The sequence below is a fragment of the Arenimonas donghaensis DSM 18148 = HO3-R19 genome, assembly GCF_000743535.1.
Classification (GTDB): domain Bacteria; phylum Pseudomonadota; class Gammaproteobacteria; order Xanthomonadales; family Xanthomonadaceae; genus Arenimonas; species Arenimonas donghaensis.
The window spans coordinates 55,854-109,812 of record NZ_AVCJ01000003.1; the positions used below are offsets into that span (position 1 = coordinate 55,854).

Here is a 53,959-nt window from a genome sequence, read left to right on the forward strand (position 1 = left end):
GGGTTGGTGTAGTCCTCGACGACCTTGCCGTCGGAGACGCGGATGGTGCGCCGGCAGTGCGCGGCGATGTCGGGCTCGTGGGTCACCACCACCACGGTCTGGCCGGACCGGTGCAGTTCATCGAACAGGGCCATGATTTCAGCCGAGGTCTTGGAATCGAGATTGCCGGTGGGCTCGTCGGCCAGCAGGATCGACGGGGTCCCCACCAGCGCCCTTGCCACGGCCACGCGCTGGCGCTGGCCGCCGGAGAGCTGGTTCGGGCGATGGCCCATGCGGCTGCCCAGCCCGACCTGTTCCAGCGCCCGGGTCGCGAGCCGCTTGCGTTCCGCGCGCGGCATGCCCCGGTAGACCAGCGGTTGCATGACGTTTTCGAGCACGGTCAGGCGCGGCAACAGGTGGAAGGACTGGAACACGAAGCCGATTTCCTTGTTGCGCACCTGCGCCAGCTCGTTGTCGTCGAGTTTGGACGTATCGCGGCCGTTGAGCTCGTAGGTGCCTTCCGAGGGCGAGTCCAGGCAACCGATCAGGTTCATCAGCGTGGACTTGCCCGAGCCCGAAGGGCCGATCAGCGCCACGTATTCATTGCGGTCGATGAACAGGTCGACGCCGTTGAGCGCCAGCACTTCTTCCTCGCCCATCATGTAGCGCTTGACGATGCCGGTGAGACGGATCATTCGTCCTCGTCCCCGCCGTCCTCGTCGTCCGCACCGGACCCGGGTTTGTCTTCGTCGTCGCGCAGCGTCGCTTCGACCGCCGCGCCCTCGCGCAGGATGCGCAGCACCTTGGCGGGGCCGACGATGACACGATCGCCGGCATCGAGCCCGGACGTGATGGCCTCCCAGCGATCATCCGACAGGCCGGTCTCCACCACGGCCTTGTGGGCACTGCCGTCGCGGTCCACCCAGACGGATCGCTCCACCTTCCCGTCTTCGGACTCCTCGGTGATGATCGCCTCCACGGGCACGGCCAGGGTCTTGCCGCCGTCGCCCAGGAAGATGTCGGCGCGCGCACTCATCCCCGAACGCAGGCCCAGGTCGTCGGGGACCTCGAGCAGCACGTCGACCTGGTAGGACCGGCCCTGGCTGCCCGGTTCCAGGCTCGGGGCCAGCGCGATCTGCACCACCTTGCCCGTCAGGGGCGTGTCCTGGTGCGCGGCGGCCACCACCTCGGCCAGCTGGCCCAGGCGGATGCGGGCGATGTCGGCCTCGTCCACCTTCAGCTCGGCCTGGATCGCCGACGTATCGGCGATCTTCATCAGGCTGGCGCCGGCCAGGGACATGGTCGACGGGATCGCCGTTTCACCGACCTTGATCGGCAGCGCGACGATGGTGCCGGCGATGGGTGCCCGGATGTCGGTCTTTTCCAGCTGCTCGCGGACCTCGCCGAGGATGGCTTCGGCGCGACGCTGGGCCTCCTGGCTGCTGCGCAGTTCGACCCGGGCCAGGTCGCGGGCATTGCGCAGGTCGTCGAACTCGCTCTGGCCGATCATCTGGCGTTCGAGCAACTCCGTGCCACGACGCAAGCGGGTTTCCGCCAGGGCCAGCGCCAGGCGCTGGCGCTCGATGCTGATCTGGCTCTGGCGCTGGCTGGCCTGTTCGCGTTCGAGGGCGTTGCGGTAGGTTTCCGGGTCCAGCCGCAGCAGCAGCTGGCCCTTCTCCACCTGGTCGCCCTCCTGCACGAGGATCTCGTCGACCTTGGCCACCACTTCGGCGGTGAGGTTCACCTCCTCCAGGTAGGCCAGCAGGCCCGAGGCCAGGATCGAAGGGCGGATGTCCTGCTCGGACGCCGCCACCACCTCGACTTCGGTCCGGGCTTCGCCGCGCAGCGAGCCGACGACCAGCAGCAGGGCCATCGCGGCGACGATGGCCGCCGCGATCACCCATTTTCTATTGAGCTTCATCGGAATCGGGTTTCCCGGTTGCGGATCAGATGATCGCGAACAGCGCCATCACGCCGTAGATGACGATGGACGGCAGCATGGCCACGAACAGGGCCTGGCCCCAGCCCGTGCGGAACCACGTCTTCCAGCCCAGCGCCGCCAGGAACCAGACCCAGAAATTGAGCAGGCTGAAGCTCTTGGCCAGCATCGACCACTCGTGGTCCATCGGCAGCTGCACCAGCAGCGGGTCGATGTTGGTCAGCTGCATGCTCTCCAGCGAACTCTGCGGCGAGCTGGTGAGGATGGCGCCGATCACCACCACGGCGCCCAGCAGCATCGGCATGCTCGCCCAGCTGACCAGGGCCAGGCCATGCCGGAAGCTGACCGGATGGCCGCTGACCTTGCCGGCCAGCAGGTAGTACACGCCGTAGATGAGGAAGATGATCGTCATGAAAATCAGGGCACTGGGCCCGGCGATCCAGCCCATGGTGCGGGCACCGGGCGTGAAGGCCTGCACCTGCGCGATTTCCTCGCTGCTCATTTGCGGGTTCTGCGCCAGGACCTGCGCCATCTGGTGTTCGGCGAACCAGGCCGGGTCCACGGTGAGGAAATAGAGCATGGTCGAAGCCGCCGTCAGGCCCACCAGCAGCAGCAGCGGCGTCCAGAAGGTCGGTTTTTCACGAAGATCGGCGAAAACCTTCGCCGGCTCGAGGAAGATGTTGATCAGGTGGGACATGCAAGGCTCCTGGCTGGTGAAACCGCGACTCCCCTTGAATCGCAGCTTGAATGGTAGGCGATTGGCCGGCGCCCCGCAGGAACGTGGGACGAATCCCTTGCCAGCGCCGATAAGACCCCAGACGGGGCGACGAAGGGAAACGTGACAGCCAGGCGTGGCTCCGGGGACGACACCGCGCCGGGGCGCGTATACTCCGCCCCCGATGAGCCCGCGCCTGCTTTCCCTCTCGCCGCCCTAGGCGCCGACCCTTCGCCGGGCCTGTCCGGTGGCCGCCCACCGCGCCTTCACGCCCTTTCCTTCCTTGCATGACCCGGCCGCGGCCGGGTCGGAAACGCCATCATGTTCAAGAATCTCCGCGTCGACTGGCTCGGCAATGTCAGGGGCGACGTGCTCGCCGGCCTCGTGGTCGCGCTGGCCCTGATCCCCGAAGCCATCGCTTTTTCCATCATCGCCGGCGTCGACCCGAAGGTCGGCCTGTATGCCTCGTTCTGCATCGCGGTGGTGATCGCCTTCACCGGCGGCCGCCCCGGCATGATCTCCGCGGCCACCGGCGCCATGGCCCTGGTGATGGTGGACCTGGTCAAGGACCACGGCCTGCAGTACCTGCTGGCCGCCACGCTGCTCACCGGCGTGCTCCAGATCCTGGCCGGCGCGCTGAAGCTGGGCTCGCTGATGCGCTTCGTCTCGCGCTCGGTGATCACCGGCTTCGTCAACGCGCTTGCCATCCTGATCTTCATGGCCCAGTTGCCCGAGCTGATCGGCGTGCCCTGGCTGGTCTATGCCCTGGTGCTTGCCGGCCTGGGCATCATCTACGGCCTGCCCTACCTCACCAAGGCAGTGCCGTCACCGCTGATCTGCATCGTCGTGCTGACGGCCCTGGCGATCTGGCTGGGCTGGGACGTGCGCACCGTCGGCGACATGGGCGAGCTGCCCGACAGCCTGCCGGTGTTCCTGTTCCCGGAGGTGCCGCTCAACCTCGAGACCCTGTGGATCATCCTGCCGGTCTCGGTGACGCTGGCGGTGGTCGGTTTGCTCGAGTCGCTGCTCACCGCCGCCATCGTCGACGACCTGACCGACACGCCCAGCAACAAGAACCGCGAGGCCGCCGGCCAGGGCGTGGCCAACATCGCCTCGGGCCTGGTCGGTGGCATGGCCGGCTGCGCGATGATCGGCCAGTCGGTGATCAACGTGAAGTCCGGTGGCCGCGGGCGCCTGTCGGCGCTGGTCGCCGGCAGCGTGCTGCTGGTCCTGGTGGTCTTCGCCGGCCCCTGGGTCAAGCAGATCCCGATGGCCGCGCTGGTGGCGGTGATGATCATGGTCTCGATCGGCACCTTCAACTGGGGCTCGATCCGCAACCTGCGCGACCACCCTAAGAGTTCCAGCCTGGTGATGGTCGCCACCGTCGTGGTCACGGTGGCCACGCACGACCTGGCCAAGGGCGTGGGCGCGGGCGTGCTGCTGTCGGCGCTGTTCTTCGCGCGCAAGGTCGGCCGCGTCCTGCACGTGGGCTCGACCCTGTCGGCCGACGGCGACCGTCGTGATTACGTCGTCACCGGCCAGGTGTTCTTCGCCTCGGCCGACGCGTTCATCGCCAGCTTCGACTTCAGGGAGGTGCTCGGCCACGTCAGCATCGACGTCTCGCGCGCCCACTTCTGGGACCTCACCGCCGTCGGCGCGCTGGACAAGGTGGTGCTCAAGTTCCGCCGCGAAGGTACCGTGGTCGAGGTCATCGGCCTGAACGAAGCCAGCGCCACCCTGGTGGACAAGCTGGGCGTGCACGACAAGCCCGATGCCGTCCAACGGCTCATGGGCCACTGAGGAATCCCGGCAATGACTGACAACCGACCGCTTACCCAACCCGAAGGCCAGGTGCTGGCCGCGCTGGATCCGTCCGTGTACGCCGACAGCGTCAGCGACCATGCCGCCTGGGCCGCGTCCCGCCTGCAGGCACCGCTGGAACTGGTGCACGTGATCGAGCGTCGCCACGGCGCCGCCGCCGGCACCAACCTCAGCGGCAGCCTGTCGCTGGGGGCCCAGGAACACCTGCTGCAGGAACTGGCCGACCTGGACGAGCAGCGGGGGCGCGTCGACCAGCAGCGCGGCCGGCTGCTGCTCGACCAGGCCCGCGAGCGCGTGCGGCAGGGCTTCGGCCTGGTCGCCCAGGGCCGGCAACGGCAGGGGTCCCTGGTCGATACCCTGCTCGAGCTCGAATCGGGCGTGCGCCTGTTCGTGCTCGGCAAGCGGGGCGAGCAGGCCGACTTCGCCAGTGGCCACCTGGGCAGCAACCTCGAACGCGTCGTCCGCGCCGTGCACCGGCCGGTGCTGGTCGCTTCGCGCGCCTTCCAGGCGCCGGCCCGTTTCCTGGTCGCCTTCGACGGCAGCGCCACCACCCGGCGCTGCATCGAGATGGTCTGCGCCAGCCCGCTGCTCAGGGGCCTGGGCTGCGACGTACTCACCGTCGGCGAGTCCGGCGGCGAAGCGGGCACGGCCATGGACTGGGCCCTGGCGACGCTGCGCGAGGCCGGATTCGCACCCGAGGCGGTTTTCCAGGCCGGCGCCGCCGACGCGGTGATCGCCGACGTCGCCAGGTCACGCGGCAGCGACCTGATCGTCATGGGCGCCTACGGGCATTCGCGCATCCGCAACCTCATCCTGGGCAGCACCACCACCCAGGTGCTGCGGAGCTGCCAGCTGCCGGTGCTGCTTCTGCGCTGAACAGGCTCCCGCGGGCATAATCGGGCGGCATACCCCGAAGGAGCCGCCCGCTTGCGCACGCCCGCCCTCGCCATTGCCTTTTTCACCCTGGCGCCGCTTGCCGTGGCGTCGCCGCCCGCGCTCGACGGCGTGGTCGAGTCAACGCGCCAGGCCTTCGACGTGCCCGGCATCGCCGTCGCCATCGTCAAGGATGGCGACGTGGTCCTGGCCAAAGGCTTCGGGGTGCGCGACATCCGCAGCGGCGAGCCGGTGGATGCCCGGACCCGTTTCGCCATCGCCTCCCAGACCAAGGCATTCACGTCCGCGTCGCTGTCGATCCTGGCCGACGAGGGCAAGCTTTCGCTCGACGACCGCGTGATAGACCACCTGCCCGCGTTCCGCATGGTCGACCCCTACGTGACGCGCGAGATGCGCATCCGCGACCTGCTGACCCACCGCAGCGGCCTGGCCCTGGGCGCGGGCGACCTGCTGTTCTGGCCCGCCAGCGAGCACTCGACCGAAGAGATCGTCCGACGCCTGGCCCACGTTCCGCTGGCCACCAGCTTCCGCGCCGACTACGCCTACGACAACGTGCTCTACGCCGTGGCCCAGCGCGTGATCGAGACGGTTTCAGGCCAGTCCTACGGCGACTTCGTCCGCGAACGGATCTTCGTGCCGGTCGGCATGCAGGACGCGGTGACCAACAGCGACCACCTGCCCGAGGGCGCGAACGCGGCCACCGGCCACGCCAAGCCCAGTTTCGTCGGCGACCTGGTGGCGGTGCCGCCGATGACCTGGTCGAACAACCAGGCGGCCGGTGGCATCTATGCCAGCGTCGAGGACCTGGCGCGCTGGATGCAGGTCCAGCTCGACGGCGGCGTGCTGGGTACGGACGCGGACGGCGGCGAACGCCGGCTCTTCAGCGCCGAACGGCATCGCGGCATGTGGGAGCTGGTGACCCCGATCCGGATCCCGGCCGAACCGGCGGTGCCGGAACTGGCGGCGGCACTGCCGCAGTTCGCCGGTTATGGCGAAGGCTGGTCGGTCAGCGAGTACCGGGGCCGCAAGTTGGTCTGGCACACGGGTGGCTGGCCCGGGATGGTGTCGCGGGTGACCCTGGTGCCCCAGCTCGACCTGGGCATCGTGGTACTGACCAACCAGGAAGTGGGCGCGGCGTTCCAGGCGGTCACGCTCGAGGCGCTGGACCACTACCTGCAGGCACCCGACACCGACTGGGTGGCCGCCTACTCGGCGGCGATCGACGCGGCGCGTTCGAAAGCCGACGCGTCCTGGGAAAAACACCAGGCGGCCCGCGACCGGCACAGCAAGCCTTCGCTGCCGCTGCAAGGGTACGCGGCGACTTACCGCGACCCCTGGTACGGGGACGTCAGGCTGGCCCTGGAGGACCGCAAGCTGGTGATGCGTTTTGCGCACACCCCGGCCCTGGCCGGCACGCTCGAACATTGGCAGCACGACACCTTCCTGGTCCGCTGGCACGACCGCACCCTCAATGCCGATGCCTTCGCCAGCTTCGCGCTCGATCCCGACGGCAAGGTGCGCGAGCTGCGCATGCAGGCGGCGTCGTCGCTGACCGACTTCAGCTTCGACTTCCATCACCTGCGGCTGGTGCCGCTCGATCCCCCGCGGACAGCCGTGGACTAGGCACCCGGCGACAGGACCGGGCAGGCGCTAGGCCGCGGCGGGATCGGCAACCGTCGCCAGCGTCCGGGGTGAAATGTCCCGCACCACCGGCAGCTCCAGCGACGGGCGCTCGCAGGCGATGCCAGCCCCCTGCGGGCAGGTCTTGAGCATGTAATTGGCGTCGAAGGTCAGCCGCTCGACCAGGAAATCCACGAACGCGCGGACCTTGGGCGACGGCACCCGCCCGCGGGTGAACACCGCGTTGAAGGCCACCTTCGGCCCGGTCCAGCCGGCCAGCACGCGCACCGCGCGGCCCGCCTCGACGAAGGGCTTGATGCTGACGTCGGTCGATATCAACAGGCCTTCGCCGCACAGCATCGCGCCCTGCAGCGGCGCCGGGTCGTTGGCGACCAGGATCGGATTGATCGGGAACTCCTGCGCAGACTGCCCGCCCTCCTCGACCAGCGGCCAGTAATAGCGGCTGCCGTGGCGATGCTTGGAAAACGCCAGCACCCGGTGGTGCTGGAGGTCGTCCGGGTGCAGCGGCTCGCCATGGCGCTCGATGTAGTCCGGGCTGGCGTACACCTGGGTCCGGAAGCTGTGCAGGCGCCGGGCCACCAGCGAGGAATCGGGCAGGCTGCCGATGCGCAGCGCGACGTCGGTCTCGGTGGCGATCAGGTCGAGCCTTTCGTTGCCCAGGTTCAGGTCGATGCGGACCTCGGGGTAGCGCTGGTGGAATTCGCTGAGCAACGGGGCGACCCACATCACGCCGATCGAATACGGCGCGGTCACGCGCAGCCAGCCGCGCGGGCCACCCTGCAATTGGCCGACAGCGCTCTCGGCCTCCTCGAGTTCACGCGCGATGCGCATGCTGTGGTCGTGGTAGACGGCGCCGGCCTCGGTCAGGCCCAGCTTGCGGGTGGTGCGATTGAGCAACTGGGCACCCAGCCGTTCCTCTAGCTCCTGCACCTTGCGGCTCACCGTGGTCTTGGGAAGGCCGAGCGTGCGCGCCGCTGCCGTGAAACTACCCTGCTCCACCACCTTGGCGAAGATCAGCGTGTCATTCAGATCACGGGCCATGGCTGTCTCCTTGGTTCGGGCAATTGGCCCGCTGGCGGGACAATTATTCCCTTCTTCACGGACTTATCAAGTGCCATCGGCGGGCCTAGATTGTGCGCCATGGATCCGGGCCCTGCCGCCCAAACCCTCCCCCCCAGGCAAGGCTCGGGTCCCCCTACCTCCAGGCCATGGCCATGAGCATTGTCCCGATTCGTAACGATAATGGGCTAAACCGTCCCACCCGCGGGACAATCGCCCGACCTGCCCTCGTCCTCGACGCCGCCGGCGAAGCCGGAGCCGCCATTGTTTCGGCGCTGCTGGCCAGCGGCCGCCCGGTCATCGCTGCATCCCATTCGGCCGATGCGCTGGCCGCACTGCCGCCCGCCATCCCCGGCAGCCCTGACCTGATGAAGGTATTGGGACATACGCAGACCGAAACCGCCGGCGCCGCCCTGGCCAACGCCGTGCGTTTGCTCCGCCGTCCGCCCGGCGCGGTGGTCGCCCTGCTCGGTGGCGAACTCAAGCCCGGACGCCTGCTCGACCACGGCTCGCCCTTTCTCCAGCAGGCCCTGGAAGACAGCGTCTTCGCCCACCTTGTGGCCGCGCGGCACCTGTTGCCGCTGTTGTCGGAATCGGCGCTGGCCGCGCACTACCTCGTCATCGGCGGCCCGGCCGCCGAATTGCCCTGGGCGGGCTATGGCCACGCGTCGATCGCATCGGCCGCGCTGCGCATGTTCAGCCGGGCCCTGCGCGAGGAGACCCAGGGGGGCCCGGTCCGCGTACAGCAATTGTCGGTGTGTGCACCGCTGCGCACCCGCCAGCGTGGCCATGCCGCCTGTCCGGATTGGCCAGAACCCAACGAACTGGGACTGCAGGTGGTCGACCTGCTGTCCGCCCCGGGCCTTGAGCCGGTCGTGCGTTTCGAACGTCGTCCAGCGCGCCAACGCACCGGCCCCACCCCCGACCCCCTTTCCGAGACCACGCCATGACCACCGAAACGCTTACCCGCCTCGCCCGCCTGGCCACCTTCACCCTGGCCGTCGCCATCACCGCCGCCTGCAGCAGCCAGGCCCAGGAACACGGGACCATCGCGCCCGCGCAGGTTTCGGTGGCACCGGTCGAAACCCGGTCGATCACCCCCTGGGACGAATTCACCGGCCGCGTTTCCGCCGTCGAAACCGTGCAGCTGCGGCCGCGCGTGTCCGGCTACGTCGAACGCGTGGAATACACGGAAGGCCAGGAAGTGAAAAAGGGCCAGGTACTGTTCGTGCTCGACGACCGCAGCTACCGCGCGGAACTCGACCGCGCCGAGGCCGAACTCAGCCGCGCCCGCAGCCATGCCGCGCTGGCCACCAGCGAACTGGCCCGCGCCCGCGAGCTCGCGAGGGAACGACTGATTTCGGCCGAACTGCTGGAACAGCGACGCGCCGCCACCGCCCAGGCCGCTTCCGAAGTGCGGGCCGCCGAAGCCCTGGCCGCCAAGGCGCGACTGGACCTGGAGTTCACCCGGGTGCGCGCACCGATCGACGGGCTGGCCGGACGGGCGCTGGTGACCACCGGCAACCTCGCCGCGCCCGACAGCACGGTGCTGACGACCCTGGTCTCGCTCGATCCGGTGCACGTCTACTTCGAGAGCGATGAACAGACCTACCTGCGCCACGCGCGCCAGGACGCCAACGTGCGCAGCGGCCGCAACCCGGTGCGCGTTGGCCTGGCCGGCGAAGAAGGCTATCCGCACGAGGGCCAGCTGGACTTCGTGGACAACCAGGTGGACCCGCGCACCGGCACCATCCGGGCCCGCGCGGTGCTGGCCAATCCCGACCGGTCGCTGACTCCCGGCCTGTACGCACGCGTGCAGCTGGTCGCCAACGCCCCGGAGCCGGCGCTGCTGGTCGACGACAAGGCGGTGCTCACCGACCAGGATCGCAAGTACGTGTACGTGGTCGGAGAGGGCAATACCGCTGAACGCCGCGATGTGGTCACCGGCCGCCTGGTGGACGGCCTGCGCGTCGTCGAACAGGGCCTGGCCGCCGGCGACCAGGTGGTGGTGGGTGGCGTGCAGCGCATCTTCTTCCCGGGCATGCCGCTGGCGCCCCAGCCGGCCGGCGAGCCGGCCCACGTCGCCACTGCCGCCGCGGTCGCCAGCGCGAACTGACCGGAGCCCCCCATGGACTTTTCCCGCTTTTTCATCGACCGGCCCATCTTCGCGGCCGTCCTGTCGATCATCATCTTCGCCGCCGGCCTGGTGGCCCTGCCTGGCCTGCCCATCGGCGAATACCCCGAGGTGGTGCCGCCTTCGGTGGTGGTGCGCACGGTGTATCCCGGCGCCAACCCGAAGGTCATCGCCGAAACGGTGGCGACGCCGCTGGAGGAAGCCATCAACGGCGTCGAGGACATGATGTACGTCAAGTCGGTCGCCGGCTCCGATGGCGTGCTGCAGATGACCGTGACCTTCAAGCCGGGCGTGGACGCCGACGACGCCGCCGTGCGGGTGCAGAACCGGGTCAACCAGGCGCTGGCGCGCCTGCCCGAGGACGTCCGCCGGCAGGGCGTGATCACGCAAAAGCAGTCGCCTGTTTTCCTGATGGTGGTGCACCTGGTGTCCACCGACGGCAAGTACGACTCGCTCTACCTGCGCAATTACATGCGCCTGCACGTCAAGGACGAACTGGCCCGCATTCCCGGCGTCGGCGATGCCCAGGCCTTCGGCGGCGGCGACTACGCCATGCGGCTGTGGCTGGACCCGGAAAAGATCGCCGCGCGCGGCCTGACCGCCGGCGACGTGCTGCGTGCCGTGCGTGAGCAGAACGTGCAGGTGTCCGCGGGCCAGCTGGGCGCCGAGCCCATGGCCAATGGCAGCGACTTCCTGCTGCCGATCCACGCCCGTGGCAGGCTGGAAACACCGGAGGAATTCGGCGCCATCGTGCTCGAGGCCGGCGCCGATGGCGAAATCGTGCAGCTGGCGGACGTCGCCCGCATCGAACTCGCGGCCGGGGACTACACCCTGCGCTCGCGCCTGGACGGCATGAACGCGTCGGCCATCGGCATTTTCCAGGCGCCGGGCGCCAATGCCCTGGACATCCGCGACGCGGTCGTGGCGAAGATGGAAGAAATCTCGCCGAGGCTGCCGCCCGGCGTTGAAATCAAGTCCGTCTACGACACCACGGTGTTCGTGCGCGATTCGATCAAGGCGGTGGTGATGACCCTGCTCGAGGCGACCGCACTGGTCGTGCTGGTGGTCATCCTGTTCCTGCAGACCTGGCGCGCCTCGATCATCCCGCTCATCGCGGTGCCGGTGTCGGTGGTCGGCACCTTCGCGGTGCTGCACCTGCTCGGCTTCTCGATCAACACGCTGACCCTGTTCGGGCTGGTGCTGGCGATCGGCATCGTCGTCGACGACGCGATCGTCGTCGTGGAAAACGTCGAACGAAACATCGCCGAGGGCCTGGCGCCGCTCGCGGCCGCGCACCAGGCGATGCGCGAAGTATCCGGCCCGATCATCGCCATCGCCCTGGTGCTATGCGCGGTGTTCGTGCCGATGGCCTTCCTCGATGGCGTCACCGGCCAGTTCTACAAGCAGTTCGCGGTGACCATCGCCATCTCGACGGTGATCTCGGCCATCAATTCGCTGACGCTTTCGCCGGCGCTGGCGGCCCGGCTGCTCAAGCCGCATGGCGCGGCGCCGGATGCGCCGACCCGGCTCATCGATCGGCTGTTCGGCTGGATCTTCCGTCCGTTCAACCGGTTCTTCGGACGCAGCTCCGAGTCCTATGGCCGGGCGGTGTCGCGCATCCTGGGCCGGCGCGGTGCGGTGTTCGCGGTCTACGCCGGGCTGCTGGCCGCCACGGTGGCGGTTTCCTCGGCGGTGCCGGGCGGATTCATCCCGGTGCAGGACAAGTTGTACCTGATCGCCGGCGTGAAGTTGCCCGAAGGCGCATCCATCGAACGCACCGACCAGGCCCTGGCCAAGCTCGGGGACATGGCGATGCAGATCGAAGGTGTCAAACACGAGGTCGCCTTCCCGGGGCTCAATCCCTTGCAGTTCACCAATACGCCCAACAGCGGCGTGGTGTTCTTCTCGCTCTCGCCCGCCGATCAACGCTCGCTCAGCGCCGCCGAGATCACCGCCGAACTCAACCAGCGCATCGCCGGCATCGAAGAAGGCTTCGCCTTCGCACTGATGCCGCCGCCCATCCAGGGCCTGGGCAATGGTTCGGGCTACTCGCTGTTCATCCAGGACCGGGCCGGGCTGGGCTACGGCGCGCTGCAGGACGCGGTGGGGTCCTTCCAGGGCGTCGCCTCGCAGGCGCCGGGCATGGGCTTCCCCATCACCAGCTACCAGGCCAACGTGCCCCAGCTCGAAGCCGAGGTCGACCGCATCAAGGCCAAGGCCCTGGGCGTACCCCTGACCGAAGTATTCGACACCCTGCAGACTTACCTGGGCTCGGCCTACGTCAACGACTTCAACCTGTTCGGTCGCACCTGGCAGGTCATCGCCCAGGCCGACGGTTCCTTCCGCGACGAGGCCGAGGACATCGCCCGCCTGCGCACGCGCAACGACCGGGGCGAGATGGTGCCGATCGGCAGCGTGGTGAACATCCGCCAGACCTTCGGTCCCGATCCGGTGATCCGCTTCAATGGCTATCCGGCCGCCGACATCCTGGGCGAAGCCGATCCGCGGCTGCTCTCTTCGGCGCAGGCCATGGCCGAGGTCGAGCGTATCGCCGGCCAGGCGCTGCCGCCCGGCATGGGCTTCGAATGGAGTGACCTCAGCTACCAGCAAGCCACCCAGGGCGATGCCGTGCTGGTGGTCTTCCCGCTGGCGGTGTTGTTGGCTTTCCTGGTGCTCGCCGCACTCTACGAAAGCTGGACCCTGCCGCTGGCCGTGATCCTGATCGTGCCCATGACCCTGCTGTCCGCCCTCGTCGGCGTCTGGCTGGCCGGCGGCGACAACAATGTTTTCGTGCAGGTGGGGCTGGTGGTGCTGATGGGCCTGGCCTGCAAGAACGCGATCCTTATCGTCGAATTCGCGCGTGAGCTGGAACTGCAGGGCAAAGCCATCGTTGAAGCCGCGCTCGAGGCCTGCCGCCTGCGACTGCGACCCATCGTCATGACGTCGATCGCCTTCATCGCAGGTACGGTGCCGCTGGTGTTCGCCAGTGGTGCCGGCGCCGAGGTGCGCGCGGCCACGGGTGTCACGGTCTTTGCCGGCATGCTGGGCGTCACGCTGTTCGGCTTGCTGCTGACCCCGGTGTTCTACGTGGCCCTGCGCAAGCTGGTGACGCGCCGGACGGCGCGGTCCGCGGCCGCCGGGCAGGCCATCGCCGTCGCCGGCTGAAGCAATTCAGCCGACGCGAACCAGGCGGTGGCTGGACGTACCGGCATAGCTGCGGTCCTGGGCGTAGCCGCTGCTGCGGCCATAACCGGTGCCGTAGTCGCGGCGACGGTAGCGCTCGGGGCGCAGCGCCGGGGCGGGTTCGGCCGACGGCGCCGGGGTGGCCGGGGCCTGCCTGGCCGGGATGGCCCGGGCGGCGGGTGCGGAAGCGACCAGGGCGGTCGGGAACAGGCGGTACAGGGAGTTCAGGGCATTCATGGCCGGGGTCTCGTGCGTTGGTGTGCTGGTAATCTACAACACCTAACCGCAGGCGCAATGGGCCGGAAGTCATATCCCGCAAACTATTGAAATAAAAGGACTCCTGCCGGGGACTAACCGGCTGGCCGGCCGGCCCCGGCAGCCAGCACCTGCTCAATCGCCGCCAGCTGGGTCCGCGCCTCGCCGGCCAGCGGGTGGTCGGGATGGGTACTTACCAACGAACGCAGCCGCTGGCAGGCGGCCTCATCCTGGCCCAGGCGTTCGCTGAGCAAGGTCGCCGCGGTCAGCACCACCCGGGGCAGGTCCGGACTGTCGGGGAAGCGGGTCTCGAAGTCCCGTGCCAGGGCGACCGCGCGCTGGGCCTGTCCCTGGCGCGTTGCCAGCGCGACCAGTCGCGCGATCTGCTCGGGCAGGTCCAGGGTGAATCCGGGCACCCGGTCGGCGGTGTCTGCAAAAACCGCCAGCGCGCGCTTGTCTTTTTCAGTAACCAACAGGCTGGAGATGTATTCCCGGTCATGCGCCGCCAACCGGTCCAGGTCGCCGACCTGCACCAGCAATTGGCGATAGCGATCGTGCACCGGGTCTGATGCGCCGCGGCCGCGAAACAGCCCGGCCAGCCGCTCCGCCGCCGCTTCGGCCTTGCCTTCGGCGGCCAGCGCGTCGGCCTGCGCCATGGTTTCGTCCTCGATCGGATTGCCATAGGTCGCCCGCGTCACCGCCGGCGTGACGTCCAGGCCCAGGACCTCGTGGTGCCGGTGGAGCAGGTCGCCAAGCACGTGGTAGCTCGCCACCAGCGCATACAGCGCGATGAAGCTCCCCACCACCTGGCCGGGCCCACCCAGGGCCGCCACCAGGGCCCACTGCAAACCTTCCGACAGCAGGCCCAGGAGCGCGAATACCAGCACCACGCCGAAATAAGGCGCACCCAGGCGTCCGATGAGTTCGAACCAGGCCAGGGGATTGAGCGCATTGGGGTAATGATGGTTGATCGCCAGCAGCATCACGGCTGCCGGCATGAACAGGAACACCGCCAGCAAGGCGCCCAGCGTCGGCAGCAGTCCCAGCCACACCGCCACGACCGTCACCAGCAGGCCCACCAGCACGCCCAGCACCAGCTGTTCGATGGCGTCGCCATCGGTGGCCAGCAGCTCTTCCCCGCCCAGGGGCTCGTAGCGGCCATGGGCGGTGTTGGTCAGCGCCTCGACCGCCATCTTGAAGCCCATGATCCAGAACGCCAGCTCGAACACCAGTCCCAGGAGGTTGGGCAGGTTGGCAAGCAGCCGGAAAACCGCCAGGCCCGCGAACATCGCCAGCATTGCATTCGAGGCCGGGTAGCCCAGCAGGCCCGGCAGGCGTTCGATCAGGGAGCCAGCGGCGTCGGGACGCAGGGACGTTCGGGTCATGGGTCGGGCTTCGCCGGGAAAAACCCGAGGCTAGGCCGCGGGCCGGCCGGGGGTCAAACCGGCCGGGCTTTGCCTCAGTTCGGCTTGGGCGTCCAGACGATGTTCACCGACGTCAGCGTATCGGTACGCTCGGTGCCGACCGGGACCTCGGTGTTGTGGCGCGCCTGGAAAGCCACCTTCAGCGCCAGCGACTTGTTGATGCTCACGGCGACGCCGATGTCGTTCTGGGCGAAGGTATTGTCGCTGGTGGCCTCGACCAGGGTGGTGTTGAAGAACTTGGTGCTCTCGGTGATCTGGTGCTGGTAGTCGGCGAATCCGCGCAGCAGTGCGCCCGTTTCGACTTCACCGGTGCCGGCCAGCCGGGCACGGCGCACGCCGGGACCGCCTTCGATCTTGAAGGTGTGCCCCTCCTCGCGCACCAGCCAGCCGCCGTAGTTCAGCGCCAGCGTGGCCTGGTAGTCGTAGGGCGAGAATTCGTCGTTCTCGTAGCGGGCGGCCGCGCCGAGGTAACTGCGCTCGGTCAGCATGCGATCGGACTTGGCGCCCACTTCATAGCGGTTCGCGGTCAGTTCGTCGTCGTTTTCCGAACGCAGCACGGCCAGGTAGTAGTCATGGGTCCACAGGTCTTCTTCGGCCTTGAGGCCGAAACGGCCGTTGATGCTGGTCGTTTCGGAGTTGCCGGTGGTGTTGACGATGCCGAGCTCGGCGCTGGGCTGCCAGGTGGCGGCGCTGGCCGCGGCCGGCGCCGCCAGGACGGCCAGCACGGCCAGGACGATGGGGCTTTGCTTCATGGGCGGGTTCGCCTTCTTCGGTGGATTCAACCGCCTATTTAACCGCGCTGCGCATGAACAGCCCGCCAAGGCGGGACCGGGTCGGCTCAGGGCAAGACGCGTTCGAGCAAAAGGTCCCAGCCCGTGTCGCTGCGCAGCGCCCCGAAGGCCAGCCCCGACCGGCCACCCAAGCGCGCCTCGCAGAAGGCTTCGGCGACCTGGGCAGGCGCGCCTCGCAGCAGCACGCTGGCCTGCAGGGCCAGGGCCATGCGCTCGGCCAGCAGGCGTGCGCGGGGCACCAGCGCCGCCACCGGCTCACGCAACCAGGCCGCGAGTGAACCGGCCTCGGCATCGAGCAGCGGATGCGCACCGCGTGCGGCCGCCAGCTCGGCAACAAAGGCCTGCGCGCACCCGGGTTCGCGTTCCAGCGCGCGCAGCACGTCCAGGCACTGGATGTTGCCACTGCCCTCCCATATCGAGTTGAGCGGGGCCTGGCGGTACAGGCGCGGCATGCCCGTTTCTTCGACGTAGCCGATGCCGCCCAGGCATTCCACCGCCTCGCCGAGGAATGCGGGGCTGCGTTTGCAGACCCAGTACTTGCCCAGGGCGGTGGTCAGCCTGGCCAGGGCCGCTTCGGCCGGATCGCGGGCGCTGGCATCGACGGCGCGGGCAACGCGGAAAGCCAGCGCCGTGGCGGCTTCCGACTCCAGCGCCAGGTCCGCCAGTACGTTGCGCATGAGCGCGTGGCCCGACAGTGGCGAACCGAAGGTGCGACGCTGCCTGGCAAAATGCAGCGCCCGCGCCAGGCCCTGGCGCATCAGGCTGGCGGAGCCGAGCAGGCAATCGAGCCGGGTGAGCGCCACCATCTGCAGGATGGTCGCCACGCCGCGGCCTTCCTCGCCGACCCGCCAGGCCAGCGCATCCTGGAACTCGACTTCGGCGCTGGCATTGCTCCAGTCGCCCAGCTTGTCCTTCAGGCGCTGTATCCGCACGGCGTTGAGGCTGCCGTCGGGGGCGTAGCGCGGCAGCAGGAAGCAGCTCAGCCCGCCCGCGGCCTGCGCCAGCACCAGGAACGCGTCGCACATCGGCGCCGAAAAAAACCACTTGTGGCCCACCAGCGAATAGAGCCCGTCGCCACCCGCGACCGGGGTGGCCCGCGTCGTGTTCGCGCGTACGTCCGAGCCGCCCTGCTTCTCGGTCATGCCCATGCCGATGGTGACGCCGTCCTTTTCCCAGCCCGGGCGATGCGACGGGTCGTAGCCGCCCGAACGGATGCGAGGCAGCCATTCGCGCGCCAACGCCGGCGCGTGCGAGAGCGCGGGCACGCTGGCATAGGTCATCGTCAGCGGGCAGCTGCTGCCCTGGTCGGCCTGGTTGTGCAGGAACATCAGTCCGGCGCGTGCCACATGTGCACCCGGCCGGTCGGCATGGCGCCAGGCGAACCCGGGCACGCCGTGCTGCACGGCCTGCTGCATCAACGCGTGGTACGCGGGATGGAAAACCACGCGGTCGATGCGTTCGCCGCGGGCATCGAAGGCCTCCAGGCGTGGCCGGTTCCGGTTCGCCTCGTGCGCCAGTTCCTGCAGTTCCCCGCCGGCCAATACGCCGTATGCGGCCAGGAAGGCCTCGGCCCAACCGCCGCCCTCGCGCTGCACCGCTTCGCGCAGGGCGACATCGCCCGACCACAGGTCGCTGGGCGCCAGCGCATGGGGCTGGTTCTGGATCTCGTGGGTGTGGAATCGTTCCCGGCTGTCCATGCACCACCTCCGTGTCCGGCCCATTGTGCCTGCGCGTATCATCGGCGACACGTCCCCGGGAGCCATCGCGATGAAGCCCCAGCTCAAACGCATCACCGCCGTCCTGCCCGTGCAAGCGATCGAACCCTGCCTGCCCTTCTGGGAAGCCGTCGGCATGGTGCGCACCGTGGAGGTTCCCCACGGCGACCGGCTGGGCTTCGTGATCCTGGCCGGGCACGGGCTGGAAGTGATGCTGCAAAGCCACGACTCGATCGCCGACGACGTGCCGGCGCAGGCCGAGCAGGCGCGTTCGTCCCACGCCTACCTGTTCATCGAGGTCGCCGACATCGATGCCATCGAGGCCGCGCTCGCCGGCTTCACGCTGCTGTTGCCCCGCCGGACCACGTTCTACGGCGCCACCGAGGTCGGCTACCGGGAACCGGGCGGCCATGTCGTCACGTTCGCGCAATTCGGCGGCGGCGACACTGGCGCGGCATGAACCGCAGGAAAGCCGTTTAGAGCAAGCCTGCTAGTCGACGCAGGGACACTGGCCACGTGGAAGCCAAGCGCCGCCGGAAGAAAACCGCCGCCGCGCCCGACCCCGGGCGCCGCGAGTCCGTGCGCCTGCCCGACAGCCGCGAGCTGTGGCTGCGTCCGGTGCATCCGGCCGACGCCGGGCCCATTGCCGGCGCCTTCGACCTGCTCAGCGAAGACGAAATCCGCCGCCGCTACCTGCACCCGCTCAAGGCGCTTGCACCGGTCTACCTGGCCCAGCTGGTGTCGCCGGAGCCGGGACGTTCCTATGTCGTGGTGGCCGCCGAGCCGCTGCCGCCGGGCGAGGCGCTGGTGGGCGCGGTCGCCCGGGTCGACCTGGACCCGGGCACGGAGAGCGCCGAATTCGCCATCCTGGTCTCGCACTTCCTCGCCGGCCAGGGCCTGGGCAAGCGCCTGATGCGACGCGTGGTCGAGTGGGCCCAGGCCCAGGGCCTGCGCCGGCTGTGGGGTGACGTGCTCGAGGACAACACCGCGATGCTGGCCCTGGCCCAGGCCATCGGCTTCCGCCGCGAACACGTACCGGGTTCGGGCGGCCAGGTACGCGTCACCCTGGACCTGGGGCCGGCTGCGCTAAAATCCCGGTCCTGATGACCCAAGACTCCCTACCCAGCGCGCCCCGCCCCCGGGCGGGACAAAAGCGCGCCCTTTGGCGCGCCCCGGCCAGCGCCAGCCTGCAGGCCCTGGCCCTGGCCGAAACGGCCCGCCAGCACGACGGCCTGGTGCTGGCGATCACCCGCGACAGCCACGCCGCCCAGGCACTGGAACACGACCTGCGGGTGTTCGCCGGCGATGCCTTGCCGGTGCTGCACTTCGCCGATTGGGAAACCCTGCCCTACGACCTGTTCAGCCCGCACCCGGACATCGTCTCCCAGCGCGTCGCCGCGCTGTACCGGCTGCCGACCACGCACAAGGGCGTGCTGGTGGTGCCGGTCGCCTCGCTGATGCAGCGGCTGGCACCGCCGAGCTGGATCGCCGGCAATACGCTCGACCTGCGCAAGGGACAGCGCCTGGACTTGGACGCCGAAAAGCGCCGTTTGGAGTCGGCCGGCTACCGCAACGTGCCGCAGGTGCTCGACCCCGGCGATTTCGCCGTGCGCGGCGCCCTGCTCGACCTCTACCCCATGGGTGCCGACCGCCCCTACCGGATCGAGCTGTTCGACGATGAAATCGACTCGCTGCGCAGCTTCGATCCCGAAACCCAGCGCTCGGACCATCCGGTGGACAGCATCCGCCTGCTGCCGGCCCGCGAATTCCCGCTCGACGACGCCAGCACCCGAAAGGTGCGCGAACGCCTGAGCGAGCGCTTCGACTTCGACCCGCGCCGCTGTCCGCTCTACCAGGACCTCAAGGAAGGCGGCACGCCGGCCGGCATCGAGTACTACCTGCCGCTGTTCTTCGACCAGACCGCCAGCCTGTTCGACCATCTCGCCGACGACACCCTGCTGGTGCTGGGCAATGGCGTCGCCGAGGCCGCCGAGGCGTTCTGGGCGCAGACCGCGGACCGCTGGGAGCAGCGCCGCCACGACCTCGAGCGCCCCATCCTGCCGCCGGCCGAGCTGTACCTCTCGCCGGAAGAACTGCGCACGCGCTGGAACAAGTCGGCCCGCATCGACGTGCTCGACGCCGGCCACGAACAGGCCGGCAAGGCCATCGCCCTGCCCGAGCAGCCGGCGCCCAGCCTGCCCTGGAGCCAGAAAGGCGGCGACCCCGGCAGCGCGCTGCTCGGCTTCCTGCGCGCCTATCCGGGCCGGGTCCTGCTGGCCGCCGACTCCGCCGGCCGCCGCGAAGCCCTGATCGAACTGCTGGCGTCGGCCGACCTGCGGCCCGCGGTCGTCGCCGACTGGCCGGCCTTTCTGGCCGGCGGTGAGCGGTTCGCGATCACCGCCGCCGCCCTCGAGGACGGCTTCGCGCTGGGCAAGCCCGCGCTGGCGGTGCTCACCGAGCGCCAGCTGTTCCCCGAACGCGCGGAACAGTCGCGACGTCGCCGCAAGGCGGTGCGCGACCCGGACACGGTGCTGCGCGACCTGAGCGAGATCCAGGTCGGTTCACCGATCGTGCACGAAGACCACGGTGTCGGCCGCTACCAGGGCCTGGTGACGCTCGACAGCGGCGGCGTCAGCGGCGAGTTCCTGCAGATCGAATACGCCAAGGGCGACAAGCTCTACGTGCCGGTGTCGCAGCTGCAGCTGGTGGGGCGGTATTCCGGCGCCTCGCCCGAACACGCGCCGCTGCACTCGCTGGGCGGCGAGGCCTGGGAAAAGGCCAAGCGAAAGGCCGCCGAGAAGGTGCGCGACGTCGCCGCCGAACTGCTGGAGATCCAGGCGCGCCGGAAGGCCCGCAAGGGCCTGGCGCTGCCGCTGGACCGGTCGATGTACGAACCCTTCGCGGCCACCTTCCCGTTCGAGGAAACGCCCGACCAGCTCGCTTCGATCAATGCCGTCGTCGCCGACCTGGGCCAGACCCAGCCCATGGACCGCGTGGTTTGCGGCGACGTCGGCTTCGGCAAGACCGAGGTCGCCGTGCGGGCCGCCTTCGTCGCCGCCATCGCCGGCAAGCAGGTGGCCGTGCTGGTGCCGACCACGCTGCTGGCCGAGCAGCACTATCGCAACTTCCGCGACCGCTACGCCGACTGGCCGATCCGGGTGGAGGTGCTGAGCCGGTTCAAGTCGGCCAAGGAAATCAAGGCCGCGCTGGCGCAGTTGGCCGAGGGCAAGATCGACGTCATCGTCGGCACCCATCGCCTGCTCCAGCCGGACGTCAAGTTCCACGAGCTCGGCCTGGTCATCGTCGACGAGGAGCAGCGCTTTGGTGTCCGCCAGAAGGAGGCATTGAAGGCGCTGCGCGCGGAGGTCCACCTGCTGACGCTCACCGCGACGCCGATCCCGCGCACCCTGAACATGGCCATGAGCGGCCTGCGCGAACTGAGCATCATCGCCACGCCGCCGGCGCACCGGCTGGCCGTGCAGACGGTGATCACGCCCTGGGACGCCAACCTGCTGCGCGAAGCCTTCCAGCGCGAACTGGCGCGCGGCGGCCAGGTCTATTTCCTGCACAACGAAGTCGACAGCATCGAGAAGATGGCGCGCGACCTGGCCGAACTGGTGCCGGCCGCGCGCGTGCGCGTGGCCCACGGCCAGATGCCCGAACGCGAGCTCGAGCAGGTGATGCTCGACTTCCACCGCCAGCGTTTCAACGTGCTGGTGTGCACGACGATCATTGAATCGGGCATCGATATCCCCAGCGCCAACACCATCATCATCCACCGCGCCGACCGCTTCGGCCTGGCCCAGCTGCACCAGCTGCGCGGCCGGGTCGGCCGCAGCCACCACCGCGCCTACGCCTACCTGGTGGTGCCGGACAAGAAGTCGCTGACGCCCGACGCCGAGAAGCGCCTGGAGGCCCTGGCCTCGCTCGAGGAACTGGGTGCGGGCTTCACCCTGGCCACCCACGACCTGGAGATCCGCGGCGCCGGCGAGCTGCTGGGCGAAGACCAGAGTGGCCAGATGGCCGAAATCGGGTTCTCGCTCTACACCGAGCTGCTCGAACGCGCGGTCAAGTCGATCAAGTCCGGCAAACTGCCCGAACTCGATCCGGCCCAGCGCCACGGCGCCGACGTCGAACTGCACCTGCCGGCACTGATCCCCGAGGACTACCTGCCCGACGTGCATGCCCGGCTGACGCTGTACAAGCGCATCGCCTCGGCCCGCGACGACGAAGCCCTCAAGGAACTGCAGGTGGAAATGGTCGACCGTTTCGGCCTGCTGCCCGACCCGGCCAAGCAGCTGTTCGCCGTGGCCGAGCTCAAGCTCGAGGCAACGCCGCTGGGCATCCGCAAGCTCGAACTGGGCCCGACCGGGGGGCGCTGCCACTTCGTGCCGCAGCCCAGCATCGACCCGATGTCGGTGATCCGGCTGATCCAGGCCCAGCCCAAGGTCTACTCGATGGACGGCCCGGACAAGCTGCGCATCCGGATGGACCTGCCCGACGCCGGGTCGCGCCTGCGCACGGCGCGCGGCCTGCTGGCCCTGCTGGCCAAGGGCTGACTCCCGCGGGCGTTGCCCGCGGGGCTGCCGGGCCGGGCCGGGATCGTTATGCTGGGCCGGACGCCCCTCGGAATCCGGCCATGTCGCTGATCGTGACGCTGATGTTTTCCCTTTCGCTCGCCGCCCCCGCCGCAGCCCTTCCCGCGCACGACGGCATCGCCGTGGTGGTGGTCCGGCACGCCGAAAAGGACGACGACGACAAACACGACCCGTCGCTGGCCGGCAATGGCGAGGTGCGCGCCCGGGCGCTCGCCGCCACGCTGGCCGGCGCCAGCCTGGACCGGGTCATCGCGACCCAGTTCCGGCGCACCCAGCAGACCGCCGCGCCCGCCGCCGCGGACGCCGGGCTGGAGGTCGAGACGCGGCCGGTCAATGCCGGCAACGCGGCAACCTATGCCCAGGACCTGGCCGCCGAGCTGCGGGCGATGCCCGCCGGCAGCACCGTCTTGGTCGTCGGCCACAGCAATACCGTGCCCGGCATCGTCCAGGCCCTGTCGGGGCAGGCGCCCGAACCGATGCCCGAAACCGAGTACGACCGCTATACCGTCGTGCTGGTCGATAGCGACGGCGCTGCCCGCGTCATCACCAGCCGCTACTGAGGAAGCCGCCATGCCCCTGGCCATCCCCCCGCGCGTGCACGACCTGGGCGGCGGTTTCACGGTCAAGCGCCTGATCCCGCACGCCAACTGCCGCAGCGTCGGTCCCTTCGTTTTTTTCGACCACATCGGCCCGGCCGAACTGCGGGCCGACCAGCCCCTGGACGTCCGCCCCCACCCCCACATCGGACTGGCGACGGTCACCTACCTGTGGGAAGGCGCGATCATGCACCGCGACAGCCTGGGTTCGGCCCAGGAAATCCAGCCCGGCGACGTCAACTGGATGACCGCCGGGCGCGGCATCGTGCACTCAGAGCGCACGCCCGACCGCCTGCGCGGCCGGTCCCAACGCATGCACGGTCTGCAGACCTGGGTCGCGCTGCCCCGGGAACACGAAGACGTGGCGCCGGCCTTTGCCCACCACCCCGCGGCCTCGCTGCCGGTGGTCGAATTGCCCGGCGCCCGCCTGCGCGTGGTGGCCGGCGACGCGTTCGGCGAGACCTCGCCGGTGCAGGTGCTCATGCGCACGCTGTACGTCGCCATCGACCTGGCCGCCGGCGCGTCGCTGGTGCTGCCGGCCGACCACGCCGAACGCGCGGTGTATGCCGTGGAGGGCGAGATCACGCTCGACCACGTCCCCTTGCCGCTCGAGCAACTGCTGGTGCTCGATCCCGGCAGCGAGCCCGTGCTCACCGCCGCCTGCGATTCGAAGCTGATGCTGCTAGGCGGCGACCCGCTCGATGGTCGCCGCCACGTCTGGTGGAACTTCGTATCCAGCTCCCGCGAGCGCATCGAGCAGGCCAAGGCCGACTGGGCCGCCGACCGGCTGGGCCAGGTGCCGGGCGAAACCGAACGCATCGAACTGCCCGAACGCTAGGCCTCAGAAGCGGCCGGCCTGGAAATCCGCGAAGGCCTGGCGCAGCTCGTCCTGCGTGTTCATCACGAACGGACCGTAGCGGGCCACCGGCTCGCGCAACGGCTGGCCGGCGACCAGGATCAGCCGGGTGTCGGCATCGCGGCCCTCCATGGCCACCAGATCGCCTTCGCCCAGCACGACCAGTTCCCCGGCCTGCACCGTGGCGGCGTCCTGGCCCTCGCCGAAGCGGGCGCTGCCTTCGTAGACGTAGGCAAATACGGTGTGCTCCGCCGGCAGCGCATGCTGGTACCGGTCGCCCGCGCCCAGGCGCAGGTCCAGGTAGGTCGGCGCGGTCGCCGGTTGCTCGATCGGGCCGCGCACGCCGGCCACTTCGCCGGCGATCACCTTTGCGCGCACGCCGGGTGCCGCCTCGACCTCCGGGAAACGATCCGGGCCGTATTCCTGGTATTTCGGCGCCGTCATCTTCTCGCGCGAAGGCAGGTTCACCCACAGCTGGAAGCCGCGCATGCGGCCTTCCTCCTGTTCGGGCATTTCCGAGTGCACGATGCCGCGCCCGGCGGTCATCCACTGCACGCTGCCGGGCACCAGGACACCCTCGTTGCCGTGGTTGTCCTTGTGGCGCATGCGGCCATCGAGCATGTAGGTGACCGTTTCGAAACCGCGGTGCGGATGCTGCGGGAAGCCGGCCAGGTAATCCTCGGGCCGGTCGGTGCCGAATTCATCGAGCAACAGGAAAGGGTCGAGGTCGGGCAGCTGCGGACTGCCGATGATCCGCGTCAGCTTGACGCCGGCGCCGTCGGAGGCCGGCAGGCCGCGCAGGCTGCGAAGCACGGGGCGGATGGACAGGCTCATGGTGACTCCCAGTGGGGGCCCGGTACCGGGCGATGCACGAACTATGGGGCCGGCGCCTGCCCGGCACGAGGGTCCAGGCCTGCAACGCAGGGTTTCGGGGCGTCGTGGCGGCCGGAAAGCCGCCTGTCATGCGTTCTAACCGGTAGCCCGACCCTGACAAAGCCACTTGCCCCATGGCCCTGCACGACATGCCCACCGCCAGACGACGTCCCGCTCCTGCGCCCGGTCCGGCCCCATCGGCTCCGGACCGGCTGCCGACCCTGGTCGCGCCGCGCCTGCAGCTGCGCTGGATCGAAGCCGGCGACCTGGAGGCACTCTACGGCGTGTTCTCCGACCCCGAGGTGATGCGCTTCTGGAGCCACGCGGCCTGGCCCCACCAGGACGAGGCGGCGATCTACCTCGAGGCCATCCATCGCGGCTTCGAGCAAGGCGACCTGTTCCAGTGGGGCATCGCCCTGCGCGGCGACGACCGCCTGATCGGCACCACGACGCTTTACGGCATCGACCGCGCCCAGGGCCGGGCCGAGGTTGGTTTCGCGCTTGCCCGCGAACACTGGGGCCGGCGCTATGCCCGCGAGGCGTTGACGGTTTTGCTGGAACACGCCTTCACCGGCCTGGGCCTGCGACGCATCGAAGCGGACGTGGACCCTCGCAACCAGGGCTCGCTCAACACGCTCGAAGCCCTGGGGTTCCGCCGCGAAGGTTACCTGCGCCAGCGCTGGCTGGTTGCCGGCGAAGTCCAGGACAGCGTGCTGATGGGGCTGCTGGCCGGCGACTGGTCCGGTCCGGGCTGACCCGGCCCGCGCCGCCCGGACCGGGGGCGGCGCCCTCGCGTTGACAGCCCCCCGGGGCGGGTCGACCATTGGCCTTCCGCACCCCCCCTGGAGCCGACCATGTCCCTGCGCCCGAGCCTGCTGGCCTGCGCCTTGCTGCTGGCTGCCTGCAGCCCCACGCCGGAGCCCGCGGACAGCGCAGCGTCCACGGCAGGCGAGCCCGGCGGTGACCGCCTGGTCTACGTCTACAACTGGTCCGACTACATCGCCGAGGACACGCTGGCCAACTTCGAGGCCGAGACCGGCATCCGGGTCGTTTACGACGTCTACGACAGCAACGAGATGCTGGAAGCCAAACTGCTGGCCGGCGCCTCGGGTTATGACGTGGTTTTTCCATCCGCCCGCCCCTTCGCCCAGCGCCACATCCAGGCTGGCGTCTACGCCCCGCTGGACCGTGCCAGCCTGGGCAACCTGGGCAACCTCGACGCCGACCTCCTGGCCGGCCTGCAGGACGTCGACCCGGGCAATGCGCACACCGTGCCCTACATGTGGGGCACCACCGGCCTGGGCATCAACGTCGGCAAGGTCCGGGAAATCCTGGGCGAGGACGCCCCGCTCGATTCCTGGTCGCTGCTGTTCGACCCGGCCAACGCCGGGAAGCTGGCTGCCTGCGGCATCAGCGTGCTCGACGACGAACAGGAAACCTTCGCCGCCGCGCTGATCTGGAAAGGGCGCGATCCCAACGCGCTCGAGGGCGACGAAACGCAGGTCGTCAGCGACGTCTATGCCGGCATCCGCCCCCACATCCGCTATTTCAACTCTTCGCGCTACATCGAAGACCTCGCCAACGGCGAACTGTGCCTGGCGATGGGATACTCCGGCGACGTTTTCCAGGCCCGCGACAGCGCCGAGGAGGCCGGGAACGGCTTCGAGATCGCCTACGTCATTCCCCGGGAAGGCGCCGTGCGCTGGGTCGACCTGATCGCCATCCCGGCCGACGCGCCCCATCGCGACAACGCCCATGCCTTCATCGACTACCTGCTCAGGCCGGACGTGGCTGCTGGCATCGTTGACTACGTGTCCTACGCCAGTCCCAACAACGCGGCCCTGGCGCTGGTGGATGCCGGTATCTCCGCCGACCCCGGCATCTACCCGCCGCCGGAGGTGATGGCCAAGCTGGTCGATCCGGCGACCCTGTCGCCGCAGACCACGCGCGAGCGCGTGCGCGCCTGGACCAGCATCAAGACCGGGCAGTAGCCGTCAGCGCATGGAACGCGGCTTGATCGCGCGCGACACCCGGCGCGAATAGACGTAAACCGTCGCCGGCGGCACGTTCCACCAGGTGAAGCTGCCGCGGCGGGCATTGAGGCCCAGTTCTTCGATGACCTCGCGCGCCACGGGGTTGGCCGGGCCGTAGGTGAACTGCACGAAGCGACCCTGCGGCTGCAGGCAGTCGAAGGCCGAACCCAGGATGTCGCGCTGGGTCTGTCGCGGCATGGACAGCAAGCCCAGGCCCGAGACGATGGCGTCGGCCGGGGTTTCCCCGTGGAAGCCGTGGGCGATGGCGACCCGGGCCAGGTCGCGGGCATCGGCGCAGGCCACGTGCACCTGCGGGAAGTGGCGCTGCAGGTGCTGGTGGAGTTCTTCGTTGAGCTCGAGCACCAGCAGGTCGGCCGGTGCGATGCCGTGTTCGAGCAGGGCCCGGGTGAATACGCCGGTGCCGCCGCCGAGTTCGATCACGCGGCGGGCGCCGCGGGGCAATTCGGACATCATCTGGCGCGCCAGCTGCTGGCTTGACGGCGATATGGCGGCCACCCCGCGCGGGTTCTTCAGCCACTGCCTGAAGAAGGTCCAGGTCTGGGCCAGGGCGGAGTGGGGGTTTCGATCCATAGGCGCAGGATAATGCCGGTCGTTGTGTTTCGTGCAGGTTAAGTCATCCGCGCCAACACTGGCGTCCTCCCCTTTGCCAAGGACCCTGCCATGCGTCCTGTGCTTGTCCTGCCGGGCCTGCTGGCCCTGCTTGTCTCGGCGGCCTGCAGCCCGGGGCCCGGTTCGGCGCCGCGGCACGGCGCCATCACCCACCCCAGTCAATGCCTGGACCCGGACCTGGCCCGGGGCTGGACCGACATCGACAACGTCACGCTGCTGGTGGATGCGGGCGTCCGCAAGTACCGTGTGCGGCTGGCCGAACCCTGCTTCGCGCTGGGCACCTCGCCGGAACTGCGCTTCATCGGCGACAGCATCAGCAACCGGGTCTGCGGCCACCTTGGCGAATACGTCGTTTCCGACGGCCAGCGTTGCCGCATCGACCGCGTCGAGCGCCTCGACGACGACGCCTACGCGCGGGCGCTAGCCGGCGACGAGGCGGACGACGGACCCGGCGACTGAACCCGGCCCGGCCTCAGGGCCGGCGAAGTTCCCAGCAGCGATGGATGCGCGGATTGCGTTCGAAATCCGGGGCGATGGTCTGCGCGGAGATTTCCCGGGCCTGGGCGAACTCCGCCACCGCCGCCTCGTCGAGCTTGAAGCGCCGGTAATTGTTCGAAAACAGCAGCAGGCCGCCGGGCGCCAGGCGCGCCATCGCCAAACGCAGCAGGCGCACGTGGTCGCGCTGGGTATCGAAATCGTCGGCGCGGGCCGAGTTCGAAAACGTGGGCGGGTCGCAGAACACCAGGTCGTATTCGCCCCGGTCCGCCTCCAGCCAGGACAGCGCGTCCGCCTGCACCAGCCGATGCTGGCGCCCGGTGGCCCCGTTGAGGGCCAGGTTGCCGGCCGCCCACTCCAGGTAGGTCGCCGACAGGTCGACGCTGGTGGTTTCCCCGGCCCCGCCCACCGCCGCCTGCACGCTGGCGGCGCCGGTGTAGCAGAACAGGTTGAGGAAACGTTTGCCGGCGGCTTCGGCTCCGATGCGTGAACGCACCGGACGGTGGTCCAGGAACAGGCCGGTGTCGAGATAGTCGAACAGGTTCACCCGCAGCCGCGCCGCCCCTTCGCGCACGACGAAGGTGTCGCCGCGGCGATCCATGTGGCCGTACTTGCTGCCGCCCTTGCCACGTGCGCGGGTCTTGATCGACACCTGCGCCGGCGGCACCGCGAAGACCTCGCGCACCGCATCGAGCAACTCGCCGAAGCGGCGACGCGCATCGGCCTCGGGAATGGTGCGCGGCGCTTCGTATTCCTGCACGTGCACGAACAGCCGGCCCTCGGTTCCTTCCTCGGTGTAGACGTCCACCGCGGCCGAATATTCGGGCAGGTCGGCATCGTAGGCGCGGAAGCAGCCGACGCCTTCGCGCTGGCGCCAGGATTTGAGGCGCTTGAGGTTCTTGCGCAGGCGGTTGGCGACCATCAGCGCGCCTTCGCCCAGGACCCGGGCCTCGCGCGGTTCGCGCTGGGGTGGCTGCAGCGGGTCGCACACGACCAGGGTGCACTCGAGCGCGCCGTTGAAGAAGGCGTATCGCTTGCTGGCGCGCAGGCCGGTGGCCTGGGCCAGGTCCTGCGATCCGCACAGCAGCACCGCGCGCCAGTCCGGCACGGCCTTGCGCAGGGCATCGCCCAGGGCACGGTAGAGCGCCGGGTCGGCGGCGAGACGGGCATCGTAGGGTGGATTGCACACGACCAGCCCACGGGCCGGACCGGGTGCGACCAGCGCCGCGACGTCGCGGCGTTCGAGCGAGATGACATCGGCCACGCCGGCGCGATCGGCGTTCGCCACCGTCGCCTGCAGCGCCCGCGGGTCCAGGTCGGCGCCGAAAAACGCCGGCCGCAGGGCCGCCCTGCCCGCCTCGGCCCGCTGGCGCGCCTCGACTTCGATGCGCGACCACAGGCTTTCGTCGAAACCTTTCCAGCGCGTCGGCAGCGTGCCGGCCAGCCGGCGCAGGCCCGGCGCTTCGTCGGCCGCCATGAGGGCGCCTTCGACCAGCAGGGTGCCGCTTCCGCACATCGGGTCGAGCAGCGCACCGCCCTCGGCATAGATCTTCGGCCAGCCGCCGCGGACCAGCATGCCGGCGGCCAGGTTTTCCTTCAGCGGTGCCTCGCCCTGCGACTGGCGCCAGCCGCGCCGGTGCAGCGGGCCGCCGCCGAGGTCGATCGAGAGCACCGCCCGGCCCTTGCGCACGACCAGGCCCAGGCGCAGGTCGGGGGCCTCGGTGTCCACCGACGGGCGAACGCCATGCGCGGCCCGCATGCGGTCGACCACGGCGTCCTTGGTACGTTGGGCGGCATAACGTTCGTGCGTCAGCCCCGGGCCGGACACGTGGGCATCCACGGCCAGGGTGCCCTCGGGGTCGAGGTGGCTGGCCCAGTCGACCGCGTGCACGCCCTGGTAGAGGTCGTTCTCGTTGGCACAGTCGAATTCCGCCAGCGGCCAGTAAACCCGGCTCGCCAGGCGCGAGAACATCACCGCCCGGTAGGCGACCTCGGGATCACCCTCGAAATTGGCACCGGCCAGCGCCGCGCTGGCGCGGGTCGCGCCCAGGGCGAGCAGCTCGTCGGCCAGCAGGTATTCAAGCGATTTGGCGCAGGCGGCGAAGAACTTCATGCCGACAGCATCTGCAGGAAACGACCGAATTCCTCGGCGCAGAACTCCACGTGCGCGGCCAGGCGATGGCTGTCGGGCACCAGCAACACCGGGTCGAGGCGTCGCTGCGCCCAACGCACGACGTCCAGGGCCGGGATCAGTTCGTCTTCCCAGCCGTGGATGATGCGCGTGGGCACCATGGCGGCCTTGAGCGTGCGCGGCTCGACGTCCAGGGCCACCGGCGGCGCCATCAGGAACAGACCGTTGACCGGCACCTCCCGGGAAACGTGGGCCGAGATATAGGCGCCCATGCTCGAGCCGGCCAGCACCAGCGGCCTGCGGGTCACCAGGTGGGCCCGCTCCGCCAGCCGGTGGATCCGGCTCCGGACGTCGCCCAGGGGGCCGGCCGAATCGAGGTCGCGGTAATCCGGGCGCTCATGGGTCCAGCCCAGCTGGCCGGCGACCTTCGCCAGGGCGCTGGCCTTGCTGGCCCCGGGACCGCTTTCGAGTCCGTGCGAGATGATGACGTGGCCGGTCATGGCGCGATGTGGGCGAATGGCGTCATGGGGGGCTCCGGAAACGGCCGCGATGTTAGCATGCGGCATGAGCCCGGACCTGCCGCCAGAACCCGTTTTCCACGATTGGCCGCTGCCCTACGAAGAACGACTCGCGGCCCGCCCGCGCGGCCAGGTGGACCTGGTGGTGATCCACTGCACCGAACTGCCCGACCTCGCCAAGGCGCGTGAATTCGGCGAACGCGTGCTCTACGACAGCGGCACCGGCAACAGCGGCCACTACTACATCGATCGCGACGGCAGCATCCACGTCTTCGTGAAACCCGACCGGATCGCCCACCACACGCGCAGCTACAACGAGCGCTCGGTGGGCATCGAACTGGTCAATCGCGGCCGCTATCCGGACTGGCTCGATTCGCGGCGCCAGGCCATGGAAGAACCCTATACCGACGAACAGGTCGCCGCGCTGGTCGGGCTGCTGGCCTGGCTCAGGCATGAAATCCCGTCGCTGGAATTCATCGCCGGCCACGAGGACCTGGACGTCAGCCAGGTGCCGGCCAGCGACAACCTGCACCAGCAGGTGTTCCGCAAACGCGACCCCGGACCGCGGTTCCCCTGGTCGAAGGTGCTCGACGCGGTGCCGCTCGAACGCATCCGGCCCTAGGTGCCCGGGTATAATCGGCGGCCGAACCCCGGAGTCACCATGACCGCTTCCGTCGCCGCCGAACTGGTGGACCTGCTGCGCCTTGAGCGCCTCGAAGACAACCTGTTCCGCGGCCAGAGCCGCGACATCGGCACCAAGTACGTCTTCGGCGGCCAGGTGCTGGGCCAGGCCCTGTCCGCGGCCCAGCGCACACTGGCCGACGACCGCCACGTGCATTCGATCCACGCCTATTTCCTGCGCGCCGGCGACGTCGAACACCCCATCATCTACGACGTCGACCGCACCCGCGACGGCAACAGCTTCTCGGTGCGGCGGGTCACGGCGATCCAGCACGGCAAGCCGATCTTCGTGTTCGCCGCGTCCTTCCAGGAAGACGAACCCGGCAACGAACACCAGGTCGCCATGCCCACGGTGCCGCCGCCGGAGGACATCGAGCCGGTCGCCGCGCCGACGCCGGAACAACTCGCCCAGCTGCCGGCCAAGGCCCAGCGCTGGCTGTCGCGCATGGGACCGTTCGAAATCCGTCCGGTGTATCCGCGCGACGAAGTTAAGCCGCCCAAGCGCCCGCCCTACCAGCAGGTCTGGTTCCGCCTGACCGGCGAAGTCGGCGATTCGCGGGTGCTGCACCAGGCCCTGCTGGCCTACGCGTCCGACTTCCACCTGCTGGGCACCGCGACCTTCCCGCACGGCATCAGCTACTACCAGCCCAACGTGCAGATGGCGTCGCTGGACCACGCCATGTGGTTCCACCGTCCCTTCCGCGCCGACGACTGGCTGCTTTATTCGCTCGACAGCCCCAGCGCCCAGGGCGCCCGCGGGCTGGCGCGCGGCCAGATCTACACGCGCGACGGCCGCATGGTCGCCTCGACGGCGCAGGAAGGCCTGATCCGCGTGTTGCCCGACCCGGAGGCCCGCTGATGCGCCAGGTATTCACCTCGGTCCGGCTCGAAAACGTCGAAGCCGTCGAGCGCCTGCTCAACGAGGCCGGCATCCAGACCAAGCTCAGCCAGGGCCGCTCCTGGAAGGGCAACAGCCGCCGCGAATTCAGCTACTCGAACAAGAACCACGACCCCAGCCAGCAGCCGGCGGTCTGGGTGATCCGTCCCGACGACTTCAAGCAGGCCCGCGAAATCCTCCACGCCGCCGGCCTGCTCGACACCAGCCGGGAATCGGCCTACGTGCCCGGCGCGCTGCAGTTCCGTGCCGGTGCACCCGCCAGCCCCCAGGCCAAGGTCAACAAGCTGCGGCTGGTGCTGCTGGGCACCGTGGTGGTGGTCGGCGCCCTGTTGATGGCGCGGCGTTTCTTCGGCGGCTAGCGGTCACACTCCCGGCCGCCGGCGCGTCAGGGCCTTGAGCCCCAGCCAGGAACCCGCCATGAGCACCGACGTCGTCGAATCCCTGATCCACGCCCACCTGCCCGCCGCCGCCGACGGCGACCGCGAGGCCTATGGCCGCATCGTCGCGGCTTGCCAGGGCACGGTGGCCTCGATCGCCCTGGCGATCGTGCGCGACGTGCCGGCCAGCGAGGACGTCGCCCAGGAGGCCTTCCTCTCGGCCTGGCAAAACCTGCGCCGGCTCAGGAACCCGGACAGCTTCCTGCCCTGGCTGCGGCAGATCACCCGCAATCTGGCCCGCGACCACCTGCGGGCCCGGAACCGCCTGCGCGAGCCGGCAGGCGACGTCGAGGCGCTGCTGGCCCAGGTGGCCGACCCGCACCCGGAACCGGCGGAGCGGTTCGCCGACCACCAGGAGCACGACATCGCCGCCGCCGTGATCGACAGCCTGCCGGCGGAAAGCCGGGAAGTCCTGCTGCTGTATTACCGGGAAGGCCAGAATTCGCGCCAGGTCGCGGGCCTGCTGGGGCTGCAGGACGCGGCGGTGCGCAAGCGGCTGCAGCGGGCCCGGGACCGCGTACGCGTCGAGCTGCTCGATCGCCTGGGCCACTTTGCCCGCGGCACGGCCCCGGGCGTCGCATTCACGTCGGCAGTGGCCCTGGCGCTGGCCGTGGCCGCACCGCCGGCGGCGGCCGCGACGGCCCTGGGCGTCGGCGCCCTGGGCGGCGCCAAGGGCCTGGCCAAGCTCGGCCTGGGGGCGTTCGGTGCCGCCGCGGTCGGCATCATCGGCGGCCTTGCCGGCCTGTGGACCGGCATCCGACCCTATCTGCGGGCTCCCTTCGACGACCGCGAACGACGCGGCCTGATCGCCTATGGCGTCGTCACCAGCCTGATGGTGGTGGGCTTCAGCGTTGGCATCAACCTGCTGGCGAAGGTGCCCGGCTGGATTCCGCACCTGGCGCTCTCGCTGGGCTTCATGGTCGGCATCGTGGTCAGTTGCACCGCCTGGTTGCCCAACATCCTGGCCGCACGCCGGGCGCACGAGGCACAGATCGACCCGGTGGGCACGGCGAAGCGGCGGCTGCGCGAGCGGCGCAATTCACGCCTTGGCATCGTCGTCGGCATGACGCTGGGAACGGCCGGACTGCTGCTGGGCCTGTGGCTCAGCGGCCGCATGGGCTGAGCCCGGCGATTACATCGTGTGCGTGGGCTTGTCGGCCTCGAGCGTGCCGGCCAGGAAGGTTTCGATCTTGCCCTTCACGGCTTCGGCCTCGGCGGTGTCGGCGAACTGCACGCCGATGCCGGCGCCGCGATTGCCCTGTGCGCCGGCGGGGGTGATCCACACCACCTTGCCGGCCACCGGCAGGCGGTCCTTTTCTTCCATCAGCGACAGCAGGATGAACACCTCGTCGCCCAGCGCATAGCGCTTGGTGGTGGGCACGAAGATGCCGCCGCCCTTCACGAAGGGCATGTAGGCGTTGTAGAGCGCCGCCTTGTCCTTGATGGCCAGCGACAGGATGCCCTGCCGTGCGCCCGCGCCGCCTCCGATCATCGTCCTGCCCTCGTCCTTGTCGTGTCCTTGAACATGCTACGCCATTCGAGCAGCAGCCCGGCCAGCGCCAGGTCATGGCGCAGTGCCGGCAGCGCCAGCTGGCTGCGCAGCCGGTTGGTGGCGTCGAACCACGCCGAAAGCTTCGGGAAATCCTCCGGCAGGGTCAAGCCGGGGTCCGGCGTGCCTGCCAGGCGGTGGGAAAGCCCGTCGAGCACGGCCTCGGCCGCGAAACGCAGGCGCAGCGGCGCCAATTCGTCCCCGAGCCAGGCGGAGGCCGTCTCGACCGGTGCCCGCCGGCCTTCGGCCACGGCGCCAAGTTCGGCCATCACCTCGTTGCGAAGCGCCAGCCGCCCTTCATCGAGCCACTCGGCCGCCAGGCCGGGATGGCCACGGGCGGCGTCCAGCGCGCGCTCCCGCGCCTGCGGCCCGTGTCCCCTGGCGGCCAGCCAGGCCGCCGACTCCTCGCGCGAAGGCGTCCGGAACTCGAGCCGCTGGCAGCGACTGCGGATGGTCGCCGGCAGGCGCGCCGGCTGGTCGGTGACCAGCAGCAGGTAGCGGCCCGGCGAGGGTTCTTCCAGCGTCTTGAGCAGTGCGTTGGCGGCGGCGGTGTTGAGTGCATGCGCCGGTTCGACCAGGGCCACCTGGGCACCGCCCATCTGCGGCGTCAGCGAGAACCAGTGCCCCAGCGCGCGCATCTGGTCCACCACGATTTCGCTGCGAAGCTTGTCGCCCTTGTCATTGGGCATGAAGCTGACGTGCTTGAAGTCGGGGTGGTTGCCGGCCTGGAACAGGCGACAACCGCGGCAGCTGCCGCAGGCCTGGCCATCGGCCGCCGGCGTGGCGCAGAGCAGCCGGCGCGAAAGCCGCAGTGCGACTTCGCGCTTGCCCATCAGCGCCGGCCCGAGCAACAGCAGGGCGTGGCCGAGGCGGCCCTCGGCGGCGCTTCCCGCGGCCTGGTCGAAAATTCGCTGCTGCCAGGGCGCCAGCTCGCTCATGGCTGGCCTGCCAGCCACGTACGCAGCGCCGTCACCGCGGCGTCGCGCACGGCGGTGGCGCTCTGGCTGGCGTCGATGACGCGGAACCGGCCGGGCTCGGCGGCGGCGCGGGCCAGGTAGGTGGCGCGCACGCGTTCGAAGAAGTCCACGCGTTCGGCCTCGATCCGGTCCGGTTCGCCACCGCGCGAGCGCGCCCGGGCCAGGCCCTGGCTGACGCCGACGTCGAGCAGGAAACTCAGGTCGGGCCGCAGGCCCGCGGCCCAGCGTTCGAGTTCGGCGATATGGCCGGCATCCAGGCCTCGTCCGCCGCCCTGGTAGGCGAAGCTGGCGTCGGTGAAGCGGTCCGCCAGCACGGCGGCACCCCGGGCCAGCGCCGGCCGGATGACCTGGCGCACGAGCTGCGCCCGCGAAGCGAACATCAGCAGCAGTTCGGCCTCCGGCACCAGTTCGCGCCCCGGCGCCAGCAGCAGCTCCCGGATCGCCTCGCCTTCGGGCGTGCCACCCGGCTCGCGGGTACAGACCACTTCACGCCCGGATTCGGCCAGCACCTCGCGCAGCGCCGACAGCACCGTGGACTTGCCGGCCCCCTCGCCGCCTTCGAGGCTGATGAAGATGCCCGCCATCAGCGGCACCGCTTGAGCTGGTGGCAGGCCACGGCCCGGTTGTGTTCGGCCAGGGTGGCCGAGAACACATGGCTGCCATCGCCGCGCGACACGAAATAGAGCGTATTGCCGGGCAAGGGGTTCGCCGCCGCCGCCAGCGCCGCGCGCCCGGGCATCGCGATCGGCGTCGGCGGCAGGCCGCCGCGGGTGTACGTGTTGTAGGGCGTGTCGGTGGTGAGGTCGCGACGGCGGATGTTGCCGTCGTAGGCGCTGCCCATGCCGTAGATGACGGTGGGGTCGGTCTGCAGGCGCATGCCCAGCTTGAGCCGGCGAACGAAGACGCCGGCGATCTCGGGACGCTCGGACGCCTTGCCGGTCTCCTTTTCGATGATCGAAGCCAGGGTCAGCAGTTGGTCCGGGGTTTCCAGCGGCAGATCATCGAGCCGGTCGTCCCAGGCATCGGCCAGGGCGCTGTCCATCGCCAGCATCGCGCGACGCAGCAGGTCCAGGTCGCTCATGCCGCGGGTGAAGTGGTAGGTCTCGGGCAGGAACCGGCCTTCCGGATGCACGCCTTCCCGACCCAGCGCCGCCATCATCTCGGCGTCGCTGGCATCGGCCAGGGTCTGCCGGATGCGCTCGTCGCGGGCCAGCGCCGCGCGCAGGTCGCGCAGGTTCCAGCCTTCGACGAGGGTGAAGCGGTAGTGGATGACGTCGCCGCGTTCGAGCTTGCGCAGCAATTCGGCCGGGGTGATGCCGTGGCGGATGCTGTAGTCGCCCACCTGCAGGCGGGAGACGACCTTCATTTCGTGGGCCAGGGCCTTCCACTCCAGGTCGTGGCCCTCTTCCACGCCCAGTTCCCGCAGCTTGTCGAGGATGTCCTGGAAGCCGTCGCCCGATTCGACGACCAGGATGCGCTCTGACTCGGCCAGCGCGATCGGCGCATTGGCGAAGCCTTCGTATCGCTGCCAGAACCAGCCACCCAGGGCGACCGCGACCAGCAGGGACAGTGCCACCAGGGCCTTGAGCAGCTTGTGCGATGAAGATTTTGGCAAGAGTGGCTCCGGTCAGGCGACCGTCAGTTCGCGGTCCAGTGCCCGGCGCAGGCGTTCGGTGCCCGGGTGCGGCGGCCAGTGCAGTTCGTCGAGCTGGCCGACCGGCAGGATACCGCGCACGGCATTGCACAGGAAAAGCGCCTGCGCCGATCCGATCATCGCCGGCGTCAACGCGGTGGTCCCGGCGCCGGGTTCGTTGGCCAGGACCCAGTCGCGGGCCAGGCCGGCGATGCCGCCGGCGGCCAGCGACGGCGTGAGCCAGCGCCCGTCGATGAACGCGAAAACGTTGGCCGACGTGGCGCAGGCGAGATGTCCGGCGGCATCGAGCATCAGGCCCTCGTGGATATCGCCGTCGCGCCATTCGCCGCGTGCGAGCACCTGGTCGAGCCGGTTGAGGTGTTTGATGCCCGCCAGCGCCGGCTGCAGCGACACCCGGGTCCGGCACCAGCGCAGCCGCAGCGGGCCGGGATCGGCGGGCAGTGCGTGCAGGGACAGGATCAGGCTCGGCTCGGGCCGGGCCGGCGGCGCGTAACCGCGCCCCCCCACGCCGCGGGTCAGCATCAGTTTCAGCACGCCCTGCCCGGGCGCCTGCACGAGCAGTTCCGCCAGCTGGTCCTGCAGCCAATCGCGGTCGGGCATCGGCAGGTCCAGCACGGCGGCGCCGCGCGCCAGACGGGCGGCGTGGCGCGGCCACCAGGGCAACGTGTTGCCGCAGACACGCAGGGTTTCGAACAGGCCGTCGCCATAGGCCAGGCCGCGGTCCGCGGGGTCCGGCGCCTCGACGCGCTCCTGTCCGCGGAAGACGCGGGTCGCCAGTGCGCTCATCCCTGCGCCCCCAGCGCCCGCAGCAGGCCGCGCGCCTTGGCCCGGGTTTCCTCGAGTTCGCGGTCGGCGTCCGAATCGACGACGATGCCGGCGCCGGTGCGGAACTGCAGTTCGTGGCCCCGGAGCCAGGCGCTGCGGATCAGGATGTTCAGGTCCAGGTCGCCGTCGTTGCCCAGGTAGCCCAGGGCGCCGGTGTATGCGCCCCGGCCCTCGCCTTCGAGCTCGGCGATGATCTCCATGCAGCGCACCTTGGGCGCGCCGGTGATGGTGCCGCCCGGGAACACCGCACGCACGATGGCGCCTGGCGTCGCGTCCTCGCGCAGCGTGCCGGTGACGTTGGAGACGATGTGATGCACGTGGGCATAACTCTCCACGCCCATCAGCTCGTCCACGCGCACGCTGCCGGGCTCGCAGACACGGCCCAGGTCGTTGCGCTCGAGGTCGATCAGCATCACGTGCTCGGCCCGCTCCTTGGGATTGCCGACCAGGTCGCGGATGCGCGCCTGGTCGTCGTCCCCCGGGAACCGCGGCCGGGTGCCGGCGATCGGGCGGGTGTCCACGCGCCGGCCGCGCACCGAGACCAGCCGTTCGGGCGAGGAACTCAGCAATGCCGCCTCGCCGTGGCGCATCAGGCCGGCGAACGGCGCGGGGTTGTTCTGGCGCAGGCGCTCGTAAACCGCTGCCGGATCCGGCGGGCGGTCGAAGCGGGCCCGCCAGGCCCGCGACAGGTTGACCTGGAACGCGTCGCCGGCGCGCAGGTAGTCGTGCACGCGGGCGACCCCGTCGGTGAAGCGGTGGGGCGGATCCTCCTCCAGCGCGGGCGTGGCGAAGTCCGTGGGCGCCGGCGCCGGTGTCGTCGCGGCTTGCGCGAGCTGTGCCAGCCAATGTTCGGCCCCTGGTTCGGCGACCGCGAAACACTCGCCGCTTTCGCGGTCCCTCAGCACGGCGGCCGGACAGCGCCAGGCGATGGCGACCGGCAGCGGACCGGGCGCGGCCGGCAGGTGCAGCCTCGGCTCGACCTGGCCGGCCAGTTCATAGGCCAGGAACAGGCCCCAGCCACCGTGGAACGGCAGCTGCGATGCCTCATGCGCCGTGCGCGCGACCGACCAGCGTGCGTCGAGTTCGTGCAGGAAGTCGGTGCCCAGCACCGCGCCGCCGCCGAGTGAACGCACGTGGCCGTCCGCGTCCAGGCGCAGGCCCTCGCCATTGCTCGCCAGCAGCAGGTCCCAGCGAGACAGCGCGTTGCCACCAGCCACGCTCTCGAGCAGCAGCGGGAAACGCGCCGGGTCGGCGGACTGCAGCCGCAGCAGGTCCAGGCCCGGCGGCAGCGCGAGCAGGGGCATCGCCGGAACCGGCCGGGTCCGGCTCAGAGCCGCTTGAACACCAGGGTGCCGTTGGTGCCGCCGAAACCGAAGCCGTTGGACACCGCCACGTCCACTTTGGCCTGGCGCGCGGTGTTGGGCACGTAGTCCAGGTCGCAGCCCTCGCCGGGCTCGTCGAGGTTGATCGTCGGCGGGATGACGCCGGTGTGCAGGGCCATCACCGTGAACACCGCCTCGACGCCACCGGCGGCGCCCAGCAGGTGGCCGGTCATCGACTTGGTCGAGCTGACCATGGTTTCGTGCGCATGCGCGCCCAGCGCGCTCTTGATCGCCAGGGTTTCGCCCAGGTCGCCCAGCGGCGTGGAGGTGCCGTGGGCGTTGAGGTAACCCACCTGTTCGGCGTTGACGCCCGCGTCCTTGAGCGCGGCACGCATGCAGCGCGCGGCGCCGTCGCCAGTCTCGCTGGGCGCGGTCATGTGGAAGGCGTCGGAACTGGCGCCGAAGCCCGCCAGTTCGCAATAGATGCGGGCGCCGCGGGCCTTGGCGTGTTCGTATTCCTCGAGGATCAGGATGCCGGCGCCGTCGCCGAGCACGAAACCGTCGCGGTCCTTGTCCCAGGGACGCGAGGCCCGGGTCGGGTCGTCGTTGCGGGTGGACATCGCCTTCATCGAGCAAAAGCCACCCACCGAGGTCGGCGTGCAGCCGTGCTCGGCGCCACCGGCCACCATGATGTCGGCGTCGCCGTACTGGATCATGCGCATCGCCATGCCGATCGAGTGGTTGGCAGTGGCGCAGGCGGAGACGGCGGAGAAGTTCGGGCCCTTGATGCCCTTCAGGATCGTCAGCTGCCCGGGCAGCATGTTGATGATGGTGCTGGGCACGTAGAACGGGGAAACCTTGCGCGGACCGCCTTCGTGCAGGGCGATCGCGGTGTCCTCGATGCCACGCACGCCGCCGATGCCCGAGCCGACGAGGGCGCCGATGCGCTCGGCATTGTCGTCGTTGATCTCGAGGCCGGCGTCGTCCAACGCCTGGAAGCTGGCCGCCAGGCCGTAGTGGATGAAGGTATCCATCTTCTTGACGTCCTTCGGCGGCAGGAAGGACTTCGCGTCGAAATCGCGCACTTCACCGGCGATGCGGGTGGCGTAGGCCGAGGCATCGAAGTGGGTGATCTGGCCGATGCCGCTGCGACCGGCCTCGATGCTTTCCCAGGCGCTGGCCAGGGTGTTGCCGATGGGCGAGACGATGCCCATGCCGGTGACGACGACGCGACGATGACTCATGGCGAAACTCCGCTATGGATTCAGGGTGCGCGGCCGGGCCCCGCAATCGCCGGCGACCGGGCCGGCGCTGGGGCCGGATGCCGCAAACGCGCAGGGCCGCGCAAGCGCGGCCCCGGCGTCCAAACCATCAGGCGATCAAGCCTTGACGTGGGCCTTGATGTAATCGATGGCCTGCTGGACGGAGGTGATCTTCTCGGCCTCTTCGTCCGGGATCTCGCACTCGAACTCTTCCTCGAGGGCCATGACCAGCTCGACGGTGTCCAGCGAGTCGGCGCCGAGGTCGTCCACGAACGAGGCGTTCACGGTGACTTCGTCTTCCTTCACGCCCAACTGCTCGATGACGATTTTCTTGACGCGTTCTTCGATGCTGCTCATGGATCTGTCTCCTCCCGGAGGGATGTTTGCGGGCGCATTGTAATCAAATGCCGGCCGCGGCGGGCGCCTGTGTCGCCGCGGCCTGGGATCGGGAGGCTGGATTCTAACGCAAATCCAGCCGCCACAAGGAGTTAGGGCATGTACATGCCGCCGTTGACGTGCAGGGTTTCGCCGGTGATGTAGGCCGCTGCCGGACTGGCGAGGAAGGCGACGGCCCGGGCGATGTCGGCCGGTTCGCCCAGCCGGCCCAGCGCGATCTGGCCGACCAGCGCCTCGCGCGAGGCGTCCGGCAGGTCCTTGGTCATGTCGGTCTGGATGAAGCCCGGCGCGACCACGTTGACGGTGACGCCGCGGCTGCCGATTTCCTTGGCCAGCGATTTGCTGAAAGCGATGATGCCGGCCTTGGCCGCCGCGTAGTTGGCCTGGCCCGCGTTGCCGGTGACGCCGATGACCGAGGCAATGTTGATGATGCGACCCTTGCGCGCCTTCATCATGCCCCGCATGACGGCCTTGGACGTACGGAAGACCGAGCTGAGGTTGGTGTCGAGGATGGCCTGCCAGTCCTCGTCCTTCATGCGCATGAGCAGGTTGTCGCGGGTGATGCCGGCGTTGTTGACCAGGATCGAGACCGGACCGAAGGCCTTGGCGATTTCGTCGAGCACCGCTTCGACGTCCTGGCTGCTGGAAACATCCAGCCGGCGCCCTGCCCCGCCACTCGGCGCCAGGCGCTCGCCAATGGCCGCCGCACCGGCGTCGCTGGTCGCGGTGCCGATGACCGTCGCGCCCATCGCCGCCAGCTCGTCGGCAATCGCCGCGCCGATGCCACGACTCGCGCCGGTCACCAGCGCGATCTCACCTTTCAGAACTTCAGACATTTTCGTACTCCAGAATCAGGGCTTGGCCGCGGCCGGGGATCAGTCGTTCCAATCCGCCAGCGCGGCATCGAAGTCGGCGGGGGCGCCCAGGGCGCGGGCGTCCAGGGACTTGTCGATGCGCTTGGCCAGGCCAGTGAGGACCTTGCCGGGCCCGCATTCGGCGATGCGGGTGGCGCCGCGGGCGGCCAGGGCCTGCACGCAGTCGGTCCAGCGCACCGGCAGGTAGAGCTGGCGCACCAGGGCATCGCGGATCGACTGGATGCCTTCGTGCACCTCGCCGTCGACGTTCTGGACCACCGGCAGCGAGGGTTCGCTCCAGGCCATGCCCGCCATCACCTCCGACAGCCGGTTGGCGGCTTCGCGCATCAGCGGCGTGTGCGAGGGCACCGAAACCGCCAGCTTCACCAGCTTGCGGACGCCGCGCGCCTGCAGCTCCGCCATGGCGCGATCGACCGCCGCCGCGTGGCCGCCGATGACGACCTGGCCGGGCGAGTTGTAGTTCGCCGGCACCACGACCTCGTCACCCGAGACCGCGCTGCAGACCTCGGCGACCAGGGCATCCTCGGTGCCCAGCACCGCGGCCATCGCGCCGGTGCCCGCCGGCACCGAATGCTGCATCAGCCGGCCGCGTTCGCGCACCAGCCGGGCGGCATCGGCCAGCGTCAGCGAACCGGCGGCCACCAGTGCCGCGTATTCGCCCAGGCTGTGTCCGGCCAGCAGCTGCGGCCGGGCACCGCCGCGGGCGCACCAGGCGCGCCAGGTGGCCACGCCGGCGGCCAGCAGCGCCGGCTGGGTGAATTCGGTCTGGTTGAGCTGGTCCTCGGGTCCCTGCTGGGACAGCGCCCACAGGTCCAGGCCGGCGCCCTCGGAGGCCTCGTCGAAAGCGGCACGCGCTTCCGGGTGCGCGGCGGCGAGCTCGGACAGCATGCCCAGCGACTGGGAGCCCTGGCCGGGAAATACGAAAGCGATGGTCTGGCTCATCGGAGGTCCGTCTGCGGAATCGCTGAATGATAAGCGAGGCAGGTGCGCGAGCGTCTGTACCGCCGCGTAGGGTCAGGCGGTGGCGCGCGCCAGGCTGGCCAGGGCTTCGGCGACGTCGCGCGAGCGGCCCCCGAACAGCCGGGCCACCGGTGCCAGCCAGGACAGCGCCGAGGCGGTGCGCGCGACTTCGGCGCGTACGTCGGGCGCTTCGCGCGCCAGGTGGGCCTGCAGCAGCCGGGCGTGTTCGCCCGGCTGGTCGGACAGGAAACGTGCGGTCGAGTGCGCGTAGAACAACACGTCGCGCGCCTGGGCAGCGGCCAGCGACATGACCGTGCAGGGATCTTCCTCGAGGTCGATGAAACCAACGCGGCCATCGAGCAGGGTCATGTTGCGCGCGAAGGCCTGGCTCAGGTAGCCCCCGTGCCCGTGCAGCGTGGCGAGGGCATCGAGCCCCGCTTGCACCAGCTCGCGGCGCTTGCCGGCATGCGTCTCGGCCCGGCAGACCAGGGCCAGGGTCGGGCCCAGGTCGCCCAGCAGCAGTTCGCGGTCCCCCACCGCCAGCAGCGGCGGCACGTTCGCGCCGAGCGCGGCCAGCCGGTTGATCATTGCCTGTTCGGTGCGGCAGGCCAGTTCCGGCGACAGCGGCAGCGGCGGCAGCAAGGCGTTCGCCCCCAGCTGCCTGGCCACCCAGCGCAGGGCCGCGATGCGCCGGCGGCGACCGCCGTCGGCATAGGTCTTTCGCCAGGCGACCTGGCCCTGCCAGCTTTCGCGCTGGACGCGCGTGGCGGCCATGGTCAGTAGCGGATGAGCGCCGAGCCCCAGGTGAAGCCGCCGCCGAAGGCTTCGAGCAACAGCAGCTGGCCACGCTTGACCTTGCCCGACCGCACCGCTTCGTCCAGCGCCAGCGGCACCGAACCCGAGGACGTGTTGCCGTGCTTGTGTACGGTCACGATGACGCGGTCCATCGGCATTTCCAGGCGCTTGGCCGTGGCTTCGATGATGCGCAGGTTGGCCTGGTGCGGGATCAGCCAGTCCAGGTCGGTCTTGTCCAGGCCGTTGGCGGCCAGCGTCTCGTCCACGACCGAATCGAGCGCCTTGACCGCATGTTTGAAGACTTCGTTGCCGGTCATCAGGACACGCACGCCGGCGTTCTTTTCCTCGGGCTTGAATCCGGCGGAAACGCCGACCGGGTTGTAGAGCAGGTCCTTCTTGCCACCGTCGGCATGCAGGTGGGTGGACAGGATGCCGGCTTCGGCATCGGCCTTGATGACCACCGCGCCGGCGCCGTCGCCGAACAGCACGCAGGTGTTGCGGTCGGACCAGTCGAGCATGCGGGTGAGGGTTTCGGCGCCGATCACCAGCACCGTGCGCGCCATGCCCGAACGCACGTAGGCGTCGGCGATGCTCAGCGCATAGATGAAGCCCGAACAGGCCGCGTTGACGTCGAAGGCGGCGCAGCCGTTGGCGCCCAGCCGGTGCTGCACGAGGCAGGCGGTGGACGGGAAGATCAGGTCGGGCGTGGTCGTGCCCAGCACGATCAGGTCGAGCTGGTCGGCGGTGACGCCCGCGGCCTCCATGGCGGCACGCGCGGCGCGCTCGGCCAGGTCGGCGGTGGTCTCGCCCTCGGCCACGACGTGGCGCTGGCGGATGCCGGTCCGGCTGGCGATCCATTCGTCGGTGGTTTCGACGAATTGTTCGAGATCCTTGTTGCTCAGGACCTTTTCCGGGAGGGCACTGCCCGTACCGGCGATACGCGAGAACACGGCCATGGTCACTCCCTTTGCCGACCGTCGGAAACGCACGCGGCGGGCCAGGCCCGCCGCGCAAGGCTTACTTCAGGTCGCGTCCTGCAGCGGCAGGACACGACGCGCGGCCTCAGTCTTCCTCGACCACCGAGGTCTTGGTGGCAATGACCTTGCGACCGCGGTAGTAGCCGTCCTTGGTCACGTGGTGGCGCAGGTGGGTCTCGCCCGTGGTCGGGTCGGTGGCCAGCTGCTTGGCGGTGAGCGAGTCATGCGCGCGGCGCTGGCCGCGGCGGGACGGGGTGACACGGGACTTCTGGACGGCCATGGCTTGTCTCCAACTACTTCTTCTGTTCCTTCAACGCGGCGAGCGCGGCGAAAGGGTTTGGTTTCTCTTCCACTTCGGCTTCTTCGGGCCATTCGGCCTCGAGTTCGGCTGAAGCGGGGTCGATCGGTACCACCGGCACGGCGAGGATGAGTTCGTCCTCGACCAGGCCGGCTGGGTTCAGCTCGCCGCTGGCATCGAGCAGGAGGGGTTCGACGCCCTCCGGCAAGGCTGCTTCCTGCGACTCGTCGGTGACCAGTCCCAGGCGCTGGTTGATGCGCACCGGATGCAGGAACCTTTCGAGCGAACGCTGGCAAAGCAGCGGCAATTCGGCCTCGGCACGAACATCAACGTAGCGCATGCCCATCGCGTCCACGCCGAATTCGACCTCGAACCGGCAATCTCCATCGGCATCCGCCAGCACCGGACGCAGGCGGGACATTCCCGACAACGGCAGGCGGCCATCGAACAGCCGTTTGGCCGCGACCATGCGCCAGGCATCAAGCACAGGGGGCAAGGAAGCGGACATAAGCGCGGGATTTTAGGCTCGGCACCCACCGATGTCAAACCTTAAGTGACTGGACGGACAGGGGTTTGCCGGCCCCCGCAGGGCTGGTGCAGACTGCCCGCAGCCAACGGAAAGCCCATGCAGACCCTCATCACCTCCCTCGGACTGGCCAGCCTGGCCCTGGCCCTCGCCATGCTTTGGTGGATCCTGCGCAACCGGCGCCGGGACCGCAGCCTGGTCCGCCTGCTGGACCTGGCCGACGAGATGGAAGGCCTGCTCGACCGCAGCCAGGTCCGGATGCAGTCGCTGCAGGAGGTCGTCGGCCGGGTGCCGCCGGACATGGCCGCGGTTGCCCGGGCGTCCCTGGACAGTTCCCTGCCCGTGCGCGAAGCCAAGCGCGACCTGCTCCAGCACCGCCTATGGATCAAGCACCACGGCCAGGACGCCCGGCAGTCGGAACTCGACACCGCCTGCGCTGCCCTGGCCAGGGCCCGGGACCGGCTGGCCGGCGGCCTGGCCGAGCTCGAGCACGCCGGCGCCGAACTGGCCGAAGCCACCGAGGCCGGCGAACGCGCCGCCGAGCGCGAGCCCGCCACCCTTCGCCGCCCCGCGCCCCGACCATGACGGCGCTGGTGCTGGCCTCCACCTCGCGCTACCGGCGTGAGCTGCTCGAGCGCCTGGCCCTGCCCTTCACGGTGCAGCGGCCGGAGGTCGATGAAACCCCGCGCCCGGGCGAGGCCCCGCGGGACCTCGCCCGCCGCCTGGCGCAAGCCAAGGCGCGTGCGGTCGCCGCGGACCAGCCGCAGGCCTGGGTCATCGGCTCGGACCAGGTCGCCGAACGGGACGGACAGCCCGTGGGCAAACCCGGCAGTGCTGAAAATGCGATCACCCAGCTGCTGGCGGCCTCCGGCCGGGAGCAGCGCTTCCACACCGCCTTTTGCCTGTTCCGCCACGCGGGCGGGGGCATGATCACCGGCGAGGACCTGACCGTCGTGCGCTTCCGGCCGCTCGATCCGGACGAGGTGGCGCGCTACGTCGCCAGCGAGGCACCGCTCGACTGCGCCGGCAGCTTCAAATGCGAAGGCCTGGGCATCAGCCTGTTCGAGGCCATCGAAACCCGCGACCCCACGGCCCTGGTCGGGCTGCCGCTGATCGCGCTGTCAGCGGCCCTGCGCCGGGCCGGTTTCCGCCTGCCCTGAGGGTCGCCAGTCCACCGGCTGCGCCGGCCAGGTCTCGCTGCCGCCGTCGCGGCCATGCAGCCGCAGCCCCAGCCATGCCCGTCCGGCCGGCCGCCCGGGCACCGCCGGCATGTCCAGGACGAAGCCGAACCGGTCGCCATCGCCGGCGTCGAGCGACCAGTAGTTCGCGACATCCGGGCGCGCCAGCGCCGGTTCGACCCGGGCCACCACCTGGCCGTCGAGCAGCACCTCGATGCGCGCGACCCCGCTGCCGGGTTTCAGGGCCCAGCCGCGCACCGGGTCGCCTGGCGACAGCCGGCCTCCGCGTACCGGCGCCTCCAGCCAGGCCAGCGCCGGCAGCACGCAGTCGTCCGGTCCTTCGTCCCCGTCGGCGGCAGGCAACAGGGCGAAGCGCAGGAAACGTTTGCGGCCCTGGTCGACGTTGAGCACCTGCGGCGCCGGCAGGCCGCCGGTGCGCTGGCAAAGTTCGCGATAGCCGGCCAGCCGCTGCCGCAGCGGCCGCGCGGTGTCCTCGACCACGACCAGCACGGACCGCCCGCGCCAGTCGGCCGCGCCCTCGTCGACCTGGCCCCAGTCAGCAAGCTGCACGGCGCGGCCGTGTTTCTCATTGATCGGATGCGGCAGCACCCGGATGTCGTCGCGCTGCAGTGCCAGCCGCAGCTGCGCGGCGAGCATGAAATTGTCCGCCACCAGCACCGTGTCCGGCGGCATGGCCTGCAGGTCCTCCCGCACCGCTCCGGCGATTTCGTTCCAGCCGCTGAAGTTGTCGGCATAGGCCGGGCCGCCGGCGAGCCAGGCGCGCCCCTGCGGCGCCGCCAGCAGCGCCAGATAGCCCATCAGCAGCGCCAGTCCCAGCGCCGCCGCTGCATGCAGCAGCCGCCGGGCCCCGGGCCGCCAGCGCGCCAGCACCGGCGGCGCCACGCAGCACAGCGCCAGCCACCCGGCCAGCGGCCAGTGGAAGGTGATGCGCTCGGCGTCGGTGAAAAACCCGAACAGAAAAAACCCCGGCACCGCCACGGCACCCAGGCCGGCCATCAGTGGCCAGGCCGGCTCGGCCTGGCGGCGCCGTCGCCAGCTTTCGACCAGGGCCTGCCCCAGCAGCCACATCAAGGGCGGCGTCAGCAGCAGGACCTGCACCAGCGGCCACCAAAGCCCGCGCCACTGTGGCTGCCAGGGATGGCGGTCAACGAACTGGAAACCCAGGCCGGCGCCAGCGTGCGCCAGGTTCCAGGCCAGCACCGGCACCCAGGCCAGCGCGCCCACCGCGAGGGCCGCCCAGACCATCGGCTGGCGCAGCAGCGCCCGTCCCGCCGGCGCACAGGCCAGGCCGGCGGCGCCGGCCAGCACGACCAGGGCGAAGCGATAGTGGGCAAGCGCACCGATCGCCAGGGCCAGCGCCAGCTGCAGCAGGCCCAGCGGCGTCAGCCGTCGCATCAGCATGCCGATCGCGTCCAGGCACAGCAGCGCGGCGAACAACATCGGCACGTCGGGCAGGGCCAACAGGCCCATCATCCCGCCCAGCGGCATCAGCAAGGCCAGCATGCCCGCCTGCCAGCCGGCTTCGGATCCGAACCAGCGGCGCGTGATGCGAACCACCAGCCAGGGCAGCAAGGAACCGAGCAGGATGAAAGGCAGGCGCAGCGCGAACACGCCGCCGCCACCAAGCTGCGCGCCCAGCCAGGCCATCCATGCCGTGAGCCCCGGCAGGTCCGAATACACCCAGGCCGGATGCCGTGCTTCCCACGCATAAAACGCTTCGTCGCCGAAGGGCTGGAGCGTCGCCGCCAGCAGCAGCTTGGCCAGCAGCAGGACACACCACAACGCGATGAATTTCACGCGCATCGAACCGGTCCGCATGCCAGCATCCACAAGGTATCCTTCCTGAACTCAATGCCGGGACGCACGCATGCACGCGCAGGCCAAAGACGCCAACATCCTACCCGAGCACACCCGCCAGGCCCTCGAAGCAGCCCTGGCCCAGGTGAACGAGCTGGTGCTCGGTAAGCCGGACGAAGTGCGGCTGGCCTTCACCACCCTGCTGGCCGGCGGCCACCTGCTCATCGAAGACCTGCCCGGCCTGGGCAAGACCACCCTGGCACGGGCCATGGCCGCGACCCTGGGCCTGGACTTCCAGCGCATGCAGTTCACGTCCGACCTGCTGCCCTCGGACATCATCGGTGTCTCCATCTACGACCAGGCCGCGCGTGAATTCCGCTTCCACCCCGGCCCGGTCTTCACCCAGCTGCTGCTGGCGGACGAAATCAACCGGGCCCCGCCGCGCACGCAGAGCGCGCTGCTCGAGGCCATGGCCGAACACCAGGTCACGCTGGACGGCACCACGCATACGCTGTCGCAGCCCTTCTTCGTCATCGCCACCCAGAATCCCGTCGACCTGGCCGGCACCTTCCCCCTGCCCGACTCGCAGATGGACCGTTTCCTGCTGCGCCTGCACCTGGGTTATCCCGACGCCGACGCCGAGCGACGGATGCTGGCCGGCGCCGACCGTCGCGACCTCATTGCCCACTCGATGCCGAAACTTTCGGCCGAAGACGTGCTCGACCTGCGCATGGCCGTGTCGAACGTGCATGCCAGCGAGGCACTGGTCGCCTACGTGCAGGCGCTCCTGCAGGAAAGCCGGCGCCACCCCGGCGTGCAGGTCGGACTGTCCCCGCGCGCCGGCCTGGGGCTGCTGCGGGGCGCGCGCGCGCTGGCGCTGCTGGATGGCCGCGATCATGCCCTGCCGGAAGACGTGCAGGCGCTGTTCGGCGCGGTCGCCGCCCACCGCCTGGTGCCGGAATCCGAAGCCGAAGGCCGCGACGCGCTCGCCCAGGGCATCCTGCGGGCGGTGGCCGTGGACTGAGGCCATGGCGCGCACGCCCGACCTCGTCGACCGTTTCAGCGACCGCCTCGCTCGCCTGGCGCTGGTCAGGCCGCGCACGATGGAGGAACTTCCGGTCCACATCGACCGGCGCCGCATTTATGTGCTGCCGACCGGCTTCGGCCTGTTCCTGGCGCTGATGTTGCTGGCCATGGTGCTCGGTGGCCTGAACTACAACAACAACCCCGCCCTGCTGCTGGCCTTCGTCACCATCGCGGTGGCGCACAACAGCCTGGTGCAGGCGCATCTCACCCTGTCCGGGCTGCGCCTGGTGGCGCTGCACGCCGAGCCGGTGTTCGCCGGCCAGGGCCTGGCGGTGCGCGCCGCCTTCGAGGCCACGGGGCTGCGCCGGCGGCCGGGCCTGGAGCTGCTGGCCGGCGACGTCGAGGCCTTCCTGGACCTGGCCCCCGGCGAGCGCGCCGAGGTGACGCTGGTCCTGCCCACCCGTCAGCGCGGCTGGTTCGACCCGGGTCGCCTGCGGCTCTCGACGATCCGTCCGCTCGGCCTGGCGCGGGCCTGGACCTGGCTCAAGCCGCGCACCCGGCTGCTGGTCTATCCCTGCCCGGAAACCGGCCAGGTGCCGCTGCCCGAACACGGCGGCGACAGCACCTCGCGCCGCACCCGCCAGCACGGGGAACAACCGCACCACCTGCGTGAATACCGCCCCGGCGACGCGCTCAAGCAGGTGGCCTGGAAGCCATCGGCGCGGGCCGAACGCCTGCTGGTGCGCGAGTACGAAGCCAGCGCGCCGCGCGAACTCGACCTGGACTGGGACACGCTGCACGGCATGGCGCACGAAGCCCGGATCCGCCGCATCGCCCGCTGGGTGGTGGATGCCGAACGCCAGGGCCACCGTTACCGGCTGCGATTGCCGGTCGGCGTCCTGGGCCCGGGGCGCGGACCCGACCATCGCCACGCCTGCCTGCGTGCATTGGCGCTGATGCCGCATGGCTGAATCGCTGCCGACGCCGCTGCGCCGCTGGTGCATGGCCGCCGCTGGCGCCTGCCTGCTGCCCCTGCTGTTGCAGGTGCCCACCGGCATCGGCGTCGCGCTGGCGGCGCTGGCCGGACTGGGCTACGTCTTCGACCGGCGCTGGCCCGGCCCGCTGCGCCTGCTGCTGGTCGCCCTGGTGATGGGCTACCTGGTCGTCACCTTCGGTTTCAACCTCGGCCGCGACACCGGCACGGCGCTGCTGGCGACGCTTCTGGCGGTCAAACCCGGGGAAACCCGCAGCCTGCGTGATGCCCGCAGCCTGTTGGGTTTCTCGCTGTTCGCACCGTTCGCCGCCTTCCTGCAGGACCAGGGCCCGCTGGTGCTGGCGCTGGCGATGCTGGCGCTCGGGCTGTTGCTGGTGGCGCTGGCGATGCTGGCCGAACATCGCCCGGGCGCGCCGGCGCCCCGGCTCGACCGCAGCCGCGGCGGCAGCACGCTGCGCGCGGTGGCGGTGGCGCTGCCGCTGGCACTGGCAGCTTTCTGGCTGTTCCCGCGGCTTTCCACGCCGCTGTGGGGCATGCCCGAAAACGTGCTCGGCCAGGGCGGCCTGGACGAGCGCATGTCGCCCGACCAGTGGGTGGACATGTTCGCCGACGACGGCCCGGCGCTGCGCGTCCGCTTCCTCGACCCGCCCCCTCCGCCCCGGCAGATGTACTGGCGCGCCCAGGTGCTGTGGAACTTCGACGGCGGCAGCTGGACACGCGATCCGGGCATCCAGGGCCTGGCCGCCGCCGACGTGGCGCCCGGCAACAGCGTGCTGCGCTACGAAGTCACCCTCGAACCGACCGACCAGCGCTACCTGGCGGTGATGGACCTGCCGCTGGCGGCTCCCGAAGGCGGGCGCCTGCTGGCCGATGCCAGCGTCGTCACCTCGTCGCCCGTCAGCCGCATGCTCAAGTACGAAGCCGTGTCGGCGCCCGGCGGCCAGCTGGGTACGGACATCGAACCCGGCCTGCGCCGCCTGGCGACCCGGCTCCCGCCCGACCTCAACCCGCGCACCCAGGCCCTGGGCCAGCAATGGCTGGCTGAAGCCGGCGGCAACGATGCCCGGGTCGTGCAGCGGGCGCTGGACTGGATCCAGGGCGAATTCAGCTACAGCCTCACCGTGCCGCCCACCGGCCGCCACGCCGTCGATGAATTCCTGTTCGACCACCAGATCGGTTTTTGCCAGCAGTACAGCTCCGCCTTCGCCGTGCTGATGCGCGCGGCCGGCATTCCGACCCGCGTGGTGCTGGGCTACGCCGGTGGCTACCGCAATCCCTATGCCGACTACTGGGTGGTGCGACGCATGGACGCCCACGCCTGGAACGAGGTCTGGCTGCAGGGCCGCGGCTGGGTGCGGGTGGACCCGACCGCGGCGGTGGCGCCGGTGCGCGTACTCGACACCATCGCCGACCGCCAGCGCAGCGAAGCGCTGCTGCCCGAAGCCCTGACCCCGGTGCGTGACCTGGCCGACTGGGCCCGGCGCGGCTGGAACGACCTGGTGCTGGCCTTCGACGCCGAGCGCCAGGCGCAGCTGTTCCGGCCGCTGGGCGTGGGCCAGGCCAGCGCTACCCAGCTTGGGCTGGCTTTCGCCATCGGCGCCGGTGCGACGATGCTGCTGACCCTGTGGTACCTGATGCGCGGCCAGCCGGCCAGCCGCGACCCCCTGGTGGCCGCCTGGCTGGCCTTCGTCAAACGCCTGCGCCGGGCCGGACTGGCCAAGGCGGCCTCGGAGCCGCCGCTGTCCTTCGGTCGCCGCCTGTCGGCCGCCCTGCCCGCGCGTTCGGAAGAACTCGAATCACTCAGCCGGCGTTATGCCGCCGGCCGATACGCTCGGGGCGGATTACCCGAGGAAGAACGGCGCCGTCTGATCACCGACCTGCGCGCTTTCCGCCCCGGCCGACCGCCCCGTCCCACCGGAGATTCCCGATGAACCGCCTGCCGACCCGACTGCTTCCCCTGTTCGCCGCGCTGGCCCTGGCCGGCTGCGTTTCCGCCCCCAAGGCGCTGCAAGGGGCCTATGCCCCGGTGCAGCCGGGTCAGGTCGCACGCTCGGGCGCCACCGGCGATCTGGTGCGCTGGGGCGGCCGCATCGTCCGGGTGGACCCGCTGGCGGCGCAGAGCTGCTTCGAAATCGTCGGCGTGCGCGTCGGCGCCGACGGCCGGCCGCTGGCGCGCGACCAGAGCGATGGCCGCTTCATCGCCTGCCGCGCAGGTTTCTACGATCCCGAGGTGTTCCAGGCCGGCCGCGAGGTCACCATCACCGGCCGGGTCACGGGCTTTGAAAGCCGCAAGGTCGGCGAGTACGACTACCGCTACCCGAGCGTCGATGCCGACGTGATCTACCTGTGGCCCGAGCGCAAGGACGTCGACGTCATCGTCGAGCGCCATCCGTTCTGGTGGTGACCGCCCCCTGGCTCAGCCGGGCGGCCAGGCCATGGCGCGGCCGGCGAGCAGGTGCAGGTGCAGGTGGTACACCGACTGGCCACCGTCGCGATTGCAGTTGATCACCACCCGGTAGCCGTCTTCGGCAAAACCTTCCGATTTCGCGTAGCGCGCGGCGGCCATGGCCAGCCGCCCGACCACCGCTTCGTCGCCGGGCGAGAGGTCGTTGAGCGTCGCCACCGGCTGCTTCGGGATGAACAGCACGTGCACCGGCGCCTGCGGATTGACGTCGCGGAAACCGAGCACGTGTTCGTCGTCGTGGACGATGTCGGCGGGGATCTCGCGGGCGATGATCTTGTCGAAAATCGTGCTCATCAGCGTCTCCTCAGCTGCTTATCTGCGTGCGCGAACCGAAGGCGTGCGCCAGCGTCCCGCGGTCCACGAACTCCAGTTCGCCGCCCAGCGGCACGCCGTGCGCCAGCCGGCTGGGACTGACCCCGGCCTGGTGCGCCAGCTGCGCCAGGTAGTGCGCGGTGGCCTCGCCTTCGACGGTGGGGTTGGTGGCGATGATCAACTCACGCACCTCGCCCTGGGCCAGGCGCGTGGCCAGCTTGTCCAGGCCCAGCTCGCGCGGGCCGATCCCGTCCAGCGGCGACAGCCGCCCCTGCAGCACGAAATACAGGCCGCGATAGCCGGTGGCGGTTTCTATCGCCAGCCGGTCGGCCGGGGATTCAATGGCGCACAGCAGCCCGCGCTCGCGCGAGGCGCTGGCGCAGATCGCGCAGACCGGGGTTTCGCTGAAGTCGCGGCAGGTCTCGCAGTGCCCGACCTTTTCCACCGCTTCGGCCAGCGCCGCGGCCAGCCGCAGCCCGCCCTCGCGTTCGCGTTCGAGCAGGTGGTAGGCCATGCGCTGCGCCGACTTCTGGCCGACGCCGGGCAGGCAGCGCAGGGCCTCGATCAGCTGCGAGAGCAGCGGCGAGGCGCTCACGGGCGGCTCAGAACAGGCCCGGGATCTTCATGCCCGGCGGCACCGGCATGCCGGCGGTCGCCGCGGACATGCGCTTCTGGCTTTCCTCGTTGGCCTTGTTGACCGCGTCGTTGAAGGCGGCGGTGACCAGGTCCTCGAGCATCTCGGCATCGGCGAGCACCGACGGGTCGATGCGCACCGAACGGCACTCCATCTTGCCGGTCAGGGTGATCTTCACCATGCCGCCGCCGGACTGGCCTTGCACCTCCAGGCCACCCAGTTCTTCCTGGGCTTTCTTGAGGTTGTCCTGCATGCGCTGTGCCTGCTGCATGAGTTGGGCGATGTTGCCTCGCATCTGATGGTTTCCTTCGTGTCAGTGTTCGTCCAGGGGACGAACGGAATCGGGAACGAGCCGGGCACCCTGCTCGACCAGGCGGGCGACCACCGGATCGGCCAGGAAGTCGGCCTCGGCGCCGGCCTGGCGTTCACCGCGCTGGCGCTCGGTGCGGTCGTGCAGGGTTTCGGTGCCGGCCGCGGCGCGCGCGGATTCAAAACGAACCTGCGGCACGTGGCCCAGGGGTCCTTCCAGCGCCTGGGCCAGTTGGCGGACCAGGGATTCGCTGCGCAGGTGGTCGAAACTGTCGGGGAGCGACAGCGAAAGCACGCCGTCGGCGTACGCGCAGAACGCGCAGTGCGCCGCCAGTTCGCGCACCGGCCCGCGCAGGCCGGCGTCGGCGACCAGGTCCAGCCAGTCCTCGACGACGGCAAGCCGGGCGCCGCCGGCGGCGGCTGGTGCGACAGGGGGGGCACTGGTCGTGGCCGGCCGCGCCGACGTCGGTTCCGCTGCCGGCGCCGACACGGGCGCGGGTACCGCCGCGGAC

Annotated in this window: 54 protein-coding genes and 1 pseudogene (1 of these 55 running past the window's edge); 24 read left to right on the forward strand and 31 right to left on the reverse strand. The window is 70.1% G+C overall.

The genetic code is table 11. The features are described 5' to 3' along the window. The 3 genes in view from N788_RS03465 to N788_RS03475 are tightly spaced (at most 25 nt apart) and all read right to left on the reverse strand, a layout consistent with a single transcriptional unit that may run on beyond the window. On the reverse strand, positions 1-674 hold the 5' portion of the coding sequence (locus N788_RS03465) for an ABC transporter ATP-binding protein (RefSeq protein ID WP_034220984.1). It extends 22 nt beyond the left edge of the window; the window shows 674 of its 696 coding nt (coding positions 1-674); the start codon lies at positions 672-674; its stop codon lies beyond the left edge, outside the window. Further along, the gene (locus N788_RS03470) at positions 671-1,900 is read right to left on the reverse strand and encodes an efflux RND transporter periplasmic adaptor subunit (protein WP_084695867.1); all 1,230 of its coding nucleotides are present in this window, start codon (positions 1,898-1,900) and stop codon (positions 671-673) included. The genes N788_RS03465 and N788_RS03470 overlap by 4 nt, the downstream gene beginning before the upstream one ends. A gap of 25 nt (positions 1,901-1,925) precedes the next feature. After that, entirely contained in the window at positions 1,926-2,615 is a 690-nt protein-coding gene (locus tag N788_RS03475) for a YIP1 family protein (protein ID WP_034220989.1), read from the reverse strand. A 339-nt stretch (positions 2,616-2,954) separates the two neighbouring features. Between N788_RS03475 and N788_RS03480 the strand changes: the two genes are divergently transcribed. From N788_RS03480 to N788_RS03490, 3 genes are read left to right on the forward strand one after another with little or no spacing between them, the layout of a single operon-like run. Then, positions 2,955-4,433: a SulP family inorganic anion transporter gene (locus tag N788_RS03480; RefSeq protein ID WP_034220992.1), complete on the forward strand. Its 1,479-nt coding sequence runs from the start codon at positions 2,955-2,957 to the stop codon at positions 4,431-4,433. A 12-nt stretch (positions 4,434-4,445) separates the two neighbouring features. Beyond that, the gene (locus N788_RS03485; protein WP_034220994.1) at positions 4,446-5,330 is read left to right on the forward strand and encodes a universal stress protein; all 885 of its coding nucleotides are present in this window, start codon (positions 4,446-4,448) and stop codon (positions 5,328-5,330) included. Positions 5,331-5,381: 51 nt separating this feature from the next. Next, positions 5,382-6,971 carry a serine hydrolase gene (locus N788_RS03490; protein ID WP_051924318.1) on the forward strand — a complete coding sequence of 530 codons (1,590 nt, stop codon included), beginning with the start codon at positions 5,382-5,384 and terminating at the stop codon, positions 6,969-6,971. Between the two features lie 27 nt (positions 6,972-6,998). Here N788_RS03490 and N788_RS03495 read toward each other — a convergent pair whose 3' ends face one another. Further along, on the reverse strand, positions 6,999-8,030 hold the full coding sequence (locus tag N788_RS03495) for a LysR family transcriptional regulator (RefSeq protein WP_034220998.1): 1,032 nt from the start codon (positions 8,028-8,030) through the stop codon (positions 6,999-7,001). 173 nt (positions 8,031-8,203) lie between these two features. On the opposite strand from N788_RS03495, the gene N788_RS03500 reads away from it, so the two are divergent. Genes N788_RS03500 through N788_RS03510 form a run of 3 tightly spaced genes read left to right on the forward strand, consistent with a single transcriptional unit; the run spans position 8,204 to position 13,347 of the window. Beyond that, on the forward strand, positions 8,204-8,998 hold the full coding sequence (locus N788_RS03500; protein WP_152560356.1) for an SDR family oxidoreductase: 795 nt from the start codon (positions 8,204-8,206) through the stop codon (positions 8,996-8,998). Then, entirely contained in the window at positions 8,995-10,164 is a 1,170-nt protein-coding gene (locus tag N788_RS03505; RefSeq protein WP_034221000.1) for an efflux RND transporter periplasmic adaptor subunit, read from the forward strand. The genes N788_RS03500 and N788_RS03505 overlap by 4 nt, the downstream gene beginning before the upstream one ends. A gap of 12 nt (positions 10,165-10,176) precedes the next feature. Beyond that, entirely contained in the window at positions 10,177-13,347 is a 3,171-nt protein-coding gene (locus N788_RS03510; protein WP_034221002.1) for an efflux RND transporter permease subunit, read from the forward strand. Between the two features lie 6 nt (positions 13,348-13,353). Here the strand turns inward: N788_RS03510 and N788_RS14810 are convergent, their stop codons facing one another. The 4 genes from N788_RS14810 to N788_RS03530 form a co-directional block, all read right to left on the reverse strand. Continuing rightward, the gene (locus N788_RS14810) at positions 13,354-13,602 is read right to left on the reverse strand and encodes a hypothetical protein (protein WP_034221004.1); all 249 of its coding nucleotides are present in this window, start codon (positions 13,600-13,602) and stop codon (positions 13,354-13,356) included. A 113-nt stretch (positions 13,603-13,715) separates the two neighbouring features. Next, a complete protein-coding gene (locus tag N788_RS03520; protein WP_034221007.1) occupies positions 13,716-15,005 on the reverse strand; it encodes a tetratricopeptide repeat protein in 1,290 nt (429 codons plus the stop codon). Between the two features lie 74 nt (positions 15,006-15,079). Continuing rightward, positions 15,080-15,796: a DUF481 domain-containing protein gene (locus N788_RS03525; RefSeq protein ID WP_034221009.1), complete on the reverse strand. Its 717-nt coding sequence runs from the start codon at positions 15,794-15,796 to the stop codon at positions 15,080-15,082. An 86-nt stretch (positions 15,797-15,882) separates the two neighbouring features. Then, positions 15,883-17,532, reverse strand: a complete 1,650-nt coding sequence (locus N788_RS03530) for an isovaleryl-CoA dehydrogenase (protein WP_034221012.1) — start codon at positions 17,530-17,532, stop codon at positions 15,883-15,885. Between the two features lie 70 nt (positions 17,533-17,602). On the opposite strand from N788_RS03530, the gene N788_RS03535 reads away from it, so the two are divergent. The 5 genes from N788_RS03535 (at position 17,603) to N788_RS03555 (ending at position 23,582) form a co-directional block, all read left to right on the forward strand. Then, positions 17,603-18,010 carry a VOC family protein gene (locus N788_RS03535; protein WP_034221014.1) on the forward strand — a complete coding sequence of 136 codons (408 nt, stop codon included), beginning with the start codon at positions 17,603-17,605 and terminating at the stop codon, positions 18,008-18,010. Between the two features lie 56 nt (positions 18,011-18,066). After that, positions 18,067-18,654 carry a GNAT family N-acetyltransferase gene (locus N788_RS03540; RefSeq protein ID WP_051924321.1) on the forward strand — a complete coding sequence of 196 codons (588 nt, stop codon included), beginning with the start codon at positions 18,067-18,069 and terminating at the stop codon, positions 18,652-18,654. After that, a complete protein-coding gene (gene mfd / locus N788_RS03545; protein ID WP_034221016.1) occupies positions 18,654-22,109 on the forward strand; it encodes a transcription-repair coupling factor in 3,456 nt (1,151 codons plus the stop codon). The genes N788_RS03540 and mfd overlap by 1 nt, the downstream gene beginning before the upstream one ends. A gap of 80 nt (positions 22,110-22,189) precedes the next feature. After that, complete coding sequence (locus N788_RS03550) at positions 22,190-22,708, forward strand: histidine phosphatase family protein (protein ID WP_034221019.1); 519 nt, start codon at positions 22,190-22,192, stop codon at positions 22,706-22,708. 10 nt (positions 22,709-22,718) lie between these two features. Continuing rightward, positions 22,719-23,582 (forward strand): pirin family protein, encoded by an 864-nt coding sequence (locus N788_RS03555; RefSeq protein WP_034221021.1) that lies wholly within the window; start codon positions 22,719-22,721, stop codon positions 23,580-23,582. A gap of 3 nt (positions 23,583-23,585) precedes the next feature. Here the strand turns inward: N788_RS03555 and N788_RS03560 are convergent, their stop codons facing one another. Further along, a complete protein-coding gene (locus tag N788_RS03560; RefSeq protein WP_034221024.1) occupies positions 23,586-24,434 on the reverse strand; it encodes a pirin family protein in 849 nt (282 codons plus the stop codon). A gap of 173 nt (positions 24,435-24,607) precedes the next feature. On the opposite strand from N788_RS03560, the gene N788_RS03565 reads away from it, so the two are divergent. Both N788_RS03565 and N788_RS03570 read left to right on the forward strand, forming a co-directional pair. Beyond that, entirely contained in the window at positions 24,608-25,228 is a 621-nt protein-coding gene (locus N788_RS03565; RefSeq protein WP_051924322.1) for a GNAT family N-acetyltransferase, read from the forward strand. Positions 25,229-25,327: 99 nt separating this feature from the next. After that, complete coding sequence (locus tag N788_RS03570; RefSeq protein ID WP_034221026.1) at positions 25,328-26,464, forward strand: polyamine ABC transporter substrate-binding protein; 1,137 nt, start codon at positions 25,328-25,330, stop codon at positions 26,462-26,464. Positions 26,465-26,467: 3 nt separating this feature from the next. Here the strand turns inward: N788_RS03570 and N788_RS03575 are convergent, their stop codons facing one another. Next, a complete protein-coding gene (locus N788_RS03575) occupies positions 26,468-27,097 on the reverse strand; it encodes a class I SAM-dependent methyltransferase (protein ID WP_034221027.1) in 630 nt (209 codons plus the stop codon). 90 nt (positions 27,098-27,187) lie between these two features. On the opposite strand from N788_RS03575, the gene N788_RS03580 reads away from it, so the two are divergent. After that, positions 27,188-27,595, forward strand: coding sequence for a DUF6491 family protein (locus N788_RS03580; protein ID WP_034221038.1), 408 nt, complete (start codon positions 27,188-27,190; stop codon positions 27,593-27,595). A 13-nt stretch (positions 27,596-27,608) separates the two neighbouring features. On the opposite strand, the gene rlmKL is transcribed toward N788_RS03580, so the two are convergent. After that, positions 27,609-29,744, reverse strand: coding sequence for a bifunctional 23S rRNA (guanine(2069)-N(7))-methyltransferase RlmK/23S rRNA (guanine(2445)-N(2))-methyltransferase RlmL (gene rlmKL, locus N788_RS03585; protein WP_034221040.1), 2,136 nt, complete (start codon positions 29,742-29,744; stop codon positions 27,609-27,611). Further along, complete coding sequence (locus N788_RS03590) at positions 29,741-30,262, reverse strand: alpha/beta hydrolase (protein ID WP_034221043.1); 522 nt, start codon at positions 30,260-30,262, stop codon at positions 29,741-29,743. Before N788_RS03590 ends, rlmKL begins: the two co-directional genes overlap by 4 nt. Before the next feature lie 64 nt (positions 30,263-30,326). Between N788_RS03590 and N788_RS03595 the strand changes: the two genes are divergently transcribed. From N788_RS03595 to N788_RS13735, 4 genes are read left to right on the forward strand one after another with little or no spacing between them, the layout of a single operon-like run. Continuing rightward, positions 30,327-30,902: an N-acetylmuramoyl-L-alanine amidase gene (locus N788_RS03595; RefSeq protein ID WP_034221044.1), complete on the forward strand. Its 576-nt coding sequence runs from the start codon at positions 30,327-30,329 to the stop codon at positions 30,900-30,902. A 39-nt stretch (positions 30,903-30,941) separates the two neighbouring features. Then, the gene (gene tesB, locus N788_RS03600) at positions 30,942-31,820 is read left to right on the forward strand and encodes an acyl-CoA thioesterase II (RefSeq protein ID WP_034221048.1); all 879 of its coding nucleotides are present in this window, start codon (positions 30,942-30,944) and stop codon (positions 31,818-31,820) included. Continuing rightward, positions 31,820-32,218 (forward strand): hypothetical protein, encoded by a 399-nt coding sequence (locus N788_RS03605; RefSeq protein WP_051924323.1) that lies wholly within the window; start codon positions 31,820-31,822, stop codon positions 32,216-32,218. Before tesB ends, N788_RS03605 begins: the two co-directional genes overlap by 1 nt. A gap of 58 nt (positions 32,219-32,276) precedes the next feature. Next, positions 32,277-33,419, forward strand: a complete 1,143-nt coding sequence (locus N788_RS13735; RefSeq protein WP_051924324.1) for an RNA polymerase sigma factor — start codon at positions 32,277-32,279, stop codon at positions 33,417-33,419. A 9-nt stretch (positions 33,420-33,428) separates the two neighbouring features. On the opposite strand, the gene N788_RS03615 is transcribed toward N788_RS13735, so the two are convergent. The 14 genes from N788_RS03615 to N788_RS03680 all read right to left on the reverse strand — a co-directional run bounded on the left by N788_RS03615 (position 33,429) and on the right by N788_RS03680 (position 44,694). Continuing rightward, a complete protein-coding gene (locus tag N788_RS03615; protein WP_034221050.1) occupies positions 33,429-33,788 on the reverse strand; it encodes a PilZ domain-containing protein in 360 nt (119 codons plus the stop codon). After that, positions 33,785-34,783: a DNA polymerase III subunit delta' gene (gene holB, locus N788_RS03620; RefSeq protein WP_034221053.1), complete on the reverse strand. Its 999-nt coding sequence runs from the start codon at positions 34,781-34,783 to the stop codon at positions 33,785-33,787. Before holB ends, N788_RS03615 begins: the two co-directional genes overlap by 4 nt. Continuing rightward, the gene (gene tmk, locus N788_RS03625; RefSeq protein ID WP_034221130.1) at positions 34,780-35,406 is read right to left on the reverse strand and encodes a dTMP kinase; all 627 of its coding nucleotides are present in this window, start codon (positions 35,404-35,406) and stop codon (positions 34,780-34,782) included. The genes holB and tmk overlap by 4 nt, the downstream gene beginning before the upstream one ends. Next, positions 35,406-36,437: an endolytic transglycosylase MltG gene (gene mltG / locus N788_RS03630; protein ID WP_244444075.1), complete on the reverse strand. Its 1,032-nt coding sequence runs from the start codon at positions 36,435-36,437 to the stop codon at positions 35,406-35,408. The genes tmk and mltG overlap by 1 nt, the downstream gene beginning before the upstream one ends. Before the next feature lie 12 nt (positions 36,438-36,449). Beyond that, complete coding sequence (gene pabC / locus N788_RS03635; protein WP_084695868.1) at positions 36,450-37,262, reverse strand: aminodeoxychorismate lyase; 813 nt, start codon at positions 37,260-37,262, stop codon at positions 36,450-36,452. Continuing rightward, complete coding sequence (locus N788_RS03640; protein ID WP_034221057.1) at positions 37,259-38,605, reverse strand: aminodeoxychorismate synthase component I; 1,347 nt, start codon at positions 38,603-38,605, stop codon at positions 37,259-37,261. The genes pabC and N788_RS03640 overlap by 4 nt, the downstream gene beginning before the upstream one ends. Positions 38,606-38,628: 23 nt before the next feature. Continuing rightward, positions 38,629-39,867, reverse strand: a complete 1,239-nt coding sequence (gene fabF / locus N788_RS03645) for a beta-ketoacyl-ACP synthase II (RefSeq protein ID WP_084695869.1) — start codon at positions 39,865-39,867, stop codon at positions 38,629-38,631. Positions 39,868-40,002: 135 nt separating this feature from the next. After that, complete coding sequence (gene acpP / locus N788_RS03650; RefSeq protein ID WP_034221058.1) at positions 40,003-40,242, reverse strand: acyl carrier protein; 240 nt, start codon at positions 40,240-40,242, stop codon at positions 40,003-40,005. A gap of 131 nt (positions 40,243-40,373) precedes the next feature. After that, complete coding sequence (gene fabG / locus N788_RS03655) at positions 40,374-41,117, reverse strand: 3-oxoacyl-ACP reductase FabG (RefSeq protein ID WP_034221060.1); 744 nt, start codon at positions 41,115-41,117, stop codon at positions 40,374-40,376. A gap of 39 nt (positions 41,118-41,156) precedes the next feature. Beyond that, positions 41,157-42,098, reverse strand: a complete 942-nt coding sequence (fabD, locus tag N788_RS03660) for an ACP S-malonyltransferase (protein WP_034221061.1) — start codon at positions 42,096-42,098, stop codon at positions 41,157-41,159. Positions 42,099-42,170: 72 nt separating this feature from the next. Next, complete coding sequence (locus tag N788_RS03665; protein ID WP_051924325.1) at positions 42,171-42,890, reverse strand: BUD32 family EKC/KEOPS complex subunit; 720 nt, start codon at positions 42,888-42,890, stop codon at positions 42,171-42,173. A gap of 2 nt (positions 42,891-42,892) precedes the next feature. Next, positions 42,893-43,867: a beta-ketoacyl-ACP synthase III gene (locus tag N788_RS03670; protein WP_425476472.1), complete on the reverse strand. Its 975-nt coding sequence runs from the start codon at positions 43,865-43,867 to the stop codon at positions 42,893-42,895. A gap of 106 nt (positions 43,868-43,973) precedes the next feature. Next, positions 43,974-44,168, reverse strand: a complete 195-nt coding sequence (gene rpmF, locus N788_RS03675; RefSeq protein WP_034221065.1) for a 50S ribosomal protein L32 — start codon at positions 44,166-44,168, stop codon at positions 43,974-43,976. A gap of 13 nt (positions 44,169-44,181) precedes the next feature. Beyond that, positions 44,182-44,694, reverse strand: coding sequence for a YceD family protein (locus tag N788_RS03680; RefSeq protein ID WP_034221068.1), 513 nt, complete (start codon positions 44,692-44,694; stop codon positions 44,182-44,184). Positions 44,695-44,811: 117 nt separating this feature from the next. Here N788_RS03680 and N788_RS03685 point away from each other — a divergent pair, with 117 nt between their 5' ends. Then, the gene (locus N788_RS03685) at positions 44,812-45,297 is read left to right on the forward strand and encodes a hypothetical protein (protein WP_034221071.1); all 486 of its coding nucleotides are present in this window, start codon (positions 44,812-44,814) and stop codon (positions 45,295-45,297) included. Continuing rightward, positions 45,294-45,872, forward strand: coding sequence for a Maf family protein (locus N788_RS03690; RefSeq protein WP_034221074.1), 579 nt, complete (start codon positions 45,294-45,296; stop codon positions 45,870-45,872). Before N788_RS03685 ends, N788_RS03690 begins: the two co-directional genes overlap by 4 nt. Here the strand turns inward: N788_RS03690 and N788_RS03695 are convergent. After that, on the reverse strand, positions 45,834-47,714 hold the full coding sequence (locus N788_RS03695; protein ID WP_160171905.1) for an ArnT family glycosyltransferase: 1,881 nt from the start codon (positions 47,712-47,714) through the stop codon (positions 45,834-45,836). The genes N788_RS03690 and N788_RS03695 overlap by 39 nt on opposite strands. 64 nt (positions 47,715-47,778) lie before the next feature. Between N788_RS03695 and N788_RS03700 the strand changes: the two genes are divergently transcribed. From N788_RS03700 to N788_RS03715, 4 genes are read left to right on the forward strand one after another with little or no spacing between them, the layout of a single operon-like run. Then, positions 47,779-48,732, forward strand: coding sequence for an AAA family ATPase (locus N788_RS03700; RefSeq protein ID WP_034221080.1), 954 nt, complete (start codon positions 47,779-47,781; stop codon positions 48,730-48,732). A gap of 4 nt (positions 48,733-48,736) precedes the next feature. Then, positions 48,737-49,705: a DUF58 domain-containing protein gene (locus tag N788_RS03705; protein ID WP_034221083.1), complete on the forward strand. Its 969-nt coding sequence runs from the start codon at positions 48,737-48,739 to the stop codon at positions 49,703-49,705. Then, complete coding sequence (locus N788_RS03710; protein ID WP_034221086.1) at positions 49,698-51,659, forward strand: transglutaminase TgpA family protein; 1,962 nt, start codon at positions 49,698-49,700, stop codon at positions 51,657-51,659. Before N788_RS03705 ends, N788_RS03710 begins: the two co-directional genes overlap by 8 nt. Beyond that, complete coding sequence (locus N788_RS03715; protein ID WP_051924326.1) at positions 51,656-52,132, forward strand: Slp family lipoprotein; 477 nt, start codon at positions 51,656-51,658, stop codon at positions 52,130-52,132. Before N788_RS03710 ends, N788_RS03715 begins: the two co-directional genes overlap by 4 nt. 12 nt (positions 52,133-52,144) lie before the next feature. Here N788_RS03715 and N788_RS03720 read toward each other — a convergent pair whose 3' ends face one another. The 4 genes and pseudogenes from N788_RS03720 to N788_RS03735 form a co-directional block, all read right to left on the reverse strand. Next, on the reverse strand, positions 52,145-52,489 hold the full coding sequence (locus N788_RS03720; protein ID WP_152560358.1) for a histidine triad nucleotide-binding protein: 345 nt from the start codon (positions 52,487-52,489) through the stop codon (positions 52,145-52,147). A 7-nt stretch (positions 52,490-52,496) separates the two neighbouring features. Next, positions 52,497-53,099 (reverse strand): recombination mediator RecR, encoded by a 603-nt coding sequence (gene recR, locus N788_RS03725; protein WP_034221091.1) that lies wholly within the window; start codon positions 53,097-53,099, stop codon positions 52,497-52,499. Positions 53,100-53,106: 7 nt separating this feature from the next. Next, positions 53,107-53,433, reverse strand: a complete 327-nt coding sequence (locus N788_RS03730) for a YbaB/EbfC family nucleoid-associated protein (RefSeq protein WP_034221094.1) — start codon at positions 53,431-53,433, stop codon at positions 53,107-53,109. A gap of 18 nt (positions 53,434-53,451) precedes the next feature. Next, positions 53,452-53,959: pseudogene (locus N788_RS03735) on the reverse strand (hypothetical protein); the annotation flags it as partial.

Bases quoted from the DNA above. Each gene is read 5' to 3' on its own strand.
- N788_RS03470 (WP_084695867.1), bottom strand. From the start codon at position 1,900: ATGAAGCTCAATAGAAAATGGGTGATCGCGGCGGCCATCGTCGCCGCG.
- N788_RS03475 (WP_034220989.1), bottom strand. From the start codon at position 2,615: ATGTCCCACCTGATCAACATCTTCCTCGAGCCGGCGAAGGTTTTCGCC.
- N788_RS03480 (WP_034220992.1), top strand. From the start codon at position 2,955: ATGTTCAAGAATCTCCGCGTCGACTGGCTCGGCAATGTCAGGGGCGAC.
- N788_RS03485 (WP_034220994.1), top strand. From the start codon at position 4,446: ATGACTGACAACCGACCGCTTACCCAACCCGAAGGCCAGGTGCTGGCC.
- N788_RS03495 (WP_034220998.1), bottom strand. From the start codon at position 8,030: ATGGCCCGTGATCTGAATGACACGCTGATCTTCGCCAAGGTGGTGGAG.
- N788_RS03500 (WP_152560356.1), top strand. From the start codon at position 8,204: ATGAGCATTGTCCCGATTCGTAACGATAATGGGCTAAACCGTCCCACC.
- N788_RS03505 (WP_034221000.1), top strand. From the start codon at position 8,995: ATGACCACCGAAACGCTTACCCGCCTCGCCCGCCTGGCCACCTTCACC.
- N788_RS03510 (WP_034221002.1), top strand. From the start codon at position 10,177: ATGGACTTTTCCCGCTTTTTCATCGACCGGCCCATCTTCGCGGCCGTC.
- N788_RS14810 (WP_034221004.1), bottom strand. From the start codon at position 13,602: ATGAATGCCCTGAACTCCCTGTACCGCCTGTTCCCGACCGCCCTGGTC.
- N788_RS03520 (WP_034221007.1), bottom strand. From the start codon at position 15,005: ATGACCCGAACGTCCCTGCGTCCCGACGCCGCTGGCTCCCTGATCGAA.
- N788_RS03525 (WP_034221009.1), bottom strand. From the start codon at position 15,796: ATGAAGCAAAGCCCCATCGTCCTGGCCGTGCTGGCCGTCCTGGCGGCG.
- N788_RS03530 (WP_034221012.1), bottom strand. From the start codon at position 17,532: ATGGACAGCCGGGAACGATTCCACACCCACGAGATCCAGAACCAGCCC.
- N788_RS03535 (WP_034221014.1), top strand. From the start codon at position 17,603: ATGAAGCCCCAGCTCAAACGCATCACCGCCGTCCTGCCCGTGCAAGCG.
- mfd (WP_034221016.1), top strand. From the start codon at position 18,654: ATGACCCAAGACTCCCTACCCAGCGCGCCCCGCCCCCGGGCGGGACAA.
- N788_RS03550 (WP_034221019.1), top strand. From the start codon at position 22,190: ATGTCGCTGATCGTGACGCTGATGTTTTCCCTTTCGCTCGCCGCCCCC.
- N788_RS03555 (WP_034221021.1), top strand. From the start codon at position 22,719: ATGCCCCTGGCCATCCCCCCGCGCGTGCACGACCTGGGCGGCGGTTTC.
- N788_RS03560 (WP_034221024.1), bottom strand. From the start codon at position 24,434: ATGAGCCTGTCCATCCGCCCCGTGCTTCGCAGCCTGCGCGGCCTGCCG.
- N788_RS03565 (WP_051924322.1), top strand. From the start codon at position 24,608: ATGGCCCTGCACGACATGCCCACCGCCAGACGACGTCCCGCTCCTGCG.
- N788_RS03570 (WP_034221026.1), top strand. From the start codon at position 25,328: ATGTCCCTGCGCCCGAGCCTGCTGGCCTGCGCCTTGCTGCTGGCTGCC.
- N788_RS03575 (WP_034221027.1), bottom strand. From the start codon at position 27,097: ATGGATCGAAACCCCCACTCCGCCCTGGCCCAGACCTGGACCTTCTTC.
- N788_RS03580 (WP_034221038.1), top strand. From the start codon at position 27,188: ATGCGTCCTGTGCTTGTCCTGCCGGGCCTGCTGGCCCTGCTTGTCTCG.
- rlmKL (WP_034221040.1), bottom strand. From the start codon at position 29,744: ATGAAGTTCTTCGCCGCCTGCGCCAAATCGCTTGAATACCTGCTGGCC.
- N788_RS03590 (WP_034221043.1), bottom strand. From the start codon at position 30,262: ATGACCGGCCACGTCATCATCTCGCACGGACTCGAAAGCGGTCCCGGG.
- N788_RS03595 (WP_034221044.1), top strand. From the start codon at position 30,327: ATGAGCCCGGACCTGCCGCCAGAACCCGTTTTCCACGATTGGCCGCTG.
- tesB (WP_034221048.1), top strand. From the start codon at position 30,942: ATGACCGCTTCCGTCGCCGCCGAACTGGTGGACCTGCTGCGCCTTGAG.
- N788_RS03605 (WP_051924323.1), top strand. From the start codon at position 31,820: ATGCGCCAGGTATTCACCTCGGTCCGGCTCGAAAACGTCGAAGCCGTC.
- N788_RS13735 (WP_051924324.1), top strand. From the start codon at position 32,277: ATGAGCACCGACGTCGTCGAATCCCTGATCCACGCCCACCTGCCCGCC.
- N788_RS03615 (WP_034221050.1), bottom strand. From the start codon at position 33,788: ATGATCGGAGGCGGCGCGGGCGCACGGCAGGGCATCCTGTCGCTGGCC.
- holB (WP_034221053.1), bottom strand. From the start codon at position 34,783: ATGAGCGAGCTGGCGCCCTGGCAGCAGCGAATTTTCGACCAGGCCGCG.
- tmk (WP_034221130.1), bottom strand. From the start codon at position 35,406: ATGGCGGGCATCTTCATCAGCCTCGAAGGCGGCGAGGGGGCCGGCAAG.
- pabC (WP_084695868.1), bottom strand. From the start codon at position 37,262: ATGAGCGCACTGGCGACCCGCGTCTTCCGCGGACAGGAGCGCGTCGAG.
- N788_RS03640 (WP_034221057.1), bottom strand. From the start codon at position 38,605: ATGCCCCTGCTCGCGCTGCCGCCGGGCCTGGACCTGCTGCGGCTGCAG.
- fabF (WP_084695869.1), bottom strand. From the start codon at position 39,867: ATGAGTCATCGTCGCGTCGTCGTCACCGGCATGGGCATCGTCTCGCCC.
- acpP (WP_034221058.1), bottom strand. From the start codon at position 40,242: ATGAGCAGCATCGAAGAACGCGTCAAGAAAATCGTCATCGAGCAGTTG.
- fabG (WP_034221060.1), bottom strand. From the start codon at position 41,117: ATGTCTGAAGTTCTGAAAGGTGAGATCGCGCTGGTGACCGGCGCGAGT.
- fabD (WP_034221061.1), bottom strand. From the start codon at position 42,098: ATGAGCCAGACCATCGCTTTCGTATTTCCCGGCCAGGGCTCCCAGTCG.
- N788_RS03665 (WP_051924325.1), bottom strand. From the start codon at position 42,890: ATGGCCGCCACGCGCGTCCAGCGCGAAAGCTGGCAGGGCCAGGTCGCC.
- N788_RS03670 (WP_425476472.1), bottom strand. From the start codon at position 43,867: ATGGCCGTGTTCTCGCGTATCGCCGGTACGGGCAGTGCCCTCCCGGAA.
- rpmF (WP_034221065.1), bottom strand. From the start codon at position 44,168: ATGGCCGTCCAGAAGTCCCGTGTCACCCCGTCCCGCCGCGGCCAGCGC.
- N788_RS03680 (WP_034221068.1), bottom strand. From the start codon at position 44,694: ATGTCCGCTTCCTTGCCCCCTGTGCTTGATGCCTGGCGCATGGTCGCG.
- N788_RS03685 (WP_034221071.1), top strand. From the start codon at position 44,812: ATGCAGACCCTCATCACCTCCCTCGGACTGGCCAGCCTGGCCCTGGCC.
- N788_RS03690 (WP_034221074.1), top strand. From the start codon at position 45,294: ATGACGGCGCTGGTGCTGGCCTCCACCTCGCGCTACCGGCGTGAGCTG.
- N788_RS03695 (WP_160171905.1), bottom strand. From the start codon at position 47,714: ATGCGCGTGAAATTCATCGCGTTGTGGTGTGTCCTGCTGCTGGCCAAG.
- N788_RS03700 (WP_034221080.1), top strand. From the start codon at position 47,779: ATGCACGCGCAGGCCAAAGACGCCAACATCCTACCCGAGCACACCCGC.
- N788_RS03705 (WP_034221083.1), top strand. From the start codon at position 48,737: ATGGCGCGCACGCCCGACCTCGTCGACCGTTTCAGCGACCGCCTCGCT.
- N788_RS03710 (WP_034221086.1), top strand. From the start codon at position 49,698: ATGGCTGAATCGCTGCCGACGCCGCTGCGCCGCTGGTGCATGGCCGCC.
- N788_RS03715 (WP_051924326.1), top strand. From the start codon at position 51,656: ATGAACCGCCTGCCGACCCGACTGCTTCCCCTGTTCGCCGCGCTGGCC.
- N788_RS03730 (WP_034221094.1), bottom strand. From the start codon at position 53,433: ATGCGAGGCAACATCGCCCAACTCATGCAGCAGGCACAGCGCATGCAG.